Source organism: Microbacterium indicum DSM 19969 (assembly GCF_000422385.1).
Lineage (GTDB): Bacteria > Actinomycetota > Actinomycetes > Actinomycetales > Microbacteriaceae > Microbacterium > Microbacterium indicum.
The window spans coordinates 343,613-399,852 of sequence record NZ_AULR01000001.1 but is presented as its reverse complement, the minus strand read 5'-3'; the positions used below and the strand labels follow the sequence as shown (position 1 = coordinate 399,852).

Genomic DNA, 56,240 nt, shown 5'->3' with positions numbered 1-56,240 from the left:
CGTCGTGCTCGTCGTGAGCGGCATCGGCATGGTGAACGCCGCCGACGCCGCCGCGGGATCCGTGTTCCGCTACGGCGGCGAGGGCGACCTCGCGATCATCAGCGCCGGCACGTGCGGGGGGCTCGCGGCCGACGTCGAGGTCGGCGACGTCGTCGTCAGCGCCGACACGGTCAACGTCGAGGCCGAGGCGACCGCCTTCGGCTACGTGCCGGGGCAGGTGCCCGGCATGCCGCCCGTGTTCTCATCCGACGACGAGATCGCGGGCGCCCTCGCGGCCGTGTCGGACGCAGGGATCCGCGTGCGCCGCGCCGACATGGGCGCGGGCGACAAGTTCGTGACGAGCGGGATCGCCCTCGGCCTGCGCGAGACGTTCCCCGGCCTCGTGACCGTCGACATGGAGACGAGCGCCGTCGCGCACACGGCCCTGAACCACGGCGTCCGCTTCGCCGCGGCGCGCGGCGTCAGCGACCTGTGCGCGCCGTCGGCCGAGCAGTTCGAGACGCACGTCGACGACGCGGCCGAGCGCTCGGCGCGCGTCGTCATCGCGGCGCTCGCGGCCCTCCCATGACCCACCGCCTGCGGCTCGACATCGCCTACGACGGATCCGGCTTCTCGGGCTGGGCCCGCCAGCCGGGCCTGCGCACCGTCCAGGGCACGATCGAGGAGGCGCTCGCGCGGGTCGTCCGCGGCGACGTCCGCCTCGTCGTCGCGGGGCGGACCGACGCCGGCGTCCACGCGCGCGGGCAGGTCGCGCACGTCGACCTCGACGACGAGCAGTGGGAGCGCGCGCACCAGTCGCGCAGCCGCGAGGGGATCGCGGGGCTCGCGCGGCGCGTCCAGGGCGTCCTCCGCCCCTACGCCGACGTCGCGGTCCTCGCGACGAGCCGCGCGCCCGAGGGCTTCGACGCCCGCTTCTCCGCCTCGTGGCGCCGCTACGAGTACCGCGTGGCCGACGCCGTCGCGGGGTACGACCCGCTCGCGCGCGCGAACACGACCTACGTCCGTGCGGGCCTCGACGGCGACGCGATGGACGAGGCCGCGCGATCCCTCACGGGGCTCCACGACTTCGCGGCCTACTGCAAGCCGCGCGAGGGGGCGACGACGATCCGCACGCTCCTCGAGTTCGACTGGCGGCGCGACGAGCGGGGCGTCCTCGTCGCCAATGTCAAGGCCGACGCGTTCTGCCATTCGATGGTCCGCGCCCTCGTCGGCGCGAGCGTCGCCGTGGGGCAGGGGCGCCTCGCGGTCGCCGACGCCGCGCGCCTGCGCGACGAGCTCACGCGCACGAGCGCGTTCACGGTGCTCGACGCGCGCGGCCTGACGCTCACGGAGGTCGGCTACCCGGCGGACGAGCTGCTCGCGGCGCGGGCGGATCAGACGCGCAGCCGCCGGCAGCCGCACGAGGTCATCGGAAGTTCATAGCACGGCGCTACCGCGCGGTCACGGCGCGGGCCTATCGTGGGTGCACCATGCGAGTCCTGTCCTACAACCTGCGCAAGCACGCCGCCGCCGGCGAGCTCGCCGATCTCATCGACCGCTGGGATCCGCACGCCGTGTGCCTGCAGGAGGCCGACGTCGCCGACCTGCCGAGCCGCGTATCGGGCCTGCGCCTCGCGGCCGCGACCGACCGCAACCGCCTGGGCCTCGCCGTCTACTACCGCGAGGACTCGTTCCGGTTCGTGAGGTCGGTCTCCCTCGGCCTCAAGAAGTCGCTGCACGACTACGTGCTCAAGCCGGCGCACGAGCGGCTGCTCGGCGTGCAGCTGTTCGACGTCGACGGGGGATGCGAGGTCACGCTCGCGTCGTTCCACGCCGCGCCCCTCACGGCGCTCAACTCGCTCCGGCGCACGCAGATCCGCTCGGCGCTGCAGGCGCTCGAGCAGCTCGGCCCCGGGACGCCGACCCTCATGGTCGGCGACTACAACTACCCGATGTTCAAGGAGAGCCTCGCGGGGCGGATCCGCGAGCACGGATACGACATGACGCTGAGCGATCGGCGCACCTACACGCGCTATCGCTTCTTCCGCGGCCACTACGACTTCGTGACGAGCAGCCGCATCGCGATCGGCGACGTCGTGACGCTCCCGCAGGGGTCGAGCGACCACCTGCCGATCCTCGTCGACTACGAGTACCGGCGGCGCCCGGTCAGCGAGCGGGCAGCGACGGAATGAGGACGTCGAGCTTCGCGGCCGTGTCCTCCCAGCCGTCGACCGCGACGCACGCGACGCCCATCTCGCGCACGGGGTAGTCGTTGCCGTCGGGGTCGAGCCGGTCGCCGTAGAACACCATGTCGGCGAGGTCGATCCCGGTCTGCTCGGCGAGCTGCCGCATGCCGTAGGCCTTGTCGATGCCCCGGCGCGTGATGTCGACCGACGTGGATCCGCCGCTGCGGACCTCGAGGTCGGGGAGGCGGGCCGCGACGGCGTCGCGCAGGGCCGACTTCTTCTCGCTCGTGGGATCCCACGCCTTCTTCGCGTCGACGGGCGCCGCCTGGCCGAGGGCCGAGAAGGTGATCTGCGAGCCGCGGTCCTCGAGGATCGGGCCCCACGTGCGCTCCTCCCAGTAGCCGAGGCGCCGCGCCTCCACCTCGACGGCCGCGAGGGCGCGGGACTTCTCGTCGTCCGTGAGGTCGCGCTCGTAGAGGGCGCGGAACGCGTCGCCGTCGTGCCGCCAGTACTGCGTTCCGCACGTCGGGAGGAGGTGCATGTGCGCGAGCGCGTCCGGCGCCCCCGGCAGGCGGTCGACGACCTGCGCCTGGAACTGCGCCATGCGGCCGCCCGAGATGATGGCGACCTCGACGCGGCTCGCGAGCGCGACGAGCTGCTCGGCGACGCGGGGATCGACGGGGGACTTCGAGGGCGCGAGGGTGTCGTCCAGATCGAAGGCGACGAGTCGCGGCGCGGCGGTCATGCGGTCCATCCTGCCCGATCATCTCCCCACCGATTCCCAGGCGGGACGGCGGGATCCCGTTCGCCATCGGGGATCCGATCCGGTAGAGTTCTTCTTTGGTGTGCGCTCCGCGTGCACCGCGAACGTGAGCCCTCCACTGGCGTGTTGGCCCGGCCTCAGCCCCGTCAACCACCCCGGAGTGGGATTCACGAACACCTCCGTTCGATGAGAAAGCAGCACTACTGTGACGCGTACTTACACCCCGAAGGCCGGTGACGCCCAGCGCGAGTGGCTCGTGATCGACGCCACCGACGTCGTCCTCGGTCGCCTCGCCTCGCACGCCGCGGCGCTCCTGCGCGGCAAGCACAAGGCCACCTTCGCCCCCCACGTCGACATGGGCGACTTCGTCGTCATCGTCAACGCCGACAAGGTCGCCCTGACCGGCAACAAGGCGCAGCAGAAGCGCGCCTACCGCCACTCGGGCTTCCCGGGCGGTCTCCGCTCGGTCTCGTACGAGGAGCTCCTCGCGACGAACCCCGTCCGCGCGGTCGAGAAGGCCGTCCGCGGAATGCTCCCCAAGAACACGCTCGGCCGCCAGCAGCTGTCGAAGCTCAAGGTGTACGCCGGCGCTGAGCACCCGCACGCCGCGCAGAAGCCCCAGACGTACACCCTCGACCAGGTCGCTCAGTGAGCGCCGAGGCTGCAAAGGATTTCGAAGTGACTGAAGAAGACGTTCAGAACTACTCCACCGAGACGCCGGCCGAGACCGACGTCGTGGTCGCCGAGCGCCCCGTCGTGAGCGTCCCCGGTGCCGCCGTGGGTCGCCGCAAGCAGGCCATCGCCCGCGTGCGCCTCATCCCGGGCGAGGGCTCGTTCACGGTCAACGGCCGTGCGCTCGACGAGTACTTCCCCAACAAGCTGCACCAGCAGCTGATCACCGACCCCTTCACCCTCCTGGGCCTCACCGGTGCGTACGACGTGATCGCGCGCATCAACGGCGGCGGCCCCTCGGGTCAGGCCGGTGCGCTCCGCCTCGCGATCGCTCGTGCGCTCAACGAGATCGACCGCGAGAACAACCGTCCCGCCCTCAAGAAGGCCGGCTTCCTCACGCGTGACGCCCGCGTCATCGAGCGCAAGAAGGCCGGTCTCAAGAAGGCCCGCAAGGCTTCGCAGTTCTCGAAGCGCTGATCGAGCCGCACATGGCTCTGTTCGGCACGGATGGCGTGCGGGGCCTCGCCAACGGCGAGGTCCTCACCGCCGACCTTGCACTCTCCCTGGCCCAGGCGACTGCCGTCGTCCTGGGCCAGGGGCGTTCCGCTGAGGCGCGCCGCGCCCAGGGGCGCCGCACCAAGGCGGTCATCGCCCGCGATCCCCGCATCTCGGGCGAGTTCCTCATCGCCGCGGTCTCGGCCGGCCTCGCCTCGAGCGGCGTCGACGTGTACGACGCGGGCGTGATCCCGACCCCGGCGCTCGCGTTCCTCGTGAACGACTACGACGCCGACTTCGGGATCATGATCTCGGCGTCGCACAACCCGGCGCCCGACAACGGGATCAAGATCTTCGCCCGCGGCGGCGTCAAGCTGCCCGACCTCGTCGAGGAGCGCATCGAGCGCTTCATGTCGAGCCCCAAGCTCCTGCCGACGGGCGCCGACGTGGGGCGGATCCGGGTCTTCTCCGATGCCGAGGACCGCTACCTGCTGCACCTGCTCGGCACGCTGCCGGCGCGCCTCGACGGCCTCAAGGTCGTCATCGACTGCGCCAACGGCGCCGCCTCGGGCGTCTCGCCGCAGCTCTTCGCCGACGCGGGGGCCGAGGTCGTCGTCATCGGCGCCGACCCCGACGGCATCAACATCAACGAGGGCGTCGGATCGACGCACGTCGACGTCCTGCAGCGCGCCGTCCTCGAGCACGGAGCCGATGTCGGCATCGCGCACGACGGCGACGCCGACCGCTGCCTCGCCGTCGACGCCGACGGCAACGCGATCGACGGCGACCAGATCATGGCGATCCTGGCCGCCTCGATGCACGAGCGCGGCATGCTCGCGAACGACACCCTCGTCGCGACCGTCATGAGCAACCTCGGGCTCACGCTCGCGATGGCAGAGCGGGGGATCCAGGTCGTCAAGACGGCTGTCGGCGACCGCTACGTGCTCGAGGAGATGAACGACAAGGGCTACTCGCTGGGAGGCGAGCAGTCGGGCCACGTCATCATGGGCGCGCACGCGACCACGGGCGACGGGCTCCTCACGGGCCTTCAGCTCGTCGCCGAGATGGCTCGGACGGGCCGCACGCTTCGCGATCTGGCCTCGATCATGACGGTGTACCCGCAGGTCATGATCAACGTGAAGGGCGTCGACAGGGCGCGTGCGAAGACCGACGAGGGCGTCCTCGCCGCCGTCGCCGCGGTCGAGGCCGAGCTCGGCGAGACGGGCCGTGTGCTCCTCCGCCCGAGCGGCACCGAGCGGCTCGTCCGGGTGATGGTCGAAGCGGCGTCGTCCGAGGGCGCACAGGCACACGCCGAGGCGCTCGCCGCGGTCGTCCGCGAACGCCTCGCGCTCCCCTGACGGGCAGCCCGCCCCGACGCCCCGGATCGCCCCCACGCGATCCGGGGCGTCGTCGTCCGGGGCCGCTACCAGCCCATGTCCTCGATGTACCGCAGCAGCACGCCCTCGCGCAGCGCCCAGGGGCTGATCTCCAGCTCGTCGACGCCGAGCGCGGCCATCGCCTCGTGCAGCACGACGGCGCCGGCCGTGATCTGGAAGGTGCGCTCCGGGGTGATGCCGGGGAGCTCCTGGCGGGCCTTCGCGGGGATCCGCGCGAGCACCGGGATCCACGCTCCGAGGGCGGCGTGCGGCAGCACCCACCGGTCGATGCCCGACCACCCCGGCCGGCGGTACCCCGCGAGCCGCGCGAGCGAGCGGATCGTCTTCGACGACCCGACGACGTGGTCGGGGGAGGGCAGCGAGCCGAAGCGCCCCGCGACGTCGCCGAGGACGCGCGCCGCGTGGGCGCGCAGCCGGTCGACGGACACGTCGCCCGGCGGGTCCCCGGGCAGGAACGTGACCGTCATGCGACCCGCCCCGAGCGGCACTGACTCGGCCACGTGGGGGAGCTCCTCGGATCCGCCCGCGATCTCGAGCGAACCCCCGCCGATGTCGAACAGGAGGATCTGCCCGGCCGACCACCCGAACCAGCGCCGCACGGCGAGGAAGGTGAAGCGGGCCTCCTCGGATCCGCCGAGCACCTGCAGCGGCTGCCCGAGCGCCTGCTCGATGCGGGCGATGACCTCGGGGCCGTTCGTCGCCTCGCGCACCGCCGAGGTCGCCGTCGCGAGGAGCTCCGAGACGCCCTCGCGCTCGGCCGTCTCGCGGGCGCGCGCCGTCGCCTCGACGATCGCGGCGACGCCGACGGGTGAGATCGATCCGTCGTCCTCGACGAACCGCATGAGCCGCAGGGTCGTCTTCTCGCTCGTCGTCGCGAGCGGGCGTCCGCCGGGGTGCGCATCGGCGACGAGGAGGTGAACCGTGTTCGAGCCGATGTCGAGAACGCCGAGCCGCATCCCCTCAGAGTAGGGCCACGGCGCGACGCGGCACGGCGCGGGCCCGTGGGTAGGATCATCCGGATGACCCCCGCAGCCGAATCCCTGCAGCTCTCGCTGTACCGCGAGATCCCGCGCGCCGAATGGTCGCGCCTCGCGCAGGGCCTCGAGCAGCCGCTCACCGAGCAGGAGGTCGTGCAGATCCGGGGGCTCGGCGACCGCCTCGACCTGCGCGAGGTGCGCGACGTCTACCTGCCGATCAGCCGCCTCATGAGCACGTACGCGGCGGGGCTCCGCGGCATCGGATCCGAGACGAGCGCGTTCCTCGGGACCGACGCCCCCCGGATCCCGTTCGTCGTCGGCGTCGCGGGATCCGTCGCCGTCGGCAAGTCGACCGTGGCGCGACTCCTGCGCGAGCTCATGAGCAGGTGGAGCGACACGCCGCGGGTCGAGCTCGTCACGACCGACGGGTTCCTGCTCTCCAACGCCGAGCTCGAGCGCCGCGGGATCATGGCGCGCAAGGGCTTCCCCGAGTCGTACGACCGGCGTGCGCTCGTCGACTTCGTCACGCGCGTGAAGTCGGGGGAGGAGGAGGTGCGCGCGCCCTTCTACTCGCACATGAAGTACGACATCATGCCCGACGCCTCGGTCGTCGTGCGCCGGCCCGACGTGCTCATCGTCGAGGGGCTCAACGTGCTGCAGCCGCCGCCCGCGCCCAACGACGTCGCGGTCAGCGACCTGTTCGACTTCTCGATCTTCGTCGACGCCGACACGGCCGACATCGAGGAGTGGTACGTGAGCCGCTTCCTGCAGCTGCGAGCGGGCGCCTTCGCGAACCCCGCGTCGTACTTCAACGTGTTCCAGCACCTCTCGGACGACGAGGCGGCGCAGACGGCGCGCGACATCTGGAACGAGACGAACCTCCCGAACCTCGTCGAGAACGTCGCCCCGACGAAGCATCGCGGCACGCTCGTGCTGCGCAAGGGCCGCGACCACGCGGTCGAGAGCGTGCTCCTCAGGAAGTTCTGACCCGGGGATCCGGCTCGCGCACGGCCGCCCAGAATACGATTGTCGGCATGTGTGGAATCGTCGGATACGTCGGCCCTCGCGAGAGCCAGCCGATCCTCATGTCGGGGCTCGCGCGCCTCGAGTACCGCGGGTACGACTCGGCGGGCATCGCGGTCATCGACGGCGAGGGATCGCTCGGCATGCGCAAGCGCGCCGGCAAGCTCGCCCGGCTGAGCGAGTCGCTCGACGAGGCGCCCCTCGGCGCCGGGACGACGGGCATCGGGCACACCCGGTGGGCGACGCACGGCGGCCCCACCGACGGCAACGCCCACCCGCACCTCGCCGATGACGACAAGCTCGCGCTCATCCACAACGGCATCATCGAGAACTTCTCCGAGCTGAAGGCCGAGCTCCTCGAGCAGGGCTTCGCGTTCCGCAGCGATACCGACACCGAGGTCGCCGCCGTGCTCCTCGGGCGCGAGTACCGCGCGCACGAGGGCGACCTCGAGGCCGCGTTCCGCGCGGTCGCGCGCCGCCTCGACGGCGCCTTCACGCTCCTCGCGATGCACGAGGACCACCCGGGCCTCGTCGTCGGCGCGCGCCGCAACTCGCCCCTCGTCATCGGCCTCGGCGAGGGCGAGAACTTCCTCGGATCCGACGTCGCGGCGTTCGTCGAGCACACGCGCCACGCTCTCGCGATCGGGCAGGACGAGATCGTCTCGATCCGCCCCGACTCCGTCCGGGTGACCGACTTCGACGGAAACGTCGTCGAGCCGCAGTCGTTCGAGGTGTCGTGGGACGCGGCCGCCGCCGACAAGGGCGGCTGGTCGAGCTTCATGGCGAAGGAGGTCTCCGAGGAGCCCGAGGCCGTCGCCAACACCGTCATGGGCCGGATCCACGACGGCGCGATCGTGATCCCCGAGCTCGAGGGCCTCGACGAGCTCTTCACGGGCATCGACCGGATCACGATCCTCGCCTGCGGGACCGCCTACTACTCGAGCCTCGTCGGGAAGTACGCGATCGAGCAGTGGGCGCGGATCCCCGTCGACGTCGAGCTCGCGCACGAGTTCCGCTACCGCGACCCGATCATCACCGAGCGCACGCTCGTCGTGTCGGTGAGCCAGTCGGGCGAGACGATGGACACGCTCATGGCCGTCAAGGAGGCCGCGCGCCTCGGCGCGAAGACCCTGTCGATCTGCAACACGCAGGGCGCCACGATCCCGCGCGAGAGCGACGCGGTCGTCTACACGCACGCGGGCCCCGAGGTCGCCGTCGCCTCGACGAAGGCGTTCGTCGCCCAGATCACGGCGCTCTACCTCCTGGCGCTGCACGTCGGGCGCCTGCGCGGGACGCTCGCGCCGTCGATCGCCGACGAGGCCATCGAGCAGCTCGAGACGATGCCGGGCAAGATCCAGTGGATCCTCGACAACGAGCAGGAGCGCATCGAGCAGCTCGCGCACTGGATGGCCGACACCCGGTCCGTCCTGTTCCTCGGGCGCCACGTGGGGTACCCGATCGCCCTCGAGGGCGCGCTCAAGCTCAAGGAGATCAGCTACATCCACGCCGAGGGCTTCGCCGCCGGCGAGCTGAAGCACGGGCCGATCGCGCTCATCGAGCCGGGCCAGCCGGTCTTCGTGCTCGTGCCGTCGCCGCGCGGCGCCGCGACGATGCACGCGAAGGTCATCTCGAACATCGAGGAGATCCGTGCGCGAGGCGCCCGCATCATCGCGATCGCTGAGGAAGGCGACGCGGCCGTGCTGCCGCACGCCGACGAGGTGCTGCGGATCCCGCTCGCGAGCCCGCTCTTCGAGCCGCTGCTCGCCGTCGTGCCCCTGCACATCTTCGCGATGGGCCTCGCGACCGCGAAGGGCCTCGACGTCGATCAGCCGCGCAACCTGGCGAAGTCGGTCACGGTCGAGTGACCCGCGCCGGCAGGACCACGGCAGAATTCGTCTCGCCGGTCGGCTGAAACGGTTTCGGCGGCGGGCCGCGCGCTTTCTGCCGTAGTCCTGCCCGCGGCGGTGGGGCGGCGGAAGGATCCCAGCCGGGCGGGGCAGGATAGAGGGATGATCGTCGGGATCGGCGTCGACATGGTCGACATCGCGCGGTTCGAGGGGCACGTCGCCGGCTCGCCGCGCCTCATGCAGCGGCTGTTCACGCCGCACGAGCAGGAGCTCCCGCTCCGGTCGCTCGCCGTGCGCTACGCGGCGAAGGAGGCGCTGATCAAGGCGCTCGGGGGATCCGACGGGGTCAGCTGGCAGGAGATCGAAGTGCCGAGGAACGGCGAGCGGCAGGCGCCGCGCTATGTGCTGACGGGCGAGACGGCCCGCACGGTCGCGGCCCGCGGGGCGGTGCGCCAGCACCTCAGCCTCTCGCACGACGGCGGCTTCGCCCTCGCATACGCGGTGCTGGAGGGCGACGCATGAGCACCGAGGCACGCGAGGCCGTGATCGACGCGGACGCGATCGAGCACAACGTCCGCACGCTCCGCTCGCTGACGGGAACGCGCGAGTTCATCGCCGTCGTGAAGGCCGATGGCTACGGCCACGGTGCCGCGACGGCGGCACGCTCGGCGCTGCAGGGCGGCGCCACGCGGCTCGGCGTCGCCGACATCGCCGAGGCGCTCGAGCTGCGCGAGGCGGGCATCGCGGCGCCCGTCATCGCCTGGCTGCATGCGAACGACGCCGACTTCCGCCCCGCGATCGCGCAGGGCGTCGAGCTCGGCGTCTCGAGCCTCGCGCAGCTGCGCCGCGTCGCGGCCGCCGGCCGGGCGACGGTGCACCTCAAGGTCGAGACGGGCCTCGGGCGCAACGGCATCGCGCCCGCGGACTGGGCAGCGACCTTCGCCGAGGCCGCGCGCCTCGAGGCCGAGGGCGCGATCCGCGTCGACGGGATCCTCAGCCACCTGTCCGGCACGTCGGCCGCCGATGACCTCGCCCAGGGCGCCGCGTTCGACGACGCCGTGGCGGCGGCGCGGCGCGCGGGCCTGACGCCGCGGATCCGCCACATCGCCGCGACGGGCGCCGCCATCGACCTGCCGACGCTGCGCTACGACGCCGTGCGGGTGGGGCTCGGGATCTACGGCCTCTCGCCCTTCGACGACCGCACGGCGGCGGAGCTCGGACTGCGCCCCGCCATGACGCTGCGCGCGCCCGTCGTCGCCGTCCGTCGCGTCGCAGCGGGCCACGGCGCCTCTTACGGCTACACGCACCGCGCCGAGGCCGACACGACCTTCGCCCTCGTCCCGCTGGGCTACGCCGACGGCATCCCGCGCCAGGCGTCGAACGCCGGCCCCGTGCGGATCGGCGGGCGCACCTTCCGCGTCGCCGGCCGGATCGCGATGGACCAGTTCGTCGTCGACGTGGGCGACCGCCCCGTCGCGATCGGCGACCAGGCGACGCTGTTCGGGGATCCCATGACGGGCGCCCCCGCCGTCGAGGAGTGGGCGCGCGCCGCGGACACGATCAACTACGAGATCGTCACCCGGATCGGATCCCGCGTCCGCCGAACGGTCACGTAGCGGCTACGAGGCGCTCGCCCAGCGCGCGAGGCGCGCGATCAGGGCCCGGTGCGGCGCCGACTCGTACGAGCGCGCGTCGTGGCCCAGGAGGTCGACGGCGACGCGCGACGACCCGTGCCGCCGCGTCCACACGACGGGGTGCACGATGCCGTCGAGGGTGTGCGACGCGACGACGTCGCGCGGCCCGAACGCCTGCATGAAGGAGTACCGCTCGTCGTGCAGTGCGAGGGGCTCGTCGCCGGCGAGCGGGTGCGGCGCCCAGTCGATCACGGTGTCGCCGCTCGGCGGGTGCATCGAGATCGTCGGCACCCACATGCCGCCGACGGCGCCGGGCCACGCGGGGTAGTCGCGCAGCGACGACAGCGAGGTGTGCATCGCGAGGACCCCGATCCCGCGCGCGAGCGCCGCGTCGAGCCCCGATACGGCGGCGTCCGGCGCCCCGATGGGCGGCGGGTCGTGGCGCCACGAGTCGCCCGCGTTCACCGCGAGGAGGGCGGATCCGCCGAGCGCCTGCAGCGCGTCGTCGACCGGCAGCACCTCGACGTCGAACCCCGCCCCGCGCAGCACCGCGGCGAGCGCGGGGGTCGTCTCGTCGAAGGGATGCCACGGATCCCGGTATCGGCCGTCTGCGGCGGCGACGATGGCACGCATGCGTCCATCATGCCGTGTGCGCGAGGATGGACGCATGGTCCCGGATCGCCTGCTCGGAGCGCACGACATCTCGACGTCGGACGAGATGGAGGAGCTCGGCCGCGCGATCGGGTCCGAGCTTGCGGCGGGGGACCTCATCGTCCTGACGGGGCCGCTCGGCGCGGGCAAGACGACGCTCACGCGCGGCATCGCCGAGGGGATGGGCGTGCGCGGCCCCGTGCAGAGCCCGACCTTCGTGATCGCCCGCACGCACCCCTCGCTCACGGGAGGCGCGCCCCTCGTCCACGCCGACGCCTACCGCCTCGGCGACGCCGCCGAGCTCGAGGACCTCGACATCGACCTCGACGGATCCGTCGTCATCGTCGAGTGGGGCCGCGGCGCCGTCGACGCGATCGCGGACTCCTGGTGGGACATCGAGATCGAGCGCCCCGTCGGCGAGGCGGGCGATGCGCCGGAGGACCTCGACCTCGACGCCCCGCGCCGCCTCGTGATCACGCGCGTCGGATAGCACGGCGAGGCGCCCCGCTCAGGCCCGATCCGGGGCCCGCCCGATAGGCTGATCCGATCATGATCCTCGCCATCGACACGTCCCTCGGCACGACCGTCGCGGTCGTCGACCGGGCGACGGGAGCCATCCTGTCGCAGGCCGACAGCGAGGGCACCCGCGGCCACGCCGAGGTCATCGGAACCCTCATCGAGGGGGCGCTCGAGGGCGCCGGCGCCACCCCGCTCGACATCGAGGCGGTCGCCGCCGGCATGGGTCCCGGTCCCTTCACGGGCCTCCGGATCGGGATCGCCGCGGCGCGCGCCTTCGCGGTCGGGCGCGGGATCCCCGTCGTCCCCGTCGTGAGCCACGACGCCCCCGCGCTCGAGGCGATCGAGCGCGGCGAGGGCGCGCCGACCATCACGACCGACGCGCGCCGCCGCGAGCACGCCGTCTCGGCGTACGCGGGCGTCGACGCCGACGGGATCCCCGTCCGCACGACGGAGCCCCACCTCGAGCAGGCTTGCGACGGCGGGGGCCTCACCGAGCGCATCTCCGCGGGATCCCTCGGCCGCGTCGCCGCGCGCATGCTCGCGGCGGGGCGGATCCCTGAGCTCGACGAGCCGCTCTACCTGCGCGCGCCCGACGCGAAGCTGCCCGGGGCGCCGAAGCGGGTGAGCGCGTGACGCTGCGCGACGCGACACCCGACGACCTCGGCGCGATCATGGCGATCGAGCGCGCCGCGTTCCCGACCGACGCGTGGAGCGACGACATGATGCGCGACGAGCTCGCCTCGCCGCACGGCCGCTACCTCGTCGACGAGGAGGGCGGGCGCATCGTGGGCTACGCGGGCCTCCGCCACCTGCGGGGCGGCGCCGACGCCGACGTGCAGACGATCGCGCTGTCGTCCGAGGCGCGCGGATCCGGCCGCGGCCGCGCCCTGCTCGCGGCCCTCATCCGCGAGGCCGACGCCCGTCGCGCGCGCGAGGTGTTCCTCGAGGTGCGCGACGACAACGCCGTCGCCCAGGCGCTCTACGCGAGCGAGGGCTTCGCCGAGATCGGCCGCCGCCCGCACTACTACCAGCCCGACGACGTCGACGCGATCATCATGCGCCTCGACGTCCCGTCGTGGCGAGCCGCCCACGAGACGGGAGCCTCCGCGTGAGCGAGCCGCTGATCCTCGGCATCGAGACGAGCTGCGACGAGACGGGCGTCGGCATCGTCCGCGGCCGCACGCTGCTCGCCAACACGATCGCGTCGAGCATGGACGAGCACGCCCGCTACGGCGGCGTCGTGCCCGAGGTCGCCGCCCGCGCGCACCTCGAGGCGCTCCAGCCGACCCTCGAGAAGGCCGTCGCCGACGCCGGGATCGAGCTCGCCGACCTCGACGGCATCGCCGTCACGAGCGGCCCCGGCCTCGCGGGCGCCCTCATGGTCGGCGTCGGAGCAGCGAAGGCGCTCGCGCTCTCGCTCGGCAAGCCCCTCTACGCCGTCAACCACCTCGTCGGCCACGTGTCGGCCGACATGCTCACGGACGGCGTCGAGCCGCTCGAGCTGCCGACGGTGGCCCTCCTCGTCTCGGGCGGGCACACCTCGCTCCTCCTCGTGCGCGACATCGCGGGCGACGTCGAGCTGCTCGGCGAGACGATCGACGACGCGGCGGGCGAGGCCTTCGACAAGGTCGCGCGCGTCCTCGGCCTGCCCTACCCGGGCGGCCCGCAGATCGACAGGGCCGCCGAGGGCGGGGATCCCCGCGCGATCCGGTTCCCGCGCGGCCTCACCCGGGCGAGCGACAGGGAGAAGCACCGCTTCGACTTCTCGTTCTCGGGCCTCAAGACCTCGGTCGCGCGCTGGGTCGAGCAGCGCGAGGCGGCGGGGGAGGAGATCCCGCGCGCCGACGTCGCGGCGAGCTTCCGCGAGGCCGTCGTCGACGTCCTCGTCACGAAGGCGCTCGACGCGTGCGCCGAATACGGCGTCCCGCGGCTCCTGCTCGGCGGCGGCGTCATCGCGAACAGGCGCCTCCGCGACGTCGCGCGCGAGCGCGGCGCGGCGCAGGGCGTCGAGGTGCGGATCCCGCCTCTCGACCTCTGCACCGACAACGGCGCGATGATCGCGGGGCTCGCGGCCGAGCTCGTCGCGCGCGGCCACGCGCCGTCGACGCTCGGCTTCGGGGCCGATTCGACGCTGCCCGTCACCGACATCCAGGTGGCCGAGCGCACATGACCGAGACGGGCGCCGGGATCCCGACCGAGGCGGACGACGCCCCGGACGACGCGCGCGGCTACGAGGCGCTGACCCTCGAGCCCACCGAGGAGCACAAGCAGCAGGTCGCGGCCCAGACGGGCGCGATCGCCGTCATCGCGTCCGACACGTTCGGCTGGATCCACCCCGAGGCCGCCCACCAGGAGCTCACGCGCCGCGAGCGCGCGACGCGGGTCTCGCGGCTGACGCTCATCGCCGTCGGCCTCGCGTCTCTCGGGCTCCTCGCCTCGTGGGTCACGCCGTGGGGCGGGATCGCGGGTCTCCTGGGCGCCGCGCTCGCGGCCGCGACGATCTTCCGCTCGCACGAGAACCGCGCGTGGTGCGCCGCCGCGATCGGCACGGGCCTGCTCTCGGTCGCCTGCTCGGCGTACTGGCTCGTGTGGATCCTGCCCCAGCTGGCATGAGGACGGCCCCGCCTCCCGGAGGAGACGGGGCCGGATCCGATCAGATCATCCCTCGTACGGGACGTACGTGTTGTCGTCCTGGTACTCGTAGATGTTGATCATGCCCTCGGTCGGGTCGCCCACGTCGTCGAACGTGACGGGGCTCGAGATGCCGTCGTAGTCGGCGACGCCGCCCGCGAGGATGATGTCGGCGCAGTCGGCGAACGTCGTGCACTTCTCGCCGTCGCCCGATCCGCCCGAGACCTCCTGCAGCGCTCCCGCGATGTCGGCCGGGTCGGTCGACTGCGTCTTGAGCGCCGCGAGGGCGAGCAGGTTCACGGCGTCGTACGACTCGGGACCGTAGGTGTAGTCGGTGAGCGCGTCCATGCCGGAGTCGGCGACGTACGCGTCGAGGCTGTCGACCCAGTCCTGCACCTGCGCCGGCGTCGGGCCGGGGTAGGTGCCCTTGGCGCCCGTGAGGGTGCCCTCGGGGAAGTCGGCCGAGTAGTCGGCGAGGTTGCCGTCGACGAAGTACATCTGGTCGGCCGGGTAGCCCGCGTCGACGAGCGCCGGGACGATCGTCTTGGTCTGGTCGAACGCGATGATCGAGATCGCGTCGGGGTCCTGCGCGAGCACCTCGGACACCTGCGAGTCGAACGTCGTGTCGCCGGCGTTGAACGTCGGGGCCGCGACGACCTCGCCGCCGGCGCCCTCGAACGCCTCGGTGATGTACTTCGCGAGGCCCGTGCCGTACGCGTCGTTCATGACGATGAGGCCCAGCGTCTGCTTGCCCTCGCTCGCGATGAAGTTGCCGTGCACGGCGCCCTGCAGGACGTCGCTCGGGGCGGTGCGGAAGTACAGCCCGTCGTCGTCGTAGGTCGTGAACTGGTCGGAGGTGTTGGCGGGCGAGAAGAGGATCACGCCGTCGCCGATCACCTGGTCGATGAACTGCAGCGAGACGCCCGACGACGCCGCGCCGACGATCGCCGAGACGTCCTCGCCGAGGACGCGGGGGATCTCGGTCTCGAACGCGCGGTTCGTGAGGTCTCCCGAGTCGCCGGTCACGACCGTGAGGTCGAGGCCCGTCGTGTCGGTGTAGTCGTTGATGAGCGACTCGGCGTACGCGACGCCGGCCTCCTCGGGCGGGCCGAGGAACGCGAGGTCTCCGGTCTGCGGCAGCGAGGTGCCGATCTTGAGGCTGAGATCGCCTGCCTCGATCGGGGCGCTCGAGGCGCCTGCGGTCTCGTCGCTCGTCGCGTCGGCGTCGCTTCCGCCGCCGCACCCGGCAAGGGCGAGCACGGCGGCGCCGCTGAGCGCGATGGCGCCGAGCATCCTGCGGGATCGAACCATCGTGGGTTCCGTCCTTTCGTCACACCGCGGCTCGGGTGGGTCTGCTGTGGGCGTCGCGGTTGCGCCGAAAGTACTGTCGGTTTGTTTCCAGGATGTTTTCAGGGAAGGGGATCCAGGGAAACTCGCGCCAGCCGGGCGTTCCGCGCTCGGCGGCCCGCGAGCGACATGTCGACGATGAGGAGCGCGCAGGCCACCCAGATGATCGCGAACCCGAGCCACCGCTCGGGCGGCATCGCCTCGTGGAGCAGGAACGCGCCCGTGACGAACTGCAGGATCGGCGCCGCGAACTGCAGGAGCCCCGTCGTCGTGAGGGAGACCCGCTGCGTCGCGGCGGCGAAGAGCAGGAGGGGCACCGCGGTCACGGCTCCCGCGAGGGCGAGCAGGATCGTGTGACCCGCGCCGCCGTGCCCGAGCGTGATCCCCGTGGTCGCCGAGACCACGACGAGCTGCACGATCGCGAGGGGCGTGAGCCAGGCGGTCTCGAACGTCAGCCCGCTGACCGGGTCGACCCGCGAGAGCTTCACCTTCTTGACGAGCCCGTAGAGGGCGAACGAGGCCGAGAGGATCAGGGCCGTCCACGGAACGGATCCGTAGAACACGACGATGACGGCGACGGCGACGGCCGCGACGCCGATCGCGGCCCACTGCAGGGGGCGCAGCCGCTCGTGCAGCACGAGGACGGCGAGGAGGACCGTGGCGATCGGGTTGATGAAGTACCCGAGGCTCGCCTCGAGCACGTGCCCCGTCTGCGAGGCGAGGAGGAACACCTGCCAGTTGACGTAGATGAGGATCCCCGCGACGGCCGTCCACCCGAGCGTGCGGGGCGTGCGCACGATCGCGAAGACGCGCCGCCAGCCGCGCGTGGCGAAGAGCAGGATCGCACAGAGCACGAGCGAGAAGATGACGCGCCAGCCGAGCGTCTCCCACGGACCCGTCGGGGCGAGCGCCGTGAAGTAGAGGGGGAGGAAGCCCCAGATGAGGTAGGCGCCGAAGCCGAACGCGACGCCGAGGGTCGTGGCGCGCTCCGGGGCGGCAGGGGATTCGCTGGTCACCGCTCAAGCCTAGGAGCGCGCGGGACACCCTCCGCGCCGCGCATCTGCCGATGATGTGCGGATTCCCGTCACGCGGCGGGCGGGACCTGCTCGACGCGGGTGCGGCGCAGCTCGGCCGTGCGGTGCGCGGCGAGGAACGCGATGAGCTTCTCGCGCACGAGGGCGCGGAGCGCGCCGAGGTCGTCGCCGTCCTTCGCCGACACCGTCGCCGAGAGCGTCGCGACGCCGCCGACCGCGTCCGAGACGACGAGCGAGGCGAGGCGCCTGTCCCAGAGCGGCGTCGCGTCGAGGATCGTCTCGAGCTCCTGCCGCATCGCGTCGACGTCGACGGCGTAGTCGGCCTCGACGAGCACGGTCCCGGCGATCTCGGTCTGGCTGCGGGTGCGGTTCGTGTACGGCGTCGTCGTGAAGTGCGTCGACGGCAGGACGACGCGGCGGTCGTCCCACACGCGTACGACGACGTAGGTGAGCGTGATCTCCTCGACGGTGCCGACCTCGCCGACGACCTCGACGGTGTCGCCGACCTTCAGCGCGTTCGAGAACGCGAGCTGCAGCCCCGCGATGAGGTTGCCGAGGGTCGACTGGGCCGCGAGGCCCGCGACGACCGAGACGAGGCCCGCCGAGGCGAACATCGACGCGCCGAAGGCCCGCGCGCCGGGGATCGTGAGCAGCATCGCCGCGACCGTGAGGATCGCGACGAGCGCGACGATGATGCGGCGCAGGAGCGTGATCTGGGTCTCGCGGCTGCGGCGGGTGAAGTCGTCGTCGGCGAGCTCGGCCTGGCGCAGTGACGCGCCGTCGACGAGCAGGATGATGACCTTGCCGATGATCCAGCCGAAGACCGCGATCGTCGCGAGCGTCAGCGTATAGGTGACGGCCGTCTCCGCGACGTCGAAGCCGTCGGGGAAGAAGGTCGGGACCGTCGCGAACAGGCCGACGACGAGCACGGCGCAGAACACGGGGCGCGGGAAGCGCTCGGCGAGCTCGGCGAACAGGCGATGGCGCGTGCCGAGCCGCTTGCAGACGCGGCGGAAGATCCACGAGATCAGCAGCGCGAGGAAGAACACCGAGGCGGCGGCGATCGTCACCGTGATCCACGCGGCCCAGGGGTGCGCGGACACGGTCGCGGCGAGGTCGTCAACGTCATCCGTCATCCCTCCAGCCTACGAACGACGGGCGGAATGCGGAGAACCCCGGGCGCCAGGCACCCGGGGTTCTCAGAGAACGCGTGACGCGCGCTCAGCGCTCGACGATCGCGAGGACGTCGCGGGCCGAGAGCACGAGGTACTCGTCGGCGCCGAACTTGACCTCGGTTCCGCCGTACTTGCTGTAGAGAACGCGGTCGCCGACGGCGACGTCGACGGGCACGCGGTTGCCGTTGTCGTCGATGCGACCCGGTCCGACCGCCACGACCTCGCCCTCCTGGGGCTTCTCCTTGGCGGTGTCGGGGATGACGAGACCGCTGGCCGTGGTCTGCTCGGCCTCGACCTGCTGGATGACGATGCGGTCCTCGAGCGGCTTGATGGAAACCGACACGGTGTACCTCTTCCTATTGCGTCCTGCGACAAGACTTGAGAGTTCGCACTCTCACCCCGAGAGTGCTAATCGCAAGTCTATGGCGCGCTCTGGCACTCATGCAACGTGAGTGCCAGATCCGTAGTCTGGCGTCATGGAGATGGCCGAGCTCGACGCCCTGCTCACCCCCGAGGCGCTGGCGCTCGTCGACGAACTCGACCCCGTCGAGACGACGAACGACGTCGCACGGGCCGTGTCGCGGCTGCGCGCCGCCGGGCACGGACCCGCTCTCGTGTCGGCGGTCGTCGGCCAGGTGCGCCTGCGCCGCCGCGCCGAGCAGAAGTTCGGCCCCTTCGCGGAGCGGATGCTCTTCACCCGCGCGGGCCTCGAGCAGGCGACGCGCATGTCGGTCTCCGCGCACCACGCGGGGCGCTTCGCGCGCACGGGGATCCGCTCGGTCGCCGACCTCGGGTGCGGCATCGGGGGCGACGCCCTCGCCTTCGCGGCGCTGGGGCTCGACGTCACCGCCGTCGACGCCGACGAGGTGACGGCCGCGCTCGCCGCGTACAACCTCTCGCCGTTCCGCGGCGGCGATCAGCGGATCCGCGTCGCGCCGGGCCGGGCCGAGGAGACCGACCTCGCGGGCGTCGACGCCGTGTGGCTCGACCCCGCCCGCCGCACCTCGGGGCACAGCGAGACGCGGCGCGTCTCGGCCGACGACTACTCGCCGTCGCTCGACTGGGCGTACGGCCTCGCAGACGACCGGCCCGTCGGCATCAAGCTCGGCCCCGCGCACGACCGCGACGCGATCCCCGCCGGGTGGGAGGCGCAGTGGATCAGCGTCGACGGGTCCACCGTCGAGCTCGTCCTGTGGTCGGGATCCCTGCGACGCGACGGCGTCGGCCGCGCGGCCCTCGTGATCCGCGGCGACGAGGCGCACGAGCTCACGGCGCCCGCCGACGCGGCCGACGAGCCCGTCCGCCCGCTCGGCGCCTTCCTGCACGAGCCCGAGGGATCCGTGATCCGCGCCCGCCTCGTCGGAGAGGTCGCGCGCGCCCTCGACGCGGGCCCCGTCGCCGAGGGGATCGCCTACCTCACGAGCGACGCCGAGGCGACGAGCTCCTTCGCCCGATCCTTCCGGATCCGCGAGCAGCTGCCCGCCGATCCCAAGGCGCTCGCGAAGGCGCTCCGCTCGCGCGGCATCGGCACGCTCGAGATCAAGAAGCGCGGCGTCGACGTCGACCCCGCCGAGCTGCGGAAGCGGCTCCGGCTCCAGGGGCCCGGTTCGGCGACGCTCTTCGTGATGCGCGTCGCCGGGAAGCGGATCGCGCTCCTCGCCGACCGGGTCTGAGCCGGCCGGCGAGGAGCGCGCTCAGCCCGCGACGGGCCGGTGGACCCCGGGGTCGGCGTTCTGCTCCGACCCGAGGGTTCCGAGGTAGAGCTCAGTCACCTTGGGGTCGTGCAGCAGCTCGCGGCCCGTGCCTGTGTAGGCGTCGTGGCCCTGGTCGAGGACGTACCCGCGGTCGCAGATCTGCAGGCAGCGGCGCGCGTTCTGCTCGACCATGATGCAGGTCACGCCCGCCTTGTTGATCTCGCTCACGCGGAGGAAGGCCTCGTCCTGGCGGACGGGGGAGAGGCCGGCCGACGGCTCGTCGAGCAGCAGCACCTTGGGATCCATCATGAGCGCACGGCCCATCGCGACCATCTGGCGCTCGCCGCCCGACAGTCCGCCCGCGCGCTGCTTCAGGCGCTTCGCGAGGTCGGGGAACACGGTCGTGACGAAGTCGACCCGCTCGGCGAGCATCTTCGGCTTCTGGAACGCGCCCATCTGCAGGTTCTCCTCGATCGACAGCGAGGGGAACACGTTGTTCGTCTGCGGGATGAACCCCACGCCGTGCGCCACGAGGCGGTTGGCACGGAGGTTCGTGATGTCCTCGCCCTCGAGAGTCACGGATCCGGACCGCACGTTCACCTGCCCGAAGATCGCCTTGAGCAGCGTCGACTTCCCGGCCCCATTGGGCCCGATGATGCCGATGAGCTCGCCGCGGCTCGCCGTGAGGTTGCACTCGGTGAGGATGTCGACGCCCGGCAGGTAGCCCGCCGTCACGTTCTCGACGCTCACGACCAGATCACTCATCGCCCGGCTCCTCTTCCTCGTCCTGCTTCACGATCTCGATGCGGCCCGTGACGACGCCGAGGTCCTCGCTCTGGTGGGAGCCGAGGTACGCGTCGACGACGGCCTGCTGCTGCATGACCTCGGCGGGAGGCCCCTCGGCCACGACCCGTCCTTCGGCCATCACGACGACCCAGTCGGCGATGTGCTGCACCATGTGCATGTCGTGCTCGACGAAGAGCACCGTCATGCCCTCGTCCTTGAGATCGAGGATGTGGTCGAGCAGGCTCTGCGTCAGCGCCGGGTTGACGCCGGCCATCGGCTCGTCGAGCATCACGAGCGTCGGATCCGTCATGAGCGCCCGCGCCATCTCGAGCAGCTTGCGCTGGCCGCCCGACAGCGAGGCCGCGAAGTCGTCCTTCTTGGCGTCGAGCCTGAAGCGGGTGAGGATCTCGAGCGCGCGGTCCTCGATCTCGGTGTCCTGCTTCCGCCAGAGCGCCGGCACGAGGCTCGCCCAGAACCGCTCGCCGCGCTGTCCCGTCTGGCCGAGCTTCATGTTGTCCATGACGGTCAGGAGGCTCAGCGCCTTCGTGAGCTGGAAGGTGCGCACGAGGCCGCGACGCGACACCTTGTAGGCGGGCACGTTCGCGAGCGAGCGGCCCTCGAACGACCACGTCCCGGCATCGGGCCTGTCGAACCCCGTGAGGAGGTTGAAGAGCGTCGTCTTGCCCGCGCCGTTGGGCCCGATGAGCGCCGTGATGGCGCCGCGGGGGATCTCGAGGTGCGCGACGTCGACGGCCGTGACGCCGCCGAAGGTGCGCGTGATCCCGTCGGCGACGATGATCGGGTCGACCTTCGCGACGCCGGGCGCGGCCTCGCCGACGTGGAGGCCTGTCGTCTTGGCGCGCTGCACGGGCGCCGGTGATTCAGTGGGCAAAGGTCAGCTCCTTCTTGTTGCCGAGGATGCCCTGCGGCCGGAACACGACGATGAGGATGAGGGCGACGCCGATGAGGACGTCGCGCAGCGACGCGGCCTCCGACGTCGAGAGGAACGGCAGGATCCCCGCCTCGCCGAGCCCCGCGAGGAAGACGCCGAGGAACGCGCGGACGACCCAGAAGATCACGGCGCCCAGCAGGGGGCCGAAGACCGTCGCGGCGCCGCCGAGCAGGAGGGCGGTCCAGACGAAGAACGTCGTCGAGGTCTGGAACGACTGCGGGTTCACGGCGCTCGGCATGACCCAGACGATGCCGCCGATCGCGGTGATGACGCCGCCGACGACGAGGGCCTGCATCTTGTACGAGAAGACGTTCTTGCCGAGGGCCCGCACGGCGTCCTCGTCCTCGCGGATCCCCTTGAGGACGCGTCCCCACGGGCTGCGGACGAGGAGCCAGACGAAGACCGTCGCGATCGCGAGCGCGATGAGGCCGAGGATCCGGACCCACCACCCCGTCTCGGTGTAGGTCCAGGGGCCGAAGCCGTAGCTGCCGGGCGGGATCGGGTTCATCGACCGCAGCGAGGCGTGGTAGCCGCTCAGGCCGTCGGCCGATCCCGTGACCTCGTCGAACGCCGTCGTGAGGAAGAGGAGCCGCACGACCTCGGCCATCGCGATCGTCGCGATCGCGAGGTAGTCGCCGCGGAGCCGCAGCGTCGGGATGCCGAGGATCACGGCGAAGACCGCCGCCGCGACGAGGCCGATGAGGGCGCCCGTCCACCACGGCAGGCCGAAGGTGAGCACCGAGATCGCGTAGCCGTACGCGCCGAGCGCCATGAAGCCCGCGACGCCCATGTTCAGGAGGCCGGAGAAGCCGAAGTGCACGGCGAGTCCGAGCGCCGCGATCGCGTACGCGATCGTGGTGGGCGAGAGGATCGCCGTGAGGGTCTGCTCGAGGATCTGTCCCCAGTTCATGACGTGTCCTAACCGATCCGCTCGCGGCGGCCGAGGATGCCCTGCGGCCGCACCAGGAGAATGACGATGAGCAGCACGAGCGCCGGCACGAAGCGCAGATCTGCGGGGATCCACAGGCTCGAGACCTCGACGATGATGCCGATGATGATCGACCCGACGAGCGCGCCGTACGCGGTGCCGAGCCCGCCGAGGGTCACGGCGGCGAAGACGAGCAGCAGGATCTGCATGCCCATGTCGAACCGCACCCCGGGGCGGTAGTAGGCGTAGAGCACGCCCGCGAGGCCCGCGAGCGCGCCCGAGAGGATCCACACGATCCGCACGACGCGGTCGACGTCGATGCCCGACGCCGCGGCGAGCGACGGGTTGTCGCTGATCGCGCGGGTCGCCTTGCCGATCCGGCTCGTCGAGAGCCACACCGCGAAGGCGACGATCACGACGATCGCGATGCCCATCGAGATCATCTCCATGGGGCTGAGCGACACGGCGCCGAAGAGCGGGATCTTCGCGGTCGAGGCGAGCTGCGGGAGCTGCAGCGTCGATCCGCCGATGAAGAACTGGAAAGCGTAGCGCATCGCGAGCGAGAGGCCGATCGAGACGATCATCGTCTGCACGATGCCGACGCCCTTGCGCCGCAGCGGCCGCCACAGCACGAGGTCGAGGGCGTAGCCGAGGACGCCGGAGACGACGACCGCGAGGGGCAGGCCGATCCAGAGCGGCAGCGCGAGCGACGCGGCGCCCGTGAGGCCCGCCGCGACGACGCCGCCGAAGGTGACCATCTCGGCGTGCGCGAAGTTCGAGAGCTTCGTCGTGCCGTACACGAGCGAGAGGCCGATGGAGGCGAGCGCCAGCATGAGGCCGAAGTTGACGCCCTGGAGGAGGCGCTGGAGGAACTGGTCGAAGGCGCCGACCGTGTTGCGCTCACCCTCGCCGATGAAGAAGTTCATCGTCGCGAAGCCGCCGGGGCCGACCGTGAGCTCGCGCTCGTTCGGGGAGTCGTCCTCGCCCGTCTCGTCGACGACCGCGATGCCCTCGGGCAGCGTCTCCTCGTCGAGCGTGACGGTGTACTCGCTGTCGTTCTCGGGGACGAAGACGGTCCAGCGTCCGTCGGCGTCGGTCTCGACCTCCTGCTCGCCCCCCGCGCCGTCGATCGTCAGGGCGACGCCCTCGAGGGGTTCGCCGTCGAGATGCACGTTGCCCGTAATGCGGTACGGATCCCCCTCGGCCGCGTGGGCCGGGGTCGGGACCAGCGCGAGGCCGATGAAGAGGGCGAGCGCGAGGACGATGAGCGCGATCGGCACCCGTGATCGTCGCCGCGCGGGGGCGGGATGGGTCATGGATCCTCCAGCGGGTGTCGTCGCCGACGGTCGGTCGCCACCCGCTGGGGGCCGACGCTAGGTGCCCCATGTGACCCGGGTGTTTCCTGTCGTTTCGCTGAGAACACAGTTCGACAGGCGTCCGGTCCCAGATCCCGCCGAGCTCCGGGCACCCGCCAGCGAATACACTTTCTCCATGACGGACTACGACCCCTTCGGCTTCGTCGGCCTGACCTACGACGACGTCCTGCTCCTCCCCGGACCCACCGACGTGATCCCCAGCGAGGCCGACACCTCGTCGCAGCTGACGAAGCGCATCCGGGTCGAGACCCCGCTGCTCTCCGCCGCGATGGACACCGTCACCGAGACCCGCATGGCGATCGCCCTCGCGCGCCAGGGCGGCATCGGCATCCTGCACCGCAACATGTCGATCGAAGACCAGGCGGCCGCGGTCAACCGCGTCAAGCGCAGCGAGTCGGGCATGGTCACCGACCCGATCACGACGACCGTCGACGCGACGATCGCGGATGTCGACGACATCTGCCGCGAGTTCCGCATCTCGGGCCTCCCCGTCGTCGACGACGCGGGCATCCTCGTCGGCATCATCACGAACCGCGACATGCGCTTCGTCGCCGAGTTCGAGAAGTCGACGACGAAGGTCGCCGACGTCATGACGAAGGAGAATCTCGTCACGGGCTACCCGGGCATCTCGCCCGACGAGGTCATCTCGCTCTTCGCCGAGCACCGCGTCGAGAAGCTGCCGCTCGTCGACGAGGCGGGCGTGCTCGTCGGCCTCATCACGATCAAGGACTTCGACAAGACCGAGCAGTACCCGCACGCCACGAAGGACGCGCAGGGGCGCCTCCGCGTCGGTGCGGCGATCGGCTTCTTCGGCGACGCGTGGGAGCGAGCGCAGGCGCTGCGCGACGCGGGCGTCGACGTCATCGTCGTCGACACCGCCAACGGCCACTCGCAGGGCGAGATCGACATGATCACCCGGATCAAGAGCGACCCGTCGTTCGAGGCGATCGACGTCATCGGCGGCAACGTCGCGACGCGCGAGGGCGCGCAGGCGCTCATCGACGCGGGTGCAGACGCCGTCAAGGTCGGCGTCGGCCCGGGCTCGATCTGCACGACGCGCATCGTCGCGGGCGTGGGCGTGCCCCAGGTCACGGCGATCTACGAGGCCTCGCTCGCGTGCCGCGCGGCGGGCGTCCCCCTCATCGCCGACGGCGGCCTGCAGTACTCGGGCGACATCGCGAAGGCCCTCGTCGCGGGCGCCGACACCGTCATGCTCGGCTCGCTCCTCGCGGGAACGGCCGAGTCTCCCGGAGAGCTCGTCTTCCAGAACGGCAAGCAGTTCAAGCAGTACCGCGGCATGGGCTCGCTCGGTGCGATGCAGACCCGCGGGAAGCAGACCTCGTACTCGAAGGACCGCTACTTCCAGGCCGACGTGCCGAGCGACGACAAGCTGATCCCCGAGGGCATCGAGGGCCAGGTGCCCTACCGCGGCCCGCTCGAGGCCGTGGCCTACCAGCTCACGGGCGGCCTGCGCCAGTCGATGTTCTACGTCGGCGCGCGCTCGATCGACGAGCTGAAGCGCAACGGCAAGTTCGTCCGCATCACCTCGGCCGGGCTCAAGGAGTCGCACCCGCACGACGTGCAGATCGTCGTCGAGGCGCCGAACTACAAGCGCTGAGTAGGCTGATCCGGTGAGCAACGAGATCGAGATCGGCCGCGGCAAGCGCGGACGCCGCGCCTACACGTTCGACGACATCGCGGTTGTGCCCTCGCGGCGCACCCGCAGCACCCACGACGTGTCGACGTCGTGGACGATCGACGCCTTCACCTTCGACACCCCGATCATCGGGGCGCCGATGGACTCCGTCGTGAGCCCCGCGTCGGCGATCGAGCTGGGCCGCATGGGCGCGCTCGGCGTGCTCGATCTCGAGGGCCTCTGGACCCGCTACGAGGATCCCGAGCCCCTGCTCGCCGAGATCGCCTCGCTCCCCGCCGAGTCGGCGACGCAGCGCATGCAGGCGCTCTACGCCGAGCCGATCCGCGCCGAGCTCATCACGCGCCGCATCGCCGAGATCCGCGAGGCGGGCGTCGTCGTCGCGGGCGCGCTCTCGCCGCAACGCACCGCCGAGTTCTACGAGACGGTCGTGAACGCGGGCGTCGACCTGTTCGTGATCCGCGGCACGACGGTCTCGGCCGAGCACGTGTCGAAGGCCGGCGAGCAGCCGCTCAACCTCAAGCAGTTCATCTACGACCTCGACGTCCCCGTGATCGTGGGCGGCGCCGGCACCTACCAGGCCGCGCTGCACCTCATGCGCACGGGCGCGGCCGGCGTCCTCGTCGGCTTCGGCGGGGGAGCGGCCTCGACGACGCGCACGACCCTCGGCGTGCACACGCCCATGGCGTCGGCGGTCGCCGACGTCGCCGGCGCGCGCCGCGACTACCTCGACGAGTCGGGCGGACGCTACGTGCACGTGATCGCCGACGGCGGCGTCGGCACCTCGGGCGACATCGTCAAGGCGATCGCGATGGGCGCGGACGCCGTCATGCTCGGCGTCTCGCTCGCCCGCGCGACCGACGCGCCGGGCAACGGCTACCACTGGGGCGCCGAGGCGCACCACCCGTCGCTGCCCCGCGGGCGCCGCGTGCAGGTCGACCAGGTCGGTCCCATGCAGCAGATCCTGCACGGGCCCGCCATCTCGGCCGACGGCACGACCAACCTGCTGGGCTCCCTGCGCAAGTCGATGGCCACGACGGGCTACTCCGACCTCAAGGAGTTCCAGCGCGTCGACGTCGTCGTGACGCCGTACGAATGACTTCCGAGACCCTTCCCCCCGAGGCGCCGGAGTTCCCGCCGACCCTCCGCGAGGTCATGCTGCGCCCGCGGTGGATCGGCATGCTCGTGCTGTGCCTCGTCGTCGCGGCGATCTTCTCGGTCCTCCTGCAGTGGCAGCTGTCGCGGTCGTTCGACACCGACCCGCAGCCCGCGGGCGCGACGGAGGAGATCCTGCCCCTCGACGACATCGTGCGGCCCGGCGAGTACATCGACGCCGACTACGACGGCCAGCGCACCGACGTCTCGGGCACCTGGACCGGCGGCGACTTCCTCGTCGTGACGCAGCGCGTCAACGACGGCGCCGAGGGCTTCTGGGTCACGGGGCACCTCGTGACCGACGAGGGAGCCAACCTCGCCGTCGCGGTCGGCTGGGCCGAGACCCGCGAGGAGGCCGACGCCGCGGCGCAGCGCCTCGACGCGCAGGCCTCGGGCGAGGTCGAGATGACGGGCCGCATGATCTCGGACGAGGGCGCCGTCGCCGCGACGGGCGACGATCCCTACGAGATCACGCGCATGTCGCCCGCCGCCCTCCTCGGCCGATGGGGCGAGACCGACGGACCCGTCTACCGCGCGTTCTTCGCCTCGCAGGATCCCGACGGCGGCGTCGCCGACGTCGGCCTGACGGCGATCTCGTCGCCCGCCCCCGAGGCCGAGAGCCCCGTCAACTGGCTCAACCTCTTCTACGCCGTCGAGTGGGCGATCTTCGCGGCGTTCTCGTTCTACCTCTGGTACCGCCTGGCGAAGGACGCCTGGGAGCGCGAGCTCGAGGAGTTCGCGGGCGTCGATCCCGACGCGCTCGACGACGAGGACTGATCGCACGTACGAGGGCGGCCCCGGATCCGAGGATCCGGGGCCGCCCTCGTACGCTCGGCGTCAGCGGTGCTCGCGCCAGGCGCGCTCGAACGGCAGGCGCCAGGCATTGGGCGCGACCAGCTGGTGGATCGCGTTGGGGCCCCACGTGCCGGGCTGGTAGCTCTTCACGGGCGGCGGGTCGAGCAGGAGGCCCTCGGAGCGCTCCCAGAGCGACTCGATGCCCTCGGCCGTCGTGAACAGGGTGTGATCGCCGCGCATCGCGTCGAGCAGCAGGCGCTCGTAGGCCTCGAGGACGTCCTTCGACTCCTCGACCTCGTTCATCGAGAACTGCATCGACAGCTTGTCGAGCTTCATGCCGGGACCCGGGCGCTTGCCGTAGAACGACAGCGAGACGCGCGACGAGTCGGCGAGGTCGAAGGTCAGGTGATCGGGGCCCTGCGAGCCCACGCCGGATCCGGCGGGGAACATCGTTCGGGGCGCCTCCTTGAACGCGATCGACACGATGCGCATGCCCTCGGCCATCTTCTTGCCCGTGCGGAGGTAGATCGGCACGCCGGCCCAGCGCCAGTTGTCGATGCCGACCTTGAGCGCGATGAAGGTCTCGGTGTCGCTGTCGCGCGCCACGCCCTCCTCCATGCGGTAGCCCGCGTACTGGCCGCGCACGACGTCGCTCGGCTCGATGGGCAGCATCGAGCGGAAGACCTTGTTCTTCTCCTCGCTGATGGCGCGCGGCTCGAGGGCCGTCGGCGGCTCCATGACCGTGAAGGCCAGGATCTGCATCAGGTGCGTGACGACCATGTCCTTGTACGCGCCCGTCGACTCGTAGAAGCCGGCGCGGCGGTCGAGGCCCAGGGTCTCGGGGACGTCGATCTGGATGTGGTCGATGAAGTTGCGGTTCCAGATCGGCTCGAACAGGCCGTTGGCGAAGCGGAACGCGAGGATGTTCTGCGCCGCCTCCTTGCCGAGGAAGTGGTCGATGCGGAAGATCTGCTGCTCGTCGAAGGTCTCGTGGACGAAGTCGTTGAGCTCGACGGCCGTGCGGAGGTCGGTTCCGAACGGCTTCTCCATGACGACGCGGCTGCGCTCGACGAGCTGCGCGTCGCGCAGCATCGTGATGACCGCGCGCGCGGCCTTCGGCGGGACCGAGAGGTAGTGCAGGCGCAGCGCGCCCTCGCCCAGATCCTTCTCGGCGTCGGCCACGGCCTCGGCGAGCGCCTCGGGGCCCGCGCCCTGCGGGACGTAGTGGAAGCGGCCGGCGACCGACTCCCACTCCTCGCGGGTCAGGGGGTGCTGGCCGAACTTCGTCGCGGCGTCCCAGGCGATGTCGCGGAACTCGTCGTCGGTGATGTCCTCGAGCGAGGATCCGACGATGTGGATCGCGGGGGCCAGATCGCTCAGCACCAGGAAGATCAGTCCCGGGAGCAGCTTGCGGCGGGCCAGATCTCCCGTCGCGCCGAACAGGACGATGACGTGGGGCTCGGTGGGCTCGCTGTCGTATCGATGGGGCGTCGCGCCCACTGCGGGGTAGGAGATCTTCTGAGGCTCTTCGTCACTCACCCCTCGATTTTGTCACTGGTTCTTGCAAACGCATAAGTCGGGCAGGCGGCCCTCAGGTGACGGGGAGGTGCACAGCGGCCGCACCGTAGAATCGTGGGCATGGCTCAGCCCCGGCTCTCCTCGTTCCCTCGGATCCGCGCGGCGCTCCGCTTCTACCGGATCACGAGCATCATCACGGGCATCGGCCTGCTGCTGCTCGTGACCGAGATGGTCCTCAAGTACACGCCCATCCACCTCGAGCTCTTCGCCGGCGGGTCGGGCGGGTTCCTGTACTTCGCGTCGGTCGTCCCGGCCGGCGACTGCGCCTGGTACTCCCAGTTCGCGATGGGCGCGGGCGGCTGCGAGATCATCTCGACGGGCGACGGCGTCAACCTCTCGCTCGCGATCCTCGTGATCCACGGCTGGTTCTACGTCGTCTACCTCGCGAGCGTGTTCTGGATGTGGAGCCTCATGCGCTGGGGCTTCGGGCGCTTCCTGCTGCTCGCGCTGAGCGGCGTCGTCCCCTTCCTGTCCTTCGTCATGGAGGGCATCGTCGCCCGCGAGGTGACGACCTACCTGTCCGAGCGCGAGCAGCGCGCGGCCGAGAAGCGCGCGGCGAAGGCCGCTGCCAACGCCACCGACCCCTCAGAGGAGGCCGCGCGATGAGCGCAGACACCGCACAGCGACCGGTCCTGGTCGTCGACTTCGGCGCCCAGTACGCCCAGCTCATCGCGCGCCGCGTGCGCGAGGCGGGCGTGTACAGCGAGCTCGTCTCGCACGACGTGACCGTCGACGAGATCCGCGCGAAGGATCCCGTCGCCATGATCCTCTCGGGCGGCCCGTCGTCCGTGTACGCTGAGGGCGCCCCGAGCTTCGACGGCGCGATCTTCGAGCTCGGGATCCCGACCCTCGGCATCTGCTACGGCTTCCAGGTCATGGCGCAGGCCCTCGGCGGCGAGGTCGCCCAGACGGGCAACCGCGAGTACGGCGCGACCGACGCGACGCTGACCGGATCCAGCGTCCTCCTCGAGGGCACCCCCGCCGAGCAGAACGTGTGGATGAGCCACGGCGACTCGGTCGCGAAGGCGCCAGAGGGCTACGACGTGCTCGCGTCGACGGCCGGCACCCCCGTCGCGGCGTTCGGCAACGCCGAGGCCTGCTTCTACGGCGTGCAGTGGCACCCCGAGGTGAAGCACTCGGATCACGGCCAGACCGTCATCGAGAACTTCCTCCACAAGGCCGCCGGCCTCCCGGCCGACTGGACGACGGGCAACGTCATCGAGGAGCAGGTCGCGCGGATCCGCGAGCAGGTCGGCGACGCGCGCGTCATCTCGGCCCTCTCGGGCGGCGTCGACTCGGCCGTCTCGACGGCGCTCGTGCACCGCGCGATCGGCGACCAGCTGACCGCCGTTTTCGTGGATCACGGGCTCCTCCGCAAGGGCGAGCGCGAGCAGGTCGAGAAGGACTACGTCGAGTCGACCGGCGTGAACCTCATCACGGTCGACGCCGAGGACACCTTCCTGGGCTTCCTGGCCGGCGTCACCGACCCCGAGCAGAAGCGCAAGATCATCGGCCGCGAGTTCATCCGCGCGTTCGAGAAGGTGCAGAAGGACCTCGTCGAGCAGGCGCGGGCCGATGGCGGGGCGCCCGTGAAGTTCCTTGTCCAGGGCACGCTGTACCCCGACGTCGTCGAGTCGGGCGGCGGATCCGGCACGGCGAACATCAAGAGCCACCACAACGTGGGCGGGCTGCCCGACGACATCGAGTTCGAGCTCATCGAGCCGCTGCGCACGCTGTTCAAGGACGAGGTGCGGCAGATCGGGCGCGACCTCGGGATCCCCGAGGCGATCGTCGGCCGCCAGCCGTTCCCGGGCCCGGGGCTCGGCATCCGGATCATCGGCGAGGTCACGCGCGAGCGCCTCGAGATCCTGCGCGAGGCCGACGCCATCGCGCGCGAGGAGCTCACCGCAGCGGGCCTCGACGGCGAGATCTGGCAGTGCCCGGTCGTGCTGCTCGCCGACGTGCGCTCCGTGGGCGTGCAGGGCGACGGCCGAACCTACGGCCACCCCGTCGTGCTGCGCCCCGTCTCGAGCGAGGACGCCATGACGGCCGACTGGACGCGCCTGCCGTACGACACGCTCGCGAAGATCTCGAACCGCATCACGAACGAGGTAAGCGAGATCAACCGCGTCACGCTCGACGTCACGTCGAAGCCGCCGGCAACCATCGAGTGGGAGTGATCCCGGGCTGAGAGGGCCGCCCTTCGGGGCGGCCCTCTCGCGTTCCGCCGGGGTGCACCGGGTGTGCCGGCGGAACGGCGGTTCCCCGTCGCGCCCGCGCAGGACTACGGCAGAACTCGCCTGCGCCGCCCGCTGCTCGGCGTGTCGGCCCCGGGGCGGGTGGTTCTGCCGTGGTCGTGCCCGCCGGGCAGCGGCGCCCCGGCCCGGCCCGGCGCAGGGCGGCGGACCCGGGCGGAGTCGGGTCGGCGCCTCGGCGCGGGACTATCGGTGGCCGGGCCAGCGGGCCGCTCCGCCGGCACGACCACGGCAGATTCGGCGGGTGCCGCCCCGACACGCCGGGCGGCGGGCCTGGAGGGCGGAATCTGCCGTCGTCGTGCTCGGCGGATGGAGGTCGACCTTCGGCGGGCGGACCCTGAGCTGCGACAGGGATGCCGCTGTTGCGCCACCGCCAGAGCTGGCGGCGACGCCGGCCGCCGGCACGACCACGGCGGATTCGGCGGTTGCGGCCCCGACACGCCGGGCGGCGGGCCGGGGCGGCGCATTCTGCCGTAGTCCTGCTCGGCGGGCGCCGGCGCCGCAGGAGTACGGCAGATCTCGCCGTCCGGGTTGTCGGGGCGGCGTGTCGGGGGCCCGGCGGGTGATTCTGCCGTCGTCGTGCTCGGCGGGCGGGCGGGTCAGGCCTGCGGGGCGTCGGCCTCTGCCTCGGCGCCGGTGCACGTGCGCTGGCGCGCGCCGGGGGAGAGGAAGATCGCCACGACGACGAGGCACAGCACGACGATGATCGCGTTGCGCAGCCCGTAGTGCTCGCCGAGGAACCCGAGCGTCGGCGGGCCCACGAGGAAGGCGACGTAGCCGAGCGTCGCGGCGAGGGACACGCGCGCCGCCGGGTTCGGGCCGGAGTCGCCGGCGGCCGAGATGGCGACAGGGAAGCCCAGCGAGGTGCCGATCCCCCACAGCACCACGGCCGCGACGGCGAACGCCTGGTTGTCGACGAACGCGACGACGGCGAGGCCCGCGGCGCCGAGCACGGAGCTCCCCGCGAGGACGGCCGCACGGCCGAAGCGGTCGACGAAACCTCCGCCGAGGAAGCGCCCGAGCGTCATCGACGCCGCGAAGATCGCGTAGGTCGCGGATCCCCACGCGGCATCGAAACCGTGCCCATCGACCATGAGCAGCGGAAGCCAGTCGTTGGCCGTTCCCTCGGCCATCGCGAGGGCGAGGATGATCCCGCCGATGAGGAGCAGGTTCGGATCCTTCCAGACCGGCCGCCGCACGGCGTCGACGTCCGCCGCAGCGCCCTCGCCCTTCCCGAAACCGCCCGGGACGTACCGGACGGCGGTGAGGAGCGCCGCGACCATGATCGCCGCGACGGCGACGAGGTGGATCCACACGGGGAACGAGATCGCGGTGAGGACCATGCCCACGACCGCGCCGATGAGGGTCCCGAGGCTGAAGAATCCGTGCAGCATCGGCAGGATCGCGCGGCCGTAGCGCCGCTCCACCTCGGCGCCGTCGACGTTCATCGCGACCTCGCCGCCGCCCATCCCGAGCCCGAAGAACCCGAGCCCGATCGCGACGATGACGCCCTGGCTCGTGAGGGATCCGGCGGCGACCCCCGCGACGCCGATCGCGTTCGCGAGCGCCCCCGCCGTGATGACGGTGCGCGTTCCGAAGCGCTGCACGAGCGCGCCGGACAGGAGGATCCCGATCGTGGATCCGATCGAGAGGCCGAAGAGGATCAGCCCCATCTCGGCGGTCGACGCGCCGACCTCGTCGCGCACGTCGGGCGTGCGTGTGACCCACGACGCGCTGCCGATGCCGGGCAGGAGGAAGAGCGTGAAGAGGGCGTTGCGATGGGCGCGAAGCGAGGGGGGCACGGCGTGATCTCCGGACGAGGACGAAACGTGTACAAGCGCACACACTTCGGGGTCGTGCGAGCATGGGGAGATGGCCCGCCGCGTCCCGAACGACCCCGAGCGCCGCGAGAAGATCCTCGACGCCGCCCTCGCGGTGATCGCCGACCACGGATCCCATGGCACGACGCACCGCAAGATCGCGGCCGCCGCCGACGTTCCCCTCGGATCCCTCACCTACTACTTCGACGGCATCGCCGACATCATCGCGCAGGCCTTCGACCGCATGCATCTGCTCGGTTCGGCGCAGTATCGCGCCGCGCTCGAGCGGGCGGCGGACCGCGACGAGGCCGAGCAGGCCGTCATCGAGCTGATCTGCGGGCCCGAGTACATGCCCGAGCGCGAGGTCGCGCTGCTGTTCGAGATGTACGCCTACGCGAACAAGAACGAGGCCGTCGCCGCCACGACGCGCGAGTGGCTCGAACGCAGCCACGAGAGCCTGCTGCTGCACTTCGAGCCTGCCCAGGCGCGCGCCCTCGACGTGCTGATCGAAGGGTGGCCGATCCACCGCGTGTTCGCGCGCCGCGCCCTCGACCGGGACCTCGTCGCGCGCACGGTCCGCGCCGTCATCGCGGCGAACGGCTAGCCGAGGATCTGCCGCAGCCGCGACTCGTCGGAGAGGCGCGTCGGCATCGCGACCCGCATCGCGCGGATCCTGTCGGCCCAGCCCGGCGGCACCCAGGCGCCCGTCGCGTACTGCTGATGCTGCGGGTGCACGAGGCGCGCCCAGAGCGTGAAGATCAGCTCGGCCCAGCCGCTCTGGATGATCCAGGTGATGGGCCCGCGATCCGAGCTGCCCGTCATCCAGAGGGTTCCGAGCCCCGCCATCTGCGCCGACGTCAGGTGGCCGTAGCCCCAGGACAGGAGGCCGCCCGTGTCGGGCACGAGGTAGAAGCCGTGGGTCCCGACGAAGATCTGCCCCTGGTCGATGACCTTCCAGCGGCCCTGCGCGTCCTGCGCCGCCTGATTGCGGCGCGCGTTGTTGCCGATCGCGCGCCCCGCCATCGCGCCCGCCGTGAGGGCGAGGCCCAGGGTGCCCGTCGCGAAGAAGAAGCCGCCGTCGTGCTCGTAGCTCCCGTCGCCGAGCGCGCCGTAGTCGCTCAGCACGAAGCGCCCGCCCGTGTACACGCGCTCATCGGGCGCGAACCGCGGCGGGAAGGCGGTGGGCATCGTCGGCCAGATGTCGTCCTGGCCGACGTCGATCGCCTCGTTGAGCTGGATCGTCTGCCAGATCGCGACGTCCGGTGCCGTGGGGCGGCCGTACTGGTAGTACGGCGCCTGGTTCTCGCTCAGCCTCGCCCTCCCGCTGAGACGCGACCACGGTACCGCGCGGCGGGGATCCGTCAGAGCAGCTTCCGCGCCGTGGCCCAGGCGGTGAGCTCGTGGCGGGAGGAACGAGAGCCGGATCCGCGAGGATGGACGCATGCACATCCACGCGTACGACCTGCGGGGCCTGCGTCTCCGCGACATCACCGTCGACGTCCCGCTCGACTGGTTCGCGGGGGAGGGCGGCTCGACGATCGAGGTGTTCGCGCGGGAGGTGTCGCGGCCCGGGCTCGAGAACGCGCCCGTGCTCCTCTTCCTCCAGGGCGGCCCCGGAGGGAAGGGTCCGCGGCCGGACCCGCAGGGCGGGTGGATCGGCGAGGCGCTGAAGACGCACCGGGTCCTGCTGCTCGACCAGCGCGGCACGGGGAGGTCGACCCGAGTCGAGGCCGCGTCGATCGCGGGGATGTCGGCCGAGGACGCCGCGACCCACCTGCGGCGCTTCCGCGCCGAGCAGATCGTCGCCGACGCCGAGCGAATCCGCCACGAGGTCTACGGCGGCGAGCGGTGGCAGACGCTGGGGCAGAGCTACGGCGGCTTCCTCACGCTGAGCTACCTGTCGTTCGCTCCCGACGCGCTCTCGGCGAGCTACGTGACGGGCGGGATCACGTCGATCCGCCCCGACGCCGACGCGGTCTATCGCAGCACGCTGCCGCGCGTCGCGCGCAAGACAGCCGAGTTCCACCGCCGCTACCCGCAGCACCAGGAGACCCTCGCGCGGATCGTCGACCGGGTCGAGAACGACGACGTGCGCCTGCCGAGCGGCGACCGGCTGACGGCGCGCCGGCTGCAGACCCTCGGATCCGACTTCGGGATGGGCCCGGGCATGGAGCGCCTGCACTGGCTGCTCGACGAGGCGTTCGCGGGCCACCGGCTGACCGACTTCTTCCTCGACGCCGTCGACGGCGCGACGCAGCTCTGGGGCAACCCGCTGTACGCGCTGCTGCAGGAGGAGATCTACGCCGACGGCGCGGGCGCGACCCGCTGGGCGGCGCACCGCATGCGCGGCGAGGTCGGCGGCTTCGACGCCGGGGTCGAGATCGCGGCGGGGCGGCCCCTGCCGTTCACGGGCGAGATGTACTTCCCGTGGCAGTTCGACGAGGTCGCGTCGCTGCGCCCGTTCCGCGACGCCGCGATGGCGCTGCACGAGCGCGAGGAGCATCCCGCGCTCTACGACCGCGACCAGCTCTCGCGCAACGAGGTCCCGGTCGCCGCCGCGATGTACCACGACGACATGTTCGTCCCGCTCGAGCTCGCCCTCGAGACGCGCGACGCCGTCCCGAACATGCACTTCTGGATCACGAACGAGTTCGAGCACGACGGGCTCCGCCAGGATCCGTCGGTCCTGCGTCGCCTCATCGACCGCGTCGAGGCCGAGGGCGGGCCCCGAGCCTGACACGATGAAGGCCCCGCCTTGCGGCGGGGCCTTCATCGTGATCGCGTGCGTCAGTTGTTCCGGGCGATCGCGATCATGCGGAGGATCTCGATGTAGATGAAGACCACGGTCGAGAGGATCCCGTAGGCGGCCGTCCAGGCGAGCTTCTGCGGGGCGCCGTTGCGGACGCCGCGCTGCACCATGTCGAAGTCGACGACGAGCATGTACGCGCCCATGAACACGACGACGACGCCGATGATCAGGCCGAGCGGGATGCCCATGATCGTGACCTCGGAGCGGAGGCCGAAGCCGCCCGAGTCGCCGAAGACGCCCGTCCACATGAGGATGACGTTGAGCAGCGAGAACGCCGCGTAGGCGACGAGCGCGATCAGCATGATCTTGGTCATGCGCGCCGAGGCGCGGATCTTGCCGCTCGCGAACAGCGCGAGGGTCACGCCGATGACGGCGATCGACGCGAGCGCCGCCTGCACGACGATGCCCGGGTACAGCGCCTCGAAGATCGCCGAGATGCCGCCGACGAAGAGGCCCTCGGCGACCGCGTAGGCGAAGGTCAGGCCGACGGGCGACTGCTTGCGGAACGCGATGACGAGGCTGATGACGAGCGTGCCGATCGCGCCGATGAGGGCGGGCACCATCACGAGCGTGCGCGCCTGGTCGGGGGCGAAGACGCCGCCGAGGGTGATGACCCACGAGATGACCGCGACGACGAGCATGACGCCGAAGAGGATCGCCGTCTTGACGATCGTGTCCTCGTACGTCATGCGCCCGGTCTGCGGGGTTCCGGCCGCGGGGGCCGAGTACATCCCCTCGAGGCGCGCCTGGTCGGCGACCTGGGGGATCTGCGCGCCCTGGCGCGCGTTCATGAGCTGGTCGGGGTTCAGCGGCGTCGCGTAGCCCTGCTGACCCCGGTTCGACTGCTCCTGCGTGAAGTAGGGGTTGTTGAATCCGGCGCTGGCCATGAGATGGTCACACTCCTGAGTAGTGATCGTCGCCCGAAGGCGGCTTTGGATCCACGATATCGGCGAGACGCTATGCATGGGCCGTGTTCATCGCGATTTTCCCGACGCCCTGAGCGAACCCGAATACGGTGTCGGTGTGACGATCATCATCGGCCACCGCGGCGCTCCCGGATACAGGCCCGAGCACACGCGCTCGTCGTACGAGATCGCGATCGCGCAGGGCGTCGACGCCGTCGAGCCCGACGTCATCCCGACCCGCGACGGCGTCCTCGTCGTGCGCCACGACGTCGAGATCTCCGAGACGACCGACGTCGCGCTGCACCCCGAGTTCGCGGATCGCCGCACGACGAAGGCGGCGGGCGGCGGGGAGGCGACGGGATGGTTCGTCGACGACTTCACCTGGGCCGAGCTCGCGACGCTGCGCTCGCGGGAGCGGATCCCGCAGCTGCGCCCCGAGAGCGCGGCGCACGACGACACGGAGCCGATCCTCCGCCTCGTCGACGTGCTCGACATCGCCCGCGCCGGCGGGGTCGGCGCCGTCGTCGAGATCAAGCACGCCGCGCACTTCACGGCGCAGCGGCACGACGTCGCGGGGCTCGTCCTGCGCGAGCTCGCGGCGGCCGGCTGGCACGGGGACGAGCGTCCGGGCCGCCTCGTGATCGAGTCGTTCGAGGAGACGGTGCTCGCCGAGCTGCGGGAGCGGGGCGCCGACGCCGAGATGGTCTACCTCGTCGAGGACCGCGGATCCCCGGACGACCTCGTGCGCGAGCGGGGAGCCGACGCGCCGACGTACGCCGAGCAGCTCGCCGACGTCGCGGCGTTCGCGGGGCGCGTCGACGGGCTGAGCCTCGCGAAGTCGCTGCTGCTCGCCGACCCGTCCCTCGCCGGTCGGATCCGCGGCGCGGGGCTCACACTGTTCACGTGGACCTGCCGCCCCGAGAACGCCTTCCTCGCGGATCCGTTCCGCGGCGACGGGGAGCGCGCCGAACGAGGCGACTGGCGGGGCGAATGGGAGCGGATCCGCGCGCTCGGCGTCGACGGGGTCTTCGCCGACCACCCGGATCTCGCGGCCCTGGTCTTTCGCGACGGCGCGTCATAGGAATGTCATAGCTCACGCAACGGCTCCCCGCGGGACGTGCGAATAGCGTGATCTCGCGGCCGTCACCGGGACGGCGCGGACGGCAGGAGACCGACATGAGCAGGACCATTCGCAGCGGCGCCGCCATCGCGGGCGTGATGGGCGTGCTCGTGCTGGCAGGGTGCGGAGCGGCCGGGGCCGCCGACGACCAGACCGACGACGCGACGACGTCGACCGACGACACGACGAGCAGCGGCACGACGAGCACCGACACGACGACGACCGACGAGTCGGCGTCCGAGGACACGACGACCGAGACGGCGACGTCGGACAGCGACTACGTCGACGGCACCTACACGGCAGGTGGCACGTACCAGACGCCCCAGTCGGTCGAGAGCGTCACCGTGACCGTGACGCTCGAGGACGACGTCGTGACGTCGGTCGAGGTGTCGGGCGACCCCCAGGCGTCCGAGAGCCGGCAGTACCAGTCGCAGTTCATCGACGGCATCGCCGACGAGGTCGTGGGCGTCGACATCGACGACCTCGCGGTCGACCGCGTGGCGGGATCCTCGCTCACGAGCACGGGGTTCAACGCCGCGATCGAGGAGATCAAGCAGGAAGCGGCGGCGGCCTGACATGCCGACGCAGACGAGATCCCGGTGGGCGTTCGACGCAATCGGAACGGGATGGAGCGTCGATACGGCGGATCCGCTCGACGACGACACGCGCGGCCGGATCGCCGACCGCATCGCGGAGTTCGACGCGGAGTGGTCGCGGTTCGACGGCGGATCGCTCGTGTCGCGGCTCGCGGCGTCGGGCGGATCCGCTGAGCTGCCTCCCGACGGGGCCGCGATGCTCGACGCGTTCGCGCGGCTCGACGCCGCGACGGGCGGCGCCGTCAACCCGCTTGTGGGGCGCTCGCTCGAGGCCCTCGGCTACGACGCGTCCTATTCGCTGCGGCCGGCGCGGGCCGAGGCGGCGCCCGGCGACTGGCGCGAGCGGCTCTCCTGGTCGGACGGCACGCTCGCGCTCGACGGCCCAGGCGTCATCGACGTCGGCGCACTCGGCAAGGGGCGGCTCGTCGACCTCGTCGCCGAGCTGGTTCCCGGCGACGTCGTCGTCGACGCGAGCGGGGATCTGATCGCCCGCGGCGCGACCCAGAGGATCGCCCTCGAGCACCCCTACGACCCGCGCCGCGCGATCGGCGTCGTGACGATCGGAGACGAGGCGCTCTGCGCGTCGGCGGCGAACCGCCGGGCGTGGGGCGACGGCCTGCACCACGTGCTCGACGCCCGGACGGGCCTGCCCGTGCGCACCGTCGTCGCGACCTGGGCGATCGCGCCCGACGCGATGACGGCCGACGCACTCGCGACCGCCCTGTTCTTCGACGGGGGCGACGCGCTCGCCGCCGAGTGGGGAGCGCACTGGGTCCGCATGCTGTCCGACGGTCGCCTCGAGTGGGCGCTCGGCGACCGCATCGCCCGGGGCGACGCGGAGATCTTCTCGTGAGCGGTCTGCCCGCGGCGGCCCTGCGGCTGCGCGGGTGGATCGGCCGCGCGTCGATGTATCGGGTCGTCCTCACGGCCCTCCTCGCCCTGTCGGCGGTGTCGCTGATCCTCTCGTTCTTCGGCCTCGTGGTGCCGACGGCGCTCGAGATCCTCGCGACGCTCGCGGTGCTCGTCGTCGTCGGCGTGGGCGTCGACGTCGCGATCCAGCGACTGCGCGGCGGGAGGCCGCGCGTCGAGTCGATGCTCATCACGGGCCTGATCCTGCTCTTCGTGCTGCGGCCGTCGGCCGAGCTCGTCGGCCTCGCCGGAGTCGCGCTCGCCGCCGCGGCCGCGGCGCTCTCGAAGCACCTGCTCGCGTGGCGCGGGCGCCACCTCTTCAACCCGGCGGCCGTCGGCGCCTCGGTGCTGACGATCGTCGGGTCGCTGGCGCCGTCGGCGGGGCTGCCGATCTCCGCGTGGTGGATCGGATCGCCCGTGCTCGCGGCCGCGGTCGTCATCGCGGGGATCGCCGTGCTCGTGCGGGTGGGGCGGATCCGCCTCGCCGTCGTCTTCGTCGTCGTCGCGGCCGCCGTCTACTCCGTGCGCACGGTCGTGCAGCTCGCGCAGTACGACCTCGCCGTCGACGCCGTCGCCATCGCGTCGTCGGCGCTGCTGTCGAGCCCGTTCCTCTTCCTCGCGGCGTTCATGCTCACCGAGCCGCTCACGCTCCCGCCGCGGCGGGGCCAGCAGTACGCCGTCGCCGTCCTGACGGCGATCCTCGCGGGGTGGTCGCCGCTCATCGGATCGGTCAGCCTCGGCCAGGAGCGGGCCCTGCTGATCGGGAACCTCCTCGCCTTCGTCCTCGCGGTCCGTTCGCGTCCGGGCGGACGGATGCGCGTCGGCGGCCGCACGGCGCCGACGCCCACCTCGCACGAGCTCGTGCTCGTCGCCGAGCGGCCGTTCTCCTTCGCCCCGGGCCAGTACCTCGAGCTCGAGGTGCCGCACGCGCGGCCCGACGCGCGGGGAACGCGCCGCGAGTTCAGCATCGTGTCGGCGCCCGAGGATCTGCCCGCCCTCCGCGTCGCGTATCGGCGCGGATCCAGCAGCTACAAGCGCGCCCTCGAGTCGGCCGCGGCGGGGGATCACCTGCGCGTCACGGGGGTGTGGGGCGACTTCACGCTCCCGGCCAACGAACCGACCCGGCCGCTCCTGTGGGTCGCCGCCGGGATCGGGATCACGCCGTTCGTCTCGCAGCTGCGCCACCTCGAGGCGACGAGAAGGCGCCGCGACATCGTCCTCGTCTACGTCGTGCGATCGGGTGAGGAGCTCGCCTACCGCGACCTGATCGAGCGCTCCGGGATCACGGTCGTCGTGTGGAGCGGCGAGCGGATCGACGATCTCCCGGCGGGGTGGACCTCGCGCGAGGGGCGTCTCACTGCGGGCGGGCTCGCCGAGGCGGTCGGGGATCTGCCGGCTCGTCACGCCTACGTGTCGGGCCCTCCCGCGCTGATCGCTGAGCTCGCGCCCGAGCTGCGCGCCGCCCGTTCGCTGACGACCGACGCGTTCGCGGGGTACTGACCCGCGCGGCGCACCCCGTCGCGCGGCCTTTCGCCCTACCGGCGGCCTGTCGGATCCTCATTGGCCGCTTTTGGGCGGATCCCCGCGGGTGGGTGATCCTTCGCGCGGGCGTTTGAGCCTCCGGCGGGCTGCGAGGGGCTGATGAGAGCGGGTGGATCTCCGCGTGAGGGTGGACCCTGGCGCGGCCTCTCGCCCTATCGGCGGCCTGTTGGCTCCTCATTGGCTGCTTGTGGGCGGATCCCCGCTGGTGGGTGATCCTTCGCGCGGGTCTTCGGGGCGGCAGGGGCCCAGGTCTCCGCTGGGCCACGCGGGGCTGATGAGAGCGGATGGATCCCCGCCTGGGGGTGGACCTTGGCGCGGCCTTTCGGCCTATCGGCGGCCTGTCGGATCCTCATTGGCCGCTTTCGGGTCGATCCCCGCGTGAGGGCGATCTTTCGCGCGGGCGTTTGGTTCTCCGCTGGGCTGCAATGAGCTGGTGAGGGCGGATGGATCCCCGCGTGGGGCGGCCCCTGGCGCGGCCTTTGGTGCTATCGGCGGCCTGTTGGATCCTGCTGGGCCGCTTTTGGGCGGATGCCCGCAGGTGAGGGATCCTTCGCGCGGGTGTTCGGGGCGGCAGGGGGCCCCGGTCTCCGCTGGGCCACGAAGGGCTGATGAGAGCGGATGGATCCCCGCGTGAGGGCGATCTCTCGTGCGGCCTTTCGGGGGCGGCGGACGGACTGGTGGATCCCCGCGCGGGGGCGGCCCCTCGCGCGGCGTTTCGAGCTTGGCGCGGCCTGTCGGATCCTCATTGGCCGCTTTTGGGCGGATCCCCGCGTGAGGGCGATCTTTCGCGCGGCCTTTCGGGGGCGGCGGACGGACTGGTGGATCCTCGCGTGAGGGCTGACCCTCGCGTGGCCGTTCGACCTTGGCGCGGCCTGATGGATCCTCATCGGCCGCTGTTGGGCGGATCCCCGCGGGAGGGGGATCCGCCACGCGGCATATCGCCAGCGGCGGGCCGTGCGGGGCCTACTCGGCGGCCGCCGCCCGCTCGTCCTGGATCCTGCGCATGAGCGCCGACGGGCCGTTCTGGCCGGGGCCGATGAGGTAGAACGCCCGAACGGCCTGCTCGGCGCCGTCGGCGTCGCCCGCCTCGATGCGCTCCGCGACGGCGTCGAAGTCGGCGCGCACCTGCGCGACGTCCTTGAGCAGGGGAGTGGATCCCTGGAGGTTGCGGGTCAGGGCGAGCCACGCGTCGTCGATCATGCCGCGGAACAGGTAGTTGCCGCTGTGGTCGGCGAGGAAGGTCAGCAGCTCGCGCGTGCTGCGGTACGCCCGCTCGGCGTCGGTCGCCGAGTGCTCGCCGACCGCGCGCGCGAGCCGTGCGGCCTCCGCGCGCTCGGCGGCCGTCATGCGCGGTACGGCGAGGTGCACGGCGACGGCGGCCTGGTACCCGAGGAACTCGAGGGACTCGCCCGGCATCTCGGGGGTGACGTCGGTCACGCGGGTGTACCGGCTCGCGACCATCTCGATGAGGCCCTGGTGCTCGAGACGCTGCAGGGCCTCGCGCACCGGCATGCGCGAGACGCCGAGGGTCTCGGCGAGATCGCCGTCGCGGACCCGCTGGCCGGGGCTCAGCGTGCCGTCGACGATCGCTCCTGCGAGTCGGTCGTAGACGGCGTCGGCGAGCCGCTGCGGGTGCGTGTCGATGATCTCTCCATTGACAGGGGGCACAGGTAGTTCCTCCGAGTGATCGAAGTGCGGAATCCGCCCGGAGAACCCGGGCCGACCGTGGGCAGTATGGCCATATAGCCTATGCCGCGCATCGACCATGCGACGATTTGATCACGATTTCGCGGAGGACATGCGGTCCGCGCGCGGATTGCCCGAGACGGCGTCGGCTGTCCGCCTGTCGGGGGTCGCTCCTAGACTCGATGCGACATGGCTGACGCACCCCTCACCCCCACAGCATCCGATCCGCTCCTCGACGGGCTGAACCCCGAGCAGCGCGCCGCGGTCGAGTACCGCGGCCCGGCGCTGCTCATCGTGGCCGGCGCGGGCTCGGGCAAGACGCGCGTGCTCACGCACCGCATCGCGTCGCTCCTGCGGGCGCGCGAGGCGTGGCCGAGCCAGATCCTCGCGATCACCTTCACGAACAAGGCCGCGGGGGAGATGCGCGAGCGCGTGCGCGAGCTCGTGGGCGACCAGGCGCAGGGCATGTGGATCTCGACCTTCCACTCGGCGTGCGTGCGGATCCTGCGCCGCGAGGCCGAGCAGTTCGGCTTCAAGCCGACCTTCACGATCTACGACTCAGGCGACGTCCGCGCGCTCATGAAGCGCCTCGTCAAGGACCACGAGGCCGACGCGTACGGGCTCACCCCGGCGGGCGTGCAGAGCCGCATCTCGAAGCTCAAGAACGAGCTGCACGACGCCGACTCGTACCGCTCGCAGGCCAACATGGAGGATCCGGCCGAGCGCCTGTTCGTCGAGATCTTCCAGGACTACTCGCGCCGCCTGCGCGCCGCCAACGCGTTCGACTTCGACGACCTGCTGGCGCAGACGGTGTTCCTCTTCCGCGCGTTCCCGCACGTCGCCGACGTGTACCGGCGGCGCTTCCGCCACATCCTCGTCGACGAGTACCAGGACACGAACCACGCCCAGTACCAGCTGATCCGCGAGCTCACGAAGCCCGCCGAGCCCGACGCGATGGATGTCGGCGGCGGCATGCTCGCGCTCATGCCGGGCGACGAGAAGAACGAGGCGGCGTCGCTCACCGTCGTGGGCGACTCCGACCAGTCGATCTACGCGTTCCGCGGCGCCGACATCCGCAACATCACCGACTTCGAACAGGACTTCCCCGGCGCGAAGGTCGTGCTCCTCGAGCAGAACTACCGCTCGAGCCAGAACATCCTTGACGCGGCGAACGCCGTGATCCGCAACAACTTCGACCGCAAGGACAAGAAGCTCTGGACGGATCAGGGCGAGGGCGAGATGGTCACGGGCTTCACCGGCTACTCGCAGCACGACGAGGCGCAGTTCGTCGCCGACGAGATCGACGCGCTGCGGCGCACGGGCGTGAACTACGGCGACATGGCCGTGTTCTACCGCACCAACTCGCAGTCGCGCGCGCTCGAGGAGATCTTCATCCGCGCCGCGGTGCCCTACAAGATCATGGGCGGCACGAAGTTCTACGACCGCGCCGAGATCAAGGATGCGCTCGCCTACCTCGTGTCGGTCGTGAACCCGGCCGACGAGCTCGCGGTGCGGCGGATCCTGTCGAAGCCCAAGCGCGGAATCGGCGCCGTCACCGAGACGAACATCGCGCAGTTCGCTGCCGACAACGGCATCACGTTCCGCGAGGCGCTCGCGCACTCGGCGGCCATGGGTCTCGGCCCCAAGCTGCAGTCGGCCCTCGCCCAGCTCGACGCCGTGCTCGCCGAGGCGCAGGAGATCCTGCTCCCGTCGTCGGGCGACGACGCGCCGCCGTCGGCGGTGACCGAGGGGCTGCAGGTGCTCCTCAACAAGAGCGGCTATCTCGACGCGCTGCGCCGCTCGAACGACCCGCAGGACGAGGCGCGCGTCGAGAACCTCGACGAGCTCGTCGCCGTGACCCGCGAGTTCGCGCGCAACAACCCGCAGGGCACGATCGTCGACTTCCTCACCGAGGTCGCGCTCGTGGCCGACAGCGACGACCTCGACGACGCGTCGGGAACCGTCTCGCTCATGACGCTCCACACGGCGAAGGGCCTCGAGTTCGACACCGTGTTCCTCACGGGCGTCGAGGAGGATCTGATCCCGCACCGGATCTCGGCCGGCGAGCCCGGCGGGCCGCAGGAGGAGCGGCGCCTGTTCTACGTCGGGATCACGCGCGCCCGCAAGCGCCTCTACCTCTCGCTCGCGATGACGCGCGCGCAGTTCGGCGAGGTGTCGGTCGCCATGCCGAGCCGCTTCCTGCAGGAGATCCCGGCGGGCCTCATCGACTGGCGCCAGTCGCCCGGCGACGTCAACGGCCGCGGCGGCACTCAGTCGCGCGCGCTCAACGCGACGCGCCCGCGCGGCGAGAACCGCTGGGGCGTGAAGCCGCTCGAGCCGAAGCCGGGGGCCAAGGCGGCGCTCGCCGAGTTCACGAACCGCGTGACCGGCAAGGTGCGCGACAACGGCGACCTCGAGCTCGAGGCGGGCGACCGGATCCGCCACGACGACTTCGGCGAGGGAACCGTCGACACGATCACGGGGCAGGGCGCCAAGCGCATCGCCCATGTGCGCTTCGACGAGGTCGGCCCGAAGAAGCTCCTCATCAAGGTCGCCCCGATCTCGAAGGTGTGACGCGGATCCTCGGCGCCCGGTCTCGGCGTCACCTGCGCCACGTACCCTGAAGGGTATGGGTCTGTTCTCGCGCAAGAAGAAGTCCGACTCCTCGAACCCCGAGGAGCCGGCCGCCGCCGAGACCCCCGCCGCTGAGCCGGCCGAGGCCGCCGGAGGGGACGCCCCCGAGGAGCCGACACCGCAGGTCAACATCTCGTTCTCGTCGTTCCAGGGCGTCGGCGCGCCGTCGGGCCCCGAGGTCGCGGATCCCGCCTCGGTCCCCGAGCCGAGCCCCGCTCCGCAGCAGGCTCCGCAGCCGCCGTCGCGCGCCGCCGTGCCGACCCCCGAGCAGGCACGCGAGCTGCCTTTCGCGCCGGCCGCTCCGCCCGCCGACCTCGAGACGGTCAAGGGCCTGCGCGACAACGCCCTCCTGCGCGACGCCCTGCAGGCGCTCCCCGAGAAGCCCAACCCGGCGCAGCTGCTCGGCGTCGCCCGCCAGCTGCTGCAAGGGCACCTCTTCCTTCGCGTCTCGGGCGACGTGCGCGAGCAGGTCGGCGAGGACGGCAAGGCGACCCTGTCGTTCGGCGTCGCGCGCAACGGCGACAAGAACTACATGCTCGTCTTCAGCTCGGGCCGCGCCCTGAGCGACGCCGTGAAGGCCGACGGCAACGCGCAGACGTCGGCCGTCGCGCAGCCCGTGCAGCAGATCCTGAAGCACATGATCGACAACGGCTTCGACGGGCTCATCGTCGACAGCGCGTCGGGCCGCAGCCGGATCGTCCTGCCCCGCCAGGTCCTCGAGCGCGCGATCGGCCAGGCCGACCCGCAGCTGCGCCTCAAGGCGATGCTGGCGCAGCCGCGCGACACCGACACGCCCCGCAAGGTCGCCGCGCTGCTCGCCGACCGCCCGCCGCTGTGGGTCGCAGCGGGCCCGACGCAGGAGGGGAGCGAGGCGCTGGGGATCGCCGAGGCCCGCCTCGCCAACGGCACGCGCCTGCTGCAGGTCTACTCGCACCCGCTCGAGGTCGTCGCGCAGGGGCGCAGCGAGCGCGCGCTGCCGTTCGACGCCGCGAAGATCGGCCGCGTCCTCGCCGAGCACCCCGCGCTCGGCGGCGTGCTCATCGACCCCGCGGGGCCACTCATGACGCTGACCCGCGAGGAGCTGGATCCCGTCATCGCCCTCGCGGGCGACGGCGCGGACGACTGACGCGGACCATTAGGATTGACGAAGACTTTCCCGAAGGGCGGACCTCGCACATGCTCATGTTTCTTCTCTCGCTGATCCTGTTCGTCGGCGGCATCTTCCTGTTCGGCGTCGCGTTCATGGTGCCGTCGTTCCACGCGGTCGTGTTCGCGGCGGGCATCATCGCGGTCTGCCTCGCGATGGCGCTGCCGATGATGGACAGCCAGCGCATGAAGCACTGACGCCGAGCCGTCCCGCGACGCGCCTCCCGCCATCCCGGCGGGAGGCGTTTCCGCGTTCGGGAGGGGTCTCGGGCGGGTAGTACCCTGGTCGTGTTCGAGATCTCTCGACGTCGAGAAACCGGCCCGATCGGCCGCAACCTCATCTCCCGTGCCCCACCGAAGGAATGCAACGTGGATCTCTACGAGTACCAGGCTCGAGACCTTTTCGAGAAGTACGAGGTGCCGGTGCTCGCCGGCATCATCGCCGACACCCCCGAGGAGGTGAAGGCAGCGGCGGAGAAGATCGGCGGCGTGGTGGTCGTCAAGGCCCAGGTCAAGACCGGCGGTCGCGGAAAGGCGGGCGGCGTCAAGGTCGCGAAGACCCCCGACGAGGCGTACGAAGCGGCGAAGCAGATCCTCGGGCTCGACATCAAGGGCCACGTCGTCAAGCGCGTCATGGTCGCGCAGGGCGCCGACATCGCCAGCGAGTTCTACTTCTCGGTCCTCCTCGACCGCGCGAACCGCTCCTACCTGTCGCTCTGCAGCGTCGAGGGCGGCATGGAGATCGAGCAGCTCGCGGTCGAGAAGCCCGAGGCGCTCGCGCGCGTCGAGGTCGATCCGCTGACGGGCATCGACAAGGCCAAGGCGGTCGAGATCGCGCAGGCCGCGAACTTCCCGGAGGACCTCGTCGACAAGGTCTCCGACGTCTTCGTGAAGCTCTTCGACGTGTACAAGGGCGAGGACGCCACGCTCGTCGAGGTCAACCCGCTCGTGCTCACGGGCGCCGGCGACGTCATCGCCCTCGACGGCAAGGTGTCGCTCGACGACAACGCGTCGGAGGTGCGCCACCCTGAGCACGAGGAGCTCGAGGACAAGGGCGCGGCGGATCCGCTCGAGGCGAAGGCCAAGGAGTCGGGCCTCAACTACGTGAAGCTCGACGGCCAGGTCGGCATCATCGGCAACGGCGCGGGCCTCGTCATGTCGACGCTCGACGTCACCGCGTACGCGGGCGAGAAGCACGGCGGCGTGAAGCCGGCGAACTTCCTCGACATCGGCGGCGGCGCGAACGCGCAGGTCATGGCCAGCGGCCTCGACGTCATCCTCGGCGACCCGCAGGTCAAGAGCGTCTTCGTGAACGTCTTCGGCGGCATCACGAGCTGCGTCGCGGTCGCCGAGGGCATCGTCAAGGCCCTCGAGATCCTCGGCGACGCGGCGACGAAGCCGCTCGTCGTGCGCCTCGACGGCAACCAGGTCGACGAGGGTCGCGCGATCCTCGCCGAGGCGAACCACCCGCTCGTCACGCTCGCCGCGGGTATGGACGAGGGTGCCGACAAGGCCGCCGAGCTGGCGAACGCCTGAGACGACGAGATCGGATAAGGACAAGAGAATGTCGATCTACCTCAACAAGGACTCCAAGGTCATCGTCCAGGGCATCACGGGCGGCGAGGGCTCGAAGCACACGGCGCTGATGCTCAAGGCGGGCACCGACGTCGTCGGCGGCGTCAACGCGCGCAAGGCCGGCACGACGGTCAGCCACGTCGACGCCGACGGCAACGCCGTCGAGCTGCCGGTGTTCGCCTCGGTCGCCGAGGCGATGGAGAAGACGGGCGCCGACACGTCGGTCGCGTTCGTGCCCCCGAAGTTCACGAAGGACGCCATGATCGAGGCGATCGACGCCGAGATCGGCCTCCTCGTCGTGATCACCGAGGGCGTCCCCGTGGGCGACAGCGCCGAGGCGTGGGCCTACGCGCAGTCGAAGGGCGAGAAGACCCGCATCATCGGCCCGAACTGCCCCGGCATCATCACGCCGGGCGAGGCGCTCGCGGGCATCACGCCGGCGAACATCACGGGCAAGGGCCCGATCGGGCTCGTCTCGAAGTCGGGGACGCTCACCTACCAGATGATGTTCGAGCTCAAGGACCACGGCTTCTCGACCGCGATCGGCATCGGCGGCGACCCCGTCATCGGCACGACGCACATCGACGCCCTCGCGGCGTTCGAGGCCGACCCCGAGACGAAGGCGATCGTCATGATCGGCGAGATCGGCGGCGACGCCGAGGAGCGCGCCGCCGAGTACATCAAGGCGCACGTCACGAAGCCCGTCGTGGGCTACGTCGCGGGCTTCACGGCCCCCGAGGGCAAGACGATGGGCCACGCGGGCGCCATCGTGTCCGGATCCGCGGGCACGGCCGCCGCGAAGAAGGAGGCCCTCGAGGCCGCGGGCGTCAAGGTCGGCAAGACGCCGAGCGAGACCGCCCAGCTCATGCGAGAGATCATCCAGGCGCTCTGAGCGAGTGAGCGCGACGAGGGGAGCGTCCGGCGCCGAGCCGGGTGCTCCCCTCTGCTTTCGGCCCGAGGAGGAGACCCCATGACCGACACCGAGCTTCCCGTCGTCCGCCCGCTCCCCGAGGCGGCGCCGCGCGCCGCGGCCTCGCAGCAGGTGCGCGGCGACCGCTGGCGCGTCACGGTCCTCACCGACCGCCTGTTCCGGATCGAGTGGGCGCCGGACGGCGCGTTCGAGGATCGCGCGTCGACGTTCGCGATCCGCCGCGAGCTGCCGCCCGTCGATTTCACGCAGCGCCCGTTCCGCGACGGCGTCGAGATCCGCACGGGCGCCGCGAGCCTCCGGTACGACGGGCGCGAGTTCTCGTCCGACGGCCTGCTCGTGCAGACGCTCGGGCACGATGGCCGCCGCTGGCGGTACGGCGAGCCGACCTACGACCTCGGCGGCACGGCCCGCACGCTCGACCGCGTCGACGGCCGCACCGAGCTCGACACCGGGGTCGTGTCGATGCGGGGCACCGCCGTGATCGACGACTCCGAGTCCTTCCTCTTCGAGGACGACGGCTGGATCGGGACCCGCACGCCGGGCGGCCGCGACCTCTACGTCTTCGCCTACGGACGCGACTTCGCGGGGGCCGTCGCGGCGCTGTACGACGTGTCGGGCCACCCGATGCGGCTGCCGCGGGGGGCGCTCGGCAACTGGTGGAGCCGCTACCACGCGTACTCCGACGCCGAGTACCTCGACCTCATGGATCGCTTCGACGCGGCGGGCGTCCCGTTCTCGGTCGCGGTCATCGACATGGACTGGCACCGGGTCGCATCCGTCCCGCCCGAGTACGGCACGGGGTGGACGGGGTACTCGTGGGAGCGGGACCTGTTCCCCGACCCCGAGGGCTTCCTCGGGAAGCTGCACGACCGCGGCATGCGGACGACGCTCAACGTGCACCCCGCCGACGGGGTGCGGGCCTTCGAGGATCCGTACCCCGCGATGGCCGAGGCGATGGGCGTCGATCCGGCGACGGGGCAGACGGTCGCCTTCGACGCGACCGACCGCCGGTTCGTCGAGGCCTACTTCCGCGAGCTGCACCACCCGCTCGAGGCGCAGGGCGTCGACTTCTGGTGGCTCGACTGGCAGCAGGGGAGCACCTCGAACCTGCCCGGCGTGGATCCGCTCTGGCTCCTCAACCACTTCCACCACCTCGACGCGGCGCGGGCCGGGGCGCCCGGCATGACGTTCTCGCGATACGCGGGCCCCGGCAGCCACCGCTACGCCGTGGGGTTCTCGGGCGACACGGTGATGACCTGGGCGTCGCTCGACTTCCAGCCCGAGTTCACGGCGACGGCGTCGAACATCGGCTACAGCTGGTGGAGCCACGACATCGGCGGGCACACCCACGGCGTCCGCGACGACGAGCTCGTGACCCGCTGGGTGCAGTACGGGGTGTTCTCGCCGATCCTGCGGCTGCACTCGTCGAACAACCCGTTCATCCGCAAGGAGCCGTGGAACTTCCCCGCCGAGCACCGCGACGCGATGGTCGCCGCGCTGCGGCTGCGGCACGCCCTCGTGCCCTACCTCCACACGATGAACCACCGGGCGGCGTCGGGCGTCCCGCTCGTCCGCCCGATGCACCACCTCGAGCCCCACCGGCCCGAGGCCTTCGACGTGCCGAACCAGTACGCGTTCGGCAGCGAGCTTCTCGTCGCACCGATCACCTCGCCGCGCGACCCCGCCTCGCTCCTCGGGCGTGCGGGGGCGTGGCTGCCCGAGGGAACGTGGACCGACGTCTTCACGGGCACGGTCTACCGCGGCGACCGCCGCGTCGACCTGCACCGCGCGATCGACGCGATCCCCGTCCTGCTGCGCGCGGGCGGGATCCTGCCCCTCGCGGGCGACGACGACCTCGACGCGACGCGCAACCCGCGCGCCGTCGAGGTGATCGTCGCGCCGTCGGCCGCCGGTCGTTTCGTGCTCGCCGAGGACGCCGAGGACGACACGTCGACGAGCGCTGCCCCCGGCGCGACGACCGAGATCGCGTGGGACCCGGAGACGGGCGAGCTCCGGATCGGGGCGGCGACGGGCGACGCCGCGGCGGTCCCGGCGGAGCGCGCGTGGACCGCGACCTTCCTCGCGGCGCGGCCCGACCGGGTCCTCGTGGACGGATCCCCCGTCGACGTCGCGGGGGAGGACGGGCGCTGGAGCGTCTCCGCCGCGGGGCCGACGGCGCGCGAGATCGTCGTGACGGTCGAGGGCGGGATTCGGGTCGGGCCCGACCGCCGCGACGCGATGAGCGACGTCCTCGCGCGGGCGCAGATGGCGAATGACCCGAAGCTCGCGGCGTGGGCGGTCCTCGAGGGCGACCGCCCGGCGATCGAGAAGGCGGGCGAGCTCGCGGCGATCGACCTCCCCGAGTCGGTCCGCGCCGCCCTGACGGAGCTGCTCGCGGCCGTCGTCGACGAGGCCCGCGGCTGAGTAGCCTGGCGACATGGCATTCTCCGGCGAGTACATCCCCAGCACCCAACCGCACGCCCGTGCGCAGGCCGAGGCGTTCGAGGCCTCGGGCGGATCCGAGCAGGCGCTCCTCGAGGGAACCGAGTGGCCGATCGTCGTCCTGACGAACGTCGGCGCGAAGACGGGCGGCGTGCACAAGACGGCCCTCATGCGCGTCGAGCACGAGGGCCGCTACGCCGTCGTCGCGTCGAAGGGCGGCGCGCCCAAGCCGCCGGCCTGGTACTGGAACGTGAAGGCGAATCCGCGCGTGGCGCTGCAGGACGGATCCGTGACCCGCGAGTACGACGCCCGCGAGATCGACGGCGCCGAGTACGACGAGTGGTGGGCGCGCTCGGTCGCCGCCTACCCGCCGTACGAGGACTACACGAAGCGCACCGACCGCCGGATCGCGGTCTTCGTGCTCGAGCCCGTCGAGGGCTGAGCTCAGCTCGCCGCCGCGGCGCGCGCGATCGACGCCGCGACGGCGGGCACGTCACCCGTGATCGCGCCGACGGTCACGCGGATCCTCGCGCGCCCGTCGGCCGTCGACGTCACGTCCTCGGGGAAGAACGGGCTGCCGGCCGCCGCCCGGATCCCCTGCGCCGCGAGGTGGACGAGGGCCGCGCGCTCGTTCTCGACGGGGATCCACGCGTTCACGCCGTCGGCGGCGTCGCGCCCGAGCGCGGCGGCGAAGCGGCGCTGCCGCGCGGCGTAGGCGGCGCGGGCGCGCGCGACCTCGGCGATCGACTCGCCGTCGGTGAGCAGCTCGGCGACGACGTGCTGGATGAGGCGCGGCACCCACCACGGCCCGAGCGAGCGGCGCGCCTCGACCCGGGCGATGAGGTTGTCGGGCCCGCCGAGCGCGGCGATGCGGAGGTCGGGGCCGTGCGACTTCGAGAACGACCGGATGAGCACCGTCTGCTCAGGCAGATGCTCGGCGAGCGACACCGCGGGCGACTGGGCGATCGCGCCCGAGTGGTCGTCCTCGATCACGACGGCGCCGCGGCCGCGGGGTGACCCCGCGATGACGCGGGCGAGGTCTGCTGCGCGGCCCGGCGTCATCGATGCGCCTGTGGGGTTCTGCGCGCGCGGCTGCAGGAGGAGCGCGCTCGGGGCGGACGAGAGCGCCTCGGCGAGCGAATCGGGGAGGATCCCCTCGTCGTCGATCTCGACGGGGACCGCGACGAGGCCGAGCACGTCGAGGAGGTCGTAGAGGGGTGGGAACGTCGGCCGTTCGACGACGACGCGGTCGCCGAAGCGCGCGACGCGGCCGAGCACGCGGTCGATGCCGTCGAGCGCGCCCGACACGGCCGTGAGGCGATGCGATGGGGCGGGCCAGCCGCGCCGCAGCAGGCGCTCGAGCCGGGGGAGCAGCGGCTGGTCGTGATAGCTCGCGGTCGACGCGTGCGGCGCCGAGCGCTCGAAGGCGCGGGCGAGGCCGGGCAGCAGCGCGGGATCCGGGGTGCCGCGCGAGAGGTCGAGGCGCGTTGCGGGCGTGTGCCCGTCGAGGCGGCGGGTGCGCGGGGCGACGTCGGGGGCGGGCGCTCCGCGCACGAAGGTCCCCGCCCGGCCGCGCGCGACGATCGTGCCGGCGCCGGCGAGGGCGCCCCACGCCGTCGACACGGTCGCGGGGCTCACGCCGAGCGCGCGGGCCAGGTCGCGCACCGTCGGGAGGCGATCGCCGGGCGCCAGCGTGCCCTCGGCGATCAGCTGCGCGAGGCTCGCGGCGATGCCCGAGGGGCTGGGCTCGTCGACGCGCTGCGCGAGCACGCCTGCCGTCGTGATGGGGGTCACGCTCGCCATCCTGTCGGGCGCGGGCGGCGGCCGACGAGGAATTAACCGCAGGGGTCGGAAGCGAAATTTCAGAGAAATGTCCAAGGCCGACAGTAACGGTTCACAGCAGGGCACCGAGGAGACGGAGGATCCATGACGATCGTGAGAGCGGCCATCAGCCAGACCACCTGGACGGGCGACAAGGAGTCGATGCTCGACCGGCACGAGCGCTTCGCCCGCGAAGCCGCGGCCGACGGCGCGCAGGTCATGAGCTTCCAGGAGCTGTTCTACGGGCCGTACTTCGGGATCACGCAGGACGCGAAGTACTACCGCTACGCCGAGGCGGCCGACGGGCCGATCGTCCAGCGCTTCGCGGCCGTCGCGAAGGAGACGGGCATGGTCATGGTGCTCCCGATCTACGAGGAGGCCATGACGGGCGTGTACTACAACACGACGGTCCTCGTCGACGCCGACGGCACGATCCTCGGGAAGTACCGCAAGCACCACATCCCGCACGTCGAGAAGTTCTGGGAGAAGTTCTACTTCCGTCCCGGCAACCTCGGGTACCCCGTCTTCGAGACCGCGGTCGGCCGCGTCGGCATGTACATCTGCTACGACAGGCACTTCCCCGAGGGGTGGCGCGAGCTGGGGCTCGGCGGCGCCGACATCGTGTTCAACCCCAACGCGACGAAGCCCGGGCTGTCGAACCGCCTGTGGGAGCTCGAGCAGCCGGCGGCCGCCGCGGCCAACCAGTACTTCGTCGCCGCCCCCAACCGCGTGGGGCGCGAGGACAACGAGTACGGCGACGAGGCCGTCGACTTCTACGGGCGCAGCCAGTTCTGCGACCCCCGCGGGAACCTCGTCGGCGACTACGGATCCGGCACCGACGAGGAGGTCCTCGTGCGCGACCTCGACTTCTCGCTCATCCGCGAGGCGCGCGACAGCTGGCAGTTCTACCGCGACCGCCGCCCCGACTCCTACGCCGCGATCACGGCCCCCTGAGAGGAGAAGCCATGGCAACGACACTCATCACGGGCGGCACCGTCGTCAGCGCGACGGGCCGGGCCCTCGCCGACGTCCTCGTCGACGGCGAGACGATCGCGGCGGTGCTCGCGCCGGGATCCCAGCTCCTCGGATCCGACCTCGCGTCGACCGTCGACCGGGTCATCGACGCGACGGGGAAGTACGTCGTGCCGGGCGGCGTCGACGCGCACACCCACATGGAGATGCCGTTCGGCGGCACCTTCGCCTCCGACACCTTCGAGACGGGGACCCGCGCGGCGGCGTGGGGCGGCACGACGACGATCGTCGACTTCGTCGTCCAATACCCGGACCAGAACATCCTCGACCAGTACCACCTGTGGCACGAGAAGGCCGCGGGGAAGTGCGCCGTCGACTACGGGTTCCACCAGATCCTCTCCGACGTGCAGGAGTCGTCGCTGACCGCGATGGACGAGCTCATCGCGGAGGGCGTGACGAGCTTCAAGCTCTTCACGGCGTACAAGGGCGTCTTCCTGTCGGACGACGGGCAGATCTTCCGCGCCTTCCAGAAGGGCGCGGACGACGGCGCGATGATGATGATGCACGCCGAGAACGGATCCATCATCGATGTCCTGCAGCAGCAGGCGCTCGACGCGGGGCACACCTCGCCCGAGTGGCACGGGCTCACCCGGCCGTGGCAGACCGAGGAGGAGGCCACTCACCGGGCGATCATGATCTCGCAGCTCACGGGCGCGCCGCTCTACGTGGTGCACGTGAGCGCGAAGCAGGCGCTCGCGCAGATCGCCGCCGCCCGCGACGACGGGCTCAACGTCTTCGCCGAGACCTGCCCGCAGTACCTGTACCTGTCGCTTGAGGAGCACCTCGCGGCGAAGAGCGCCGAGTGGGGCGACTTCGAGGGCGCGAAGTACGTGTTCTCGACCCCCGCGCGTGCGCGCCACGAGGGGCACCAGGACGCGCTCTGGACGGGCCTGCGCACCAACGACGTGCAGATGGTCTCGACGGATCACTGCCCCTTCTGTATGAAGGAGCAGAAGGAGCTCGGGCGCGGGAACTTCGCGAAGATCCCCAACGGGATGGGCAGCGTCGAGAACCGCCTCGACCTCATGTACCAGGGGGTCGTCGAGGGCCGGATCACGCTCGAGCGCTGGGTCGAGCTGACGTCGACGACCCCCGCGCGCATGTTCGGCATGTACGGCCGCAAGGGCGTCATCCAGCCGGGTGCCGACGCCGACGTCGTCGTGTACGACCCGAACGGGCACACCTCGCTCGGCCTCGGCGGCGGCGCCCACCACATGAACATCGACTACTCGGCGTGGGAGGGCTTCGAGGTCGACGGCCACGTGGACCTCGTGATGTCGCGCGGCGAGGTCGTCGTCGACGGATCCGGCTATGTCGGGCGCGCGGGCCACGGCCGCTACGTCAAGCGCGGCCTGACGCAGTACCTGAGCTGAGGGGAGATGCCATGGACTTCGGAGTCGTGCTGCAGAACGATCCGCCCGCGTCGCGGGTCGTGGAGCTCGCCGTGCGGGCGGAGAACCACGGGTTCAGCCACGTGTGGACCTTCGACTCGCACCTGCTGTGGCAGGAGCCGTACGTCGTGTACGCGCAGATCCTCGCGGCGACCCGCCGCGTGAAGGTCGGCCCGTTCGTGACGAACCCCGCCACGCGCGACTGGACCGTCACGGCGTCGCTCTACGCGACGCTCAACGACGCGTTCGGCAACCGCACGGTGTGCGGCATCGGCCGCGGCGACAGCGCCGTGCGGACGCTCGCGGGCCGCCCGTCGTCGCTCGGCGAGCTGCGCGAGGCGATCCACGTGATCCGCGAGCTCGCGAACTCGCGGGCCG

54 protein-coding genes (2 of these 54 running past the window's edge) are annotated in these 56,240 nt (G+C 71.7%); 37 read left to right on the top strand and 17 right to left on the bottom strand.

Annotation, left to right across the window (positions count from 1 at the left end; genetic code table 11):
• The 3 genes in view from mtnN to H576_RS0101835 are tightly spaced (at most 47 nt apart) and all read left to right on the top strand, a layout consistent with a single transcriptional unit that may run on beyond the window.
• Nucleotides 1-568 carry the 3' portion of a 5'-methylthioadenosine/S-adenosylhomocysteine nucleosidase gene (mtnN, locus tag H576_RS0101845; RefSeq protein WP_051172021.1) on the top strand. It extends 131 nt beyond the left edge of the window, so the window shows 568 of its 699 coding nt (coding positions 132-699); its start codon lies beyond the left edge, outside the window; it ends in the stop codon at nt 566-568.
• The gene (gene truA, locus H576_RS0101840; protein ID WP_029149499.1) at nt 565-1,422 is read left to right on the top strand and encodes a tRNA pseudouridine(38-40) synthase TruA; all 858 of its coding nucleotides are present in this window, start codon (nt 565-567) and stop codon (nt 1,420-1,422) included. The genes mtnN and truA overlap by 4 nt, the downstream gene beginning before the upstream one ends.
• A gap of 47 nt (nt 1,423-1,469) precedes the next feature.
• Nucleotides 1,470-2,171 (top strand): endonuclease/exonuclease/phosphatase family protein, encoded by a 702-nt coding sequence (locus H576_RS0101835; RefSeq protein ID WP_029149498.1) that lies wholly within the window; start codon nt 1,470-1,472, stop codon nt 2,169-2,171.
• Here H576_RS0101835 and H576_RS0101830 read toward each other — a convergent pair.
• Entirely contained in the window at nt 2,146-2,910 is a 765-nt protein-coding gene (locus H576_RS0101830) for an HAD-IIB family hydrolase (RefSeq protein ID WP_029149497.1), read from the bottom strand. The genes H576_RS0101835 and H576_RS0101830 overlap by 26 nt on opposite strands.
• Before the next feature lie 223 nt (nt 2,911-3,133).
• On the opposite strand from H576_RS0101830, the gene rplM reads away from it, so the two are divergent.
• Genes rplM through glmM form a run of 3 tightly spaced genes read left to right on the top strand, consistent with a single transcriptional unit; the run spans nt 3,134 to nt 5,453 of the window.
• Entirely contained in the window at nt 3,134-3,580 is a 447-nt protein-coding gene (gene rplM, locus H576_RS0101825; protein ID WP_029149496.1) for a 50S ribosomal protein L13, read from the top strand.
• 26 nt (nt 3,581-3,606) lie between these two features.
• On the top strand, nt 3,607-4,077 hold the full coding sequence (gene rpsI / locus H576_RS0101820; protein ID WP_084502331.1) for a 30S ribosomal protein S9: 471 nt from the start codon (nt 3,607-3,609) through the stop codon (nt 4,075-4,077).
• 11 nt (nt 4,078-4,088) lie between these two features.
• Nucleotides 4,089-5,453, top strand: a complete 1,365-nt coding sequence (glmM, locus tag H576_RS0101815; protein WP_029149494.1) for a phosphoglucosamine mutase — start codon at nt 4,089-4,091, stop codon at nt 5,451-5,453.
• 65 nt (nt 5,454-5,518) lie between these two features.
• Here glmM and H576_RS0101810 read toward each other — a convergent pair whose 3' ends face one another.
• Nucleotides 5,519-6,448: a Ppx/GppA phosphatase family protein gene (locus H576_RS0101810; protein WP_029149493.1), complete on the bottom strand. Its 930-nt coding sequence runs from the start codon at nt 6,446-6,448 to the stop codon at nt 5,519-5,521.
• Between the two features lie 63 nt (nt 6,449-6,511).
• Here H576_RS0101810 and coaA point away from each other — a divergent pair, with 63 nt between their 5' ends.
• The 4 genes from coaA (at nt 6,512) to alr (ending at nt 10,955) form a co-directional block, all read left to right on the top strand.
• Complete coding sequence (gene coaA / locus H576_RS0101805; protein WP_029149492.1) at nt 6,512-7,456, top strand: type I pantothenate kinase; 945 nt, start codon at nt 6,512-6,514, stop codon at nt 7,454-7,456.
• Nucleotides 7,457-7,503: 47 nt separating this feature from the next.
• Nucleotides 7,504-9,357, top strand: a complete 1,854-nt coding sequence (gene glmS, locus H576_RS0101800; RefSeq protein ID WP_029149491.1) for a glutamine--fructose-6-phosphate transaminase (isomerizing) — start codon at nt 7,504-7,506, stop codon at nt 9,355-9,357.
• A gap of 144 nt (nt 9,358-9,501) precedes the next feature.
• Nucleotides 9,502-9,861, top strand: coding sequence for a holo-ACP synthase (locus H576_RS0101795; RefSeq protein ID WP_029149490.1), 360 nt, complete (start codon nt 9,502-9,504; stop codon nt 9,859-9,861).
• On the top strand, nt 9,858-10,955 hold the full coding sequence (alr, locus tag H576_RS0101790; protein WP_029149489.1) for an alanine racemase: 1,098 nt from the start codon (nt 9,858-9,860) through the stop codon (nt 10,953-10,955). Before H576_RS0101795 ends, alr begins: the two co-directional genes overlap by 4 nt.
• 3 nt (nt 10,956-10,958) lie before the next feature.
• Here the strand turns inward: alr and H576_RS0101785 are convergent, their stop codons facing one another.
• The gene (locus H576_RS0101785) at nt 10,959-11,606 is read right to left on the bottom strand and encodes a ThuA domain-containing protein (RefSeq protein WP_036318637.1); all 648 of its coding nucleotides are present in this window, start codon (nt 11,604-11,606) and stop codon (nt 10,959-10,961) included.
• Nucleotides 11,607-11,640: 34 nt separating this feature from the next.
• On the opposite strand from H576_RS0101785, the gene tsaE reads away from it, so the two are divergent.
• From tsaE to H576_RS0101760, 5 genes are read left to right on the top strand one after another with little or no spacing between them, the layout of a single operon-like run.
• Complete coding sequence (gene tsaE / locus H576_RS0101780) at nt 11,641-12,114, top strand: tRNA (adenosine(37)-N6)-threonylcarbamoyltransferase complex ATPase subunit type 1 TsaE (protein WP_036318634.1); 474 nt, start codon at nt 11,641-11,643, stop codon at nt 12,112-12,114.
• A 59-nt stretch (nt 12,115-12,173) separates the two neighbouring features.
• Nucleotides 12,174-12,776: a tRNA (adenosine(37)-N6)-threonylcarbamoyltransferase complex dimerization subunit type 1 TsaB gene (gene tsaB / locus H576_RS0101775; RefSeq protein ID WP_029149486.1), complete on the top strand. Its 603-nt coding sequence runs from the start codon at nt 12,174-12,176 to the stop codon at nt 12,774-12,776.
• On the top strand, nt 12,773-13,255 hold the full coding sequence (gene rimI, locus H576_RS0101770; protein ID WP_029149485.1) for a ribosomal protein S18-alanine N-acetyltransferase: 483 nt from the start codon (nt 12,773-12,775) through the stop codon (nt 13,253-13,255). Before tsaB ends, rimI begins: the two co-directional genes overlap by 4 nt.
• Nucleotides 13,252-14,313, top strand: a complete 1,062-nt coding sequence (tsaD, locus tag H576_RS0101765; protein WP_029149484.1) for a tRNA (adenosine(37)-N6)-threonylcarbamoyltransferase complex transferase subunit TsaD — start codon at nt 13,252-13,254, stop codon at nt 14,311-14,313. Before rimI ends, tsaD begins: the two co-directional genes overlap by 4 nt.
• Nucleotides 14,310-14,756 carry a hypothetical protein gene (locus tag H576_RS0101760; RefSeq protein ID WP_029149483.1) on the top strand — a complete coding sequence of 149 codons (447 nt, stop codon included), beginning with the start codon at nt 14,310-14,312 and terminating at the stop codon, nt 14,754-14,756. The genes tsaD and H576_RS0101760 overlap by 4 nt, the downstream gene beginning before the upstream one ends.
• Nucleotides 14,757-14,801: 45 nt before the next feature.
• Here H576_RS0101760 and H576_RS0101755 read toward each other — a convergent pair whose 3' ends face one another.
• From H576_RS0101755 to groES, 4 genes are all read right to left on the bottom strand, one after another.
• Complete coding sequence (locus H576_RS0101755; RefSeq protein WP_029149482.1) at nt 14,802-16,085, bottom strand: ABC transporter substrate-binding protein; 1,284 nt, start codon at nt 16,083-16,085, stop codon at nt 14,802-14,804.
• A gap of 98 nt (nt 16,086-16,183) precedes the next feature.
• Nucleotides 16,184-17,137: an EamA family transporter RarD gene (gene rarD / locus H576_RS13975; protein ID WP_036318629.1), complete on the bottom strand. Its 954-nt coding sequence runs from the start codon at nt 17,135-17,137 to the stop codon at nt 16,184-16,186.
• Between the two features lie 68 nt (nt 17,138-17,205).
• Nucleotides 17,206-18,291, bottom strand: coding sequence for a mechanosensitive ion channel family protein (locus H576_RS13970; protein ID WP_051172019.1), 1,086 nt, complete (start codon nt 18,289-18,291; stop codon nt 17,206-17,208).
• An 85-nt stretch (nt 18,292-18,376) separates the two neighbouring features.
• Nucleotides 18,377-18,673 carry a co-chaperone GroES gene (gene groES / locus H576_RS0101740; RefSeq protein ID WP_029149481.1) on the bottom strand — a complete coding sequence of 99 codons (297 nt, stop codon included), beginning with the start codon at nt 18,671-18,673 and terminating at the stop codon, nt 18,377-18,379.
• Between the two features lie 133 nt (nt 18,674-18,806).
• Between groES and H576_RS0101735 the strand changes: the two genes are divergently transcribed.
• A complete protein-coding gene (locus H576_RS0101735) occupies nt 18,807-20,003 on the top strand; it encodes a class I SAM-dependent methyltransferase (RefSeq protein WP_029149480.1) in 1,197 nt (398 codons plus the stop codon).
• 21 nt (nt 20,004-20,024) lie between these two features.
• On the opposite strand, the gene H576_RS13965 is transcribed toward H576_RS0101735, so the two are convergent.
• The 4 genes from H576_RS13965 to H576_RS0101715 are packed head-to-tail and all read right to left on the bottom strand — an operon-like array spanning nt 20,025 to nt 23,970.
• A complete protein-coding gene (locus tag H576_RS13965) occupies nt 20,025-20,789 on the bottom strand; it encodes an ABC transporter ATP-binding protein (RefSeq protein WP_051172017.1) in 765 nt (254 codons plus the stop codon).
• Entirely contained in the window at nt 20,782-21,702 is a 921-nt protein-coding gene (locus tag H576_RS0101725; RefSeq protein WP_211215755.1) for an ABC transporter ATP-binding protein, read from the bottom strand. The genes H576_RS13965 and H576_RS0101725 overlap by 8 nt, the downstream gene beginning before the upstream one ends.
• Nucleotides 21,692-22,672 carry a branched-chain amino acid ABC transporter permease gene (locus H576_RS0101720; protein ID WP_029149478.1) on the bottom strand — a complete coding sequence of 327 codons (981 nt, stop codon included), beginning with the start codon at nt 22,670-22,672 and terminating at the stop codon, nt 21,692-21,694. The genes H576_RS0101725 and H576_RS0101720 overlap by 11 nt, the downstream gene beginning before the upstream one ends.
• A gap of 8 nt (nt 22,673-22,680) precedes the next feature.
• Entirely contained in the window at nt 22,681-23,970 is a 1,290-nt protein-coding gene (locus H576_RS0101715) for a branched-chain amino acid ABC transporter permease (protein WP_029149477.1), read from the bottom strand.
• 211 nt (nt 23,971-24,181) lie between these two features.
• Between H576_RS0101715 and guaB the strand changes: the two genes are divergently transcribed.
• Genes guaB through H576_RS0101700 form a run of 3 tightly spaced genes read left to right on the top strand, consistent with a single transcriptional unit; the run spans nt 24,182 to nt 27,652 of the window.
• On the top strand, nt 24,182-25,684 hold the full coding sequence (guaB, locus tag H576_RS0101710; protein ID WP_029149476.1) for an IMP dehydrogenase: 1,503 nt from the start codon (nt 24,182-24,184) through the stop codon (nt 25,682-25,684).
• Between the two features lie 13 nt (nt 25,685-25,697).
• Nucleotides 25,698-26,819, top strand: a complete 1,122-nt coding sequence (locus tag H576_RS0101705; protein ID WP_029149475.1) for a GuaB3 family IMP dehydrogenase-related protein — start codon at nt 25,698-25,700, stop codon at nt 26,817-26,819.
• On the top strand, nt 26,816-27,652 hold the full coding sequence (locus tag H576_RS0101700; protein WP_029149474.1) for an SURF1 family protein: 837 nt from the start codon (nt 26,816-26,818) through the stop codon (nt 27,650-27,652). Before H576_RS0101705 ends, H576_RS0101700 begins: the two co-directional genes overlap by 4 nt.
• A 60-nt stretch (nt 27,653-27,712) precedes the next feature.
• On the opposite strand, the gene zwf is transcribed toward H576_RS0101700, so the two are convergent.
• Complete coding sequence (gene zwf, locus H576_RS0101695; RefSeq protein WP_211215761.1) at nt 27,713-29,170, bottom strand: glucose-6-phosphate dehydrogenase; 1,458 nt, start codon at nt 29,168-29,170, stop codon at nt 27,713-27,715.
• Nucleotides 29,171-29,308: 138 nt separating this feature from the next.
• Here zwf and H576_RS0101690 point away from each other — a divergent pair, with 138 nt between their 5' ends.
• Nucleotides 29,309-29,854 carry a DUF3817 domain-containing protein gene (locus H576_RS0101690; protein ID WP_029149472.1) on the top strand — a complete coding sequence of 182 codons (546 nt, stop codon included), beginning with the start codon at nt 29,309-29,311 and terminating at the stop codon, nt 29,852-29,854.
• Nucleotides 29,851-31,428 carry a glutamine-hydrolyzing GMP synthase gene (gene guaA / locus H576_RS0101685; protein WP_029149471.1) on the top strand — a complete coding sequence of 526 codons (1,578 nt, stop codon included), beginning with the start codon at nt 29,851-29,853 and terminating at the stop codon, nt 31,426-31,428. Before H576_RS0101690 ends, guaA begins: the two co-directional genes overlap by 4 nt.
• A 674-nt stretch (nt 31,429-32,102) precedes the next feature.
• On the opposite strand, the gene H576_RS13960 is transcribed toward guaA, so the two are convergent.
• The gene (locus H576_RS13960) at nt 32,103-33,305 is read right to left on the bottom strand and encodes an MFS transporter (RefSeq protein WP_051172014.1); all 1,203 of its coding nucleotides are present in this window, start codon (nt 33,303-33,305) and stop codon (nt 32,103-32,105) included.
• A 70-nt stretch (nt 33,306-33,375) separates the two neighbouring features.
• Here H576_RS13960 and H576_RS0101675 point away from each other — a divergent pair, with 70 nt between their 5' ends.
• Nucleotides 33,376-33,927: a TetR/AcrR family transcriptional regulator gene (locus tag H576_RS0101675; protein WP_029149470.1), complete on the top strand. Its 552-nt coding sequence runs from the start codon at nt 33,376-33,378 to the stop codon at nt 33,925-33,927.
• Here H576_RS0101675 and H576_RS13955 read toward each other — a convergent pair.
• Nucleotides 33,924-34,766, bottom strand: a complete 843-nt coding sequence (locus tag H576_RS13955; RefSeq protein WP_036318624.1) for a hypothetical protein — start codon at nt 34,764-34,766, stop codon at nt 33,924-33,926. The genes H576_RS0101675 and H576_RS13955 overlap by 4 nt on opposite strands.
• On the opposite strand from H576_RS13955, the gene H576_RS0101665 reads away from it, so the two are divergent.
• Nucleotides 34,765-36,060 carry an alpha/beta fold hydrolase gene (locus H576_RS0101665; RefSeq protein WP_029149469.1) on the top strand — a complete coding sequence of 432 codons (1,296 nt, stop codon included), beginning with the start codon at nt 34,765-34,767 and terminating at the stop codon, nt 36,058-36,060. The genes H576_RS13955 and H576_RS0101665 overlap by 2 nt on opposite strands.
• Before the next feature lie 50 nt (nt 36,061-36,110).
• Here H576_RS0101665 and H576_RS0101660 read toward each other — a convergent pair whose 3' ends face one another.
• On the bottom strand, nt 36,111-37,019 hold the full coding sequence (locus H576_RS0101660) for a Bax inhibitor-1/YccA family protein (protein WP_029149468.1): 909 nt from the start codon (nt 37,017-37,019) through the stop codon (nt 36,111-36,113).
• 136 nt (nt 37,020-37,155) lie between these two features.
• Here H576_RS0101660 and H576_RS0101655 point away from each other — a divergent pair, with 136 nt between their 5' ends.
• The 4 genes from H576_RS0101655 (at nt 37,156) to H576_RS0101640 (ending at nt 41,162) form a co-directional block, all read left to right on the top strand.
• Nucleotides 37,156-38,118 (top strand): glycerophosphodiester phosphodiesterase family protein, encoded by a 963-nt coding sequence (locus H576_RS0101655; RefSeq protein ID WP_029149467.1) that lies wholly within the window; start codon nt 37,156-37,158, stop codon nt 38,116-38,118.
• A gap of 95 nt (nt 38,119-38,213) precedes the next feature.
• Entirely contained in the window at nt 38,214-38,732 is a 519-nt protein-coding gene (locus H576_RS0101650) for an FMN-binding protein (RefSeq protein WP_029149466.1), read from the top strand.
• 1 nt (nt 38,733) lies between these two features.
• Entirely contained in the window at nt 38,734-39,606 is an 873-nt protein-coding gene (locus H576_RS0101645) for an FAD:protein FMN transferase (RefSeq protein WP_029149465.1), read from the top strand.
• Nucleotides 39,603-41,162 carry a ferredoxin reductase domain-containing protein gene (locus H576_RS0101640; RefSeq protein ID WP_029149464.1) on the top strand — a complete coding sequence of 520 codons (1,560 nt, stop codon included), beginning with the start codon at nt 39,603-39,605 and terminating at the stop codon, nt 41,160-41,162. Before H576_RS0101645 ends, H576_RS0101640 begins: the two co-directional genes overlap by 4 nt.
• Before the next feature lie 1,005 nt (nt 41,163-42,167).
• Here the strand turns inward: H576_RS0101640 and H576_RS16025 are convergent.
• Complete coding sequence (locus H576_RS16025; RefSeq protein ID WP_051172012.1) at nt 42,168-42,872, bottom strand: GntR family transcriptional regulator; 705 nt, start codon at nt 42,870-42,872, stop codon at nt 42,168-42,170.
• A 207-nt stretch (nt 42,873-43,079) separates the two neighbouring features.
• Here H576_RS16025 and H576_RS0101625 point away from each other — a divergent pair, with 207 nt between their 5' ends.
• The 7 genes from H576_RS0101625 (at nt 43,080) to H576_RS0101595 (ending at nt 52,060) form a co-directional block, all read left to right on the top strand.
• Complete coding sequence (locus H576_RS0101625; protein WP_029149462.1) at nt 43,080-45,464, top strand: ATP-dependent helicase; 2,385 nt, start codon at nt 43,080-43,082, stop codon at nt 45,462-45,464.
• Nucleotides 45,465-45,519: 55 nt separating this feature from the next.
• Nucleotides 45,520-46,650 (top strand): SseB family protein, encoded by a 1,131-nt coding sequence (locus H576_RS13945; protein ID WP_051172011.1) that lies wholly within the window; start codon nt 45,520-45,522, stop codon nt 46,648-46,650.
• Between the two features lie 50 nt (nt 46,651-46,700).
• Nucleotides 46,701-46,868, top strand: coding sequence for a hypothetical protein (locus H576_RS16545; protein ID WP_156888086.1), 168 nt, complete (start codon nt 46,701-46,703; stop codon nt 46,866-46,868).
• Nucleotides 46,869-47,039: 171 nt separating this feature from the next.
• Nucleotides 47,040-48,206 (top strand): ADP-forming succinate--CoA ligase subunit beta, encoded by a 1,167-nt coding sequence (sucC, locus tag H576_RS0101610; protein ID WP_029149461.1) that lies wholly within the window; start codon nt 47,040-47,042, stop codon nt 48,204-48,206.
• 28 nt (nt 48,207-48,234) lie between these two features.
• Complete coding sequence (gene sucD, locus H576_RS0101605) at nt 48,235-49,137, top strand: succinate--CoA ligase subunit alpha (RefSeq protein ID WP_029149460.1); 903 nt, start codon at nt 48,235-48,237, stop codon at nt 49,135-49,137.
• A gap of 78 nt (nt 49,138-49,215) precedes the next feature.
• Nucleotides 49,216-51,600 (top strand): glycoside hydrolase family 31 protein, encoded by a 2,385-nt coding sequence (locus tag H576_RS0101600; protein WP_029149459.1) that lies wholly within the window; start codon nt 49,216-49,218, stop codon nt 51,598-51,600.
• A gap of 13 nt (nt 51,601-51,613) precedes the next feature.
• A complete protein-coding gene (locus H576_RS0101595; protein ID WP_029149458.1) occupies nt 51,614-52,060 on the top strand; it encodes a nitroreductase family deazaflavin-dependent oxidoreductase in 447 nt (148 codons plus the stop codon).
• A gap of 2 nt (nt 52,061-52,062) precedes the next feature.
• Here H576_RS0101595 and H576_RS0101590 read toward each other — a convergent pair whose 3' ends face one another.
• The gene (locus tag H576_RS0101590; protein ID WP_245559090.1) at nt 52,063-53,412 is read right to left on the bottom strand and encodes an aminotransferase class I/II-fold pyridoxal phosphate-dependent enzyme; all 1,350 of its coding nucleotides are present in this window, start codon (nt 53,410-53,412) and stop codon (nt 52,063-52,065) included.
• A gap of 132 nt (nt 53,413-53,544) precedes the next feature.
• On the opposite strand from H576_RS0101590, the gene H576_RS0101585 reads away from it, so the two are divergent.
• The 3 genes in view from H576_RS0101585 to H576_RS0101575 are tightly spaced (at most 11 nt apart) and all read left to right on the top strand, a layout consistent with a single transcriptional unit that may run on beyond the window.
• Nucleotides 53,545-54,393 carry a nitrilase-related carbon-nitrogen hydrolase gene (locus H576_RS0101585; protein WP_029149456.1) on the top strand — a complete coding sequence of 283 codons (849 nt, stop codon included), beginning with the start codon at nt 53,545-53,547 and terminating at the stop codon, nt 54,391-54,393.
• Nucleotides 54,394-54,404: 11 nt separating this feature from the next.
• Nucleotides 54,405-55,844 carry a dihydropyrimidinase gene (gene hydA / locus H576_RS0101580; protein WP_029149455.1) on the top strand — a complete coding sequence of 480 codons (1,440 nt, stop codon included), beginning with the start codon at nt 54,405-54,407 and terminating at the stop codon, nt 55,842-55,844.
• Nucleotides 55,845-55,855: 11 nt separating this feature from the next.
• On the top strand, nt 55,856-56,240 hold the 5' end (the start) of the coding sequence (locus H576_RS0101575; RefSeq protein WP_029149454.1) for a TIGR03842 family LLM class F420-dependent oxidoreductase. The gene runs 632 nt beyond the window's last position; only the first 385 of its 1,017 coding nucleotides appear in the window; it begins with the start codon at nt 55,856-55,858; its stop codon lies beyond the right edge, outside the window.

Coding starts and splice junctions, on each gene's coding strand:
- truA (WP_029149499.1), top strand. CDS start 565: ATGACCCACCGCCTGCGGCTCGACATCGCCTACGACGGATCCGGCTTC.
- H576_RS0101835 (WP_029149498.1), top strand. CDS start 1,470: ATGCGAGTCCTGTCCTACAACCTGCGCAAGCACGCCGCCGCCGGCGAG.
- H576_RS0101830 (WP_029149497.1), bottom strand. CDS start 2,910: ATGACCGCCGCGCCGCGACTCGTCGCCTTCGATCTGGACGACACCCTC.
- glmM (WP_029149494.1), top strand. CDS start 4,089: ATGGCTCTGTTCGGCACGGATGGCGTGCGGGGCCTCGCCAACGGCGAG.
- H576_RS0101810 (WP_029149493.1), bottom strand. CDS start 6,448: ATGCGGCTCGGCGTTCTCGACATCGGCTCGAACACGGTTCACCTCCTC.
- coaA (WP_029149492.1), top strand. CDS start 6,512: ATGACCCCCGCAGCCGAATCCCTGCAGCTCTCGCTGTACCGCGAGATC.
- glmS (WP_029149491.1), top strand. CDS start 7,504: ATGTGTGGAATCGTCGGATACGTCGGCCCTCGCGAGAGCCAGCCGATC.
- H576_RS0101795 (WP_029149490.1), top strand. CDS start 9,502: ATGATCGTCGGGATCGGCGTCGACATGGTCGACATCGCGCGGTTCGAG.
- alr (WP_029149489.1), top strand. CDS start 9,858: ATGAGCACCGAGGCACGCGAGGCCGTGATCGACGCGGACGCGATCGAG.
- H576_RS0101785 (WP_036318637.1), bottom strand. CDS start 11,606: ATGCGTGCCATCGTCGCCGCCGCAGACGGCCGATACCGGGATCCGTGG.
- tsaE (WP_036318634.1), top strand. CDS start 11,641: ATGGTCCCGGATCGCCTGCTCGGAGCGCACGACATCTCGACGTCGGAC.
- tsaB (WP_029149486.1), top strand. CDS start 12,174: ATGATCCTCGCCATCGACACGTCCCTCGGCACGACCGTCGCGGTCGTC.
- H576_RS0101760 (WP_029149483.1), top strand. CDS start 14,310: ATGACCGAGACGGGCGCCGGGATCCCGACCGAGGCGGACGACGCCCCG.
- H576_RS0101755 (WP_029149482.1), bottom strand. CDS start 16,085: ATGGTTCGATCCCGCAGGATGCTCGGCGCCATCGCGCTCAGCGGCGCC.
- H576_RS13970 (WP_051172019.1), bottom strand. CDS start 18,291: ATGACGGATGACGTTGACGACCTCGCCGCGACCGTGTCCGCGCACCCC.
- H576_RS0101735 (WP_029149480.1), top strand. CDS start 18,807: ATGGAGATGGCCGAGCTCGACGCCCTGCTCACCCCCGAGGCGCTGGCG.
- H576_RS13965 (WP_051172017.1), bottom strand. CDS start 20,789: ATGAGTGATCTGGTCGTGAGCGTCGAGAACGTGACGGCGGGCTACCTG.
- H576_RS0101720 (WP_029149478.1), bottom strand. CDS start 22,672: ATGAACTGGGGACAGATCCTCGAGCAGACCCTCACGGCGATCCTCTCG.
- guaB (WP_029149476.1), top strand. CDS start 24,182: ATGACGGACTACGACCCCTTCGGCTTCGTCGGCCTGACCTACGACGAC.
- H576_RS0101700 (WP_029149474.1), top strand. CDS start 26,816: ATGACTTCCGAGACCCTTCCCCCCGAGGCGCCGGAGTTCCCGCCGACC.
- H576_RS0101690 (WP_029149472.1), top strand. CDS start 29,309: ATGGCTCAGCCCCGGCTCTCCTCGTTCCCTCGGATCCGCGCGGCGCTC.
- guaA (WP_029149471.1), top strand. CDS start 29,851: ATGAGCGCAGACACCGCACAGCGACCGGTCCTGGTCGTCGACTTCGGC.
- H576_RS0101675 (WP_029149470.1), top strand. CDS start 33,376: ATGGCCCGCCGCGTCCCGAACGACCCCGAGCGCCGCGAGAAGATCCTC.
- H576_RS0101665 (WP_029149469.1), top strand. CDS start 34,765: ATGCACATCCACGCGTACGACCTGCGGGGCCTGCGTCTCCGCGACATC.
- H576_RS13955 (WP_036318624.1), bottom strand. CDS start 34,766: ATGCGTCCATCCTCGCGGATCCGGCTCTCGTTCCTCCCGCCACGAGCT.
- H576_RS0101660 (WP_029149468.1), bottom strand. CDS start 37,019: ATGGCCAGCGCCGGATTCAACAACCCCTACTTCACGCAGGAGCAGTCG.
- H576_RS0101650 (WP_029149466.1), top strand. CDS start 38,214: ATGAGCAGGACCATTCGCAGCGGCGCCGCCATCGCGGGCGTGATGGGC.
- H576_RS0101645 (WP_029149465.1), top strand. CDS start 38,734: ATGCCGACGCAGACGAGATCCCGGTGGGCGTTCGACGCAATCGGAACG.
- H576_RS0101625 (WP_029149462.1), top strand. CDS start 43,080: ATGGCTGACGCACCCCTCACCCCCACAGCATCCGATCCGCTCCTCGAC.
- H576_RS13945 (WP_051172011.1), top strand. CDS start 45,520: ATGGGTCTGTTCTCGCGCAAGAAGAAGTCCGACTCCTCGAACCCCGAG.
- H576_RS16545 (WP_156888086.1), top strand. CDS start 46,701: ATGCTCATGTTTCTTCTCTCGCTGATCCTGTTCGTCGGCGGCATCTTC.
- sucD (WP_029149460.1), top strand. CDS start 48,235: ATGTCGATCTACCTCAACAAGGACTCCAAGGTCATCGTCCAGGGCATC.
- H576_RS0101600 (WP_029149459.1), top strand. CDS start 49,216: ATGACCGACACCGAGCTTCCCGTCGTCCGCCCGCTCCCCGAGGCGGCG.
- H576_RS0101595 (WP_029149458.1), top strand. CDS start 51,614: ATGGCATTCTCCGGCGAGTACATCCCCAGCACCCAACCGCACGCCCGT.
- H576_RS0101585 (WP_029149456.1), top strand. CDS start 53,545: ATGACGATCGTGAGAGCGGCCATCAGCCAGACCACCTGGACGGGCGAC.
- hydA (WP_029149455.1), top strand. CDS start 54,405: ATGGCAACGACACTCATCACGGGCGGCACCGTCGTCAGCGCGACGGGC.